The organism is Prochlorococcus marinus subsp. marinus str. CCMP1375 (assembly GCF_000007925.1).
GTDB classification, from domain to species: Bacteria; Cyanobacteriota; Cyanobacteriia; order PCC-6307; family Cyanobiaceae; genus Prochlorococcus_E; species Prochlorococcus_E marinus.
Map to the genome: position 1 here is coordinate 621,279 of NC_005042.1, position 55,141 is coordinate 676,419.

68 protein-coding genes and 2 tRNA genes (2 of these 70 only partly in view) are annotated in these 55,141 nt (G+C 34.6%); 29 read left to right on the forward strand and 41 right to left on the reverse strand.

What is annotated here, in order from left to right:
• Positions 1–332, reverse strand: partial view of an amino acid ABC transporter substrate-binding protein gene (locus PRO_RS03375; protein WP_011124828.1) — the 5' portion only. 721 nt of this gene lie to the left of the window's left edge; only the first 332 of its 1,053 coding nucleotides appear in the window; its start codon is at positions 330–332; the stop codon falls past the left edge of the window.
• A 281-nt stretch (positions 333–613) separates the two neighbouring features.
• Here PRO_RS03375 and PRO_RS03380 point away from each other — a divergent pair, with 281 nt between their 5' ends.
• The 3 genes from PRO_RS03380 (at position 614) to PRO_RS03390 (ending at position 2,828) form a co-directional block, all read left to right on the forward strand.
• Positions 614–1,804 (forward strand): hypothetical protein, encoded by a 1,191-nt coding sequence (locus tag PRO_RS03380; RefSeq protein ID WP_193328863.1) that lies wholly within the window; start codon positions 614–616, stop codon positions 1,802–1,804.
• A gap of 114 nt (positions 1,805–1,918) precedes the next feature.
• Entirely contained in the window at positions 1,919–2,503 is a 585-nt protein-coding gene (locus PRO_RS03385) for a hypothetical protein (RefSeq protein WP_011124829.1), read from the forward strand.
• Between the two features lie 163 nt (positions 2,504–2,666).
• Positions 2,667–2,828 carry a hypothetical protein gene (locus tag PRO_RS03390; RefSeq protein WP_225866403.1) on the forward strand — a complete coding sequence of 54 codons (162 nt, stop codon included), beginning with the start codon at positions 2,667–2,669 and terminating at the stop codon, positions 2,826–2,828.
• A gap of 152 nt (positions 2,829–2,980) precedes the next feature.
• Here the strand turns inward: PRO_RS03390 and PRO_RS03395 are convergent, their stop codons facing one another.
• From PRO_RS03395 to PRO_RS03420, 7 genes are all read right to left on the reverse strand, one after another.
• The gene (locus tag PRO_RS03395) at positions 2,981–4,876 is read right to left on the reverse strand and encodes a polysaccharide biosynthesis protein (protein ID WP_011124831.1); all 1,896 of its coding nucleotides are present in this window, start codon (positions 4,874–4,876) and stop codon (positions 2,981–2,983) included.
• Between the two features lie 100 nt (positions 4,877–4,976).
• Positions 4,977–5,960 (reverse strand): MraY family glycosyltransferase, encoded by a 984-nt coding sequence (locus tag PRO_RS03400; RefSeq protein WP_011124832.1) that lies wholly within the window; start codon positions 5,958–5,960, stop codon positions 4,977–4,979.
• A 6-nt stretch (positions 5,961–5,966) separates the two neighbouring features.
• Positions 5,967–6,860 (reverse strand): NAD-dependent epimerase/dehydratase family protein, encoded by an 894-nt coding sequence (locus tag PRO_RS03405; protein WP_164923221.1) that lies wholly within the window; start codon positions 6,858–6,860, stop codon positions 5,967–5,969.
• A gap of 5 nt (positions 6,861–6,865) precedes the next feature.
• Positions 6,866–8,014, reverse strand: a complete 1,149-nt coding sequence (locus PRO_RS03410; protein WP_011124834.1) for a glycosyltransferase family 4 protein — start codon at positions 8,012–8,014, stop codon at positions 6,866–6,868.
• Between the two features lie 291 nt (positions 8,015–8,305).
• Positions 8,306–8,842 carry a hypothetical protein gene (locus tag PRO_RS03415; RefSeq protein WP_011124835.1) on the reverse strand — a complete coding sequence of 179 codons (537 nt, stop codon included), beginning with the start codon at positions 8,840–8,842 and terminating at the stop codon, positions 8,306–8,308.
• A 94-nt stretch (positions 8,843–8,936) separates the two neighbouring features.
• Positions 8,937–9,113: a hypothetical protein gene (locus PRO_RS09330; RefSeq protein ID WP_011124836.1), complete on the reverse strand. Its 177-nt coding sequence runs from the start codon at positions 9,111–9,113 to the stop codon at positions 8,937–8,939.
• Between the two features lie 3 nt (positions 9,114–9,116).
• Positions 9,117–9,395, reverse strand: coding sequence for a hypothetical protein (locus PRO_RS03420; protein WP_021013185.1), 279 nt, complete (start codon positions 9,393–9,395; stop codon positions 9,117–9,119).
• 271 nt (positions 9,396–9,666) lie between these two features.
• Here PRO_RS03420 and PRO_RS09335 point away from each other — a divergent pair, with 271 nt between their 5' ends.
• Positions 9,667–9,831 carry a hypothetical protein gene (locus PRO_RS09335; RefSeq protein ID WP_011124838.1) on the forward strand — a complete coding sequence of 55 codons (165 nt, stop codon included), beginning with the start codon at positions 9,667–9,669 and terminating at the stop codon, positions 9,829–9,831.
• 691 nt (positions 9,832–10,522) lie between these two features.
• On the opposite strand, the gene PRO_RS09340 is transcribed toward PRO_RS09335, so the two are convergent.
• Positions 10,523–10,678, reverse strand: coding sequence for a hypothetical protein (locus tag PRO_RS09340; protein WP_165438630.1), 156 nt, complete (start codon positions 10,676–10,678; stop codon positions 10,523–10,525).
• A gap of 153 nt (positions 10,679–10,831) precedes the next feature.
• Between PRO_RS09340 and PRO_RS03425 the strand changes: the two genes are divergently transcribed.
• Positions 10,832–11,071 carry a hypothetical protein gene (locus PRO_RS03425; protein WP_164923222.1) on the forward strand — a complete coding sequence of 80 codons (240 nt, stop codon included), beginning with the start codon at positions 10,832–10,834 and terminating at the stop codon, positions 11,069–11,071.
• 2 nt (positions 11,072–11,073) lie between these two features.
• On the opposite strand, the gene PRO_RS03430 is transcribed toward PRO_RS03425, so the two are convergent.
• From PRO_RS03430 to PRO_RS03445, 6 genes are all read right to left on the reverse strand, one after another.
• On the reverse strand, positions 11,074–11,274 hold the full coding sequence (locus PRO_RS03430; protein ID WP_011124840.1) for a hypothetical protein: 201 nt from the start codon (positions 11,272–11,274) through the stop codon (positions 11,074–11,076).
• A 657-nt stretch (positions 11,275–11,931) separates the two neighbouring features.
• On the reverse strand, positions 11,932–12,234 hold the full coding sequence (locus tag PRO_RS03435) for a hypothetical protein (RefSeq protein WP_164923223.1): 303 nt from the start codon (positions 12,232–12,234) through the stop codon (positions 11,932–11,934).
• 511 nt (positions 12,235–12,745) lie between these two features.
• On the reverse strand, positions 12,746–13,105 hold the full coding sequence (locus tag PRO_RS03440) for a hypothetical protein (protein ID WP_036891619.1): 360 nt from the start codon (positions 13,103–13,105) through the stop codon (positions 12,746–12,748).
• A gap of 477 nt (positions 13,106–13,582) precedes the next feature.
• Positions 13,583–13,735 (reverse strand): hypothetical protein, encoded by a 153-nt coding sequence (locus PRO_RS09350; RefSeq protein ID WP_036891636.1) that lies wholly within the window; start codon positions 13,733–13,735, stop codon positions 13,583–13,585.
• 105 nt (positions 13,736–13,840) lie between these two features.
• Entirely contained in the window at positions 13,841–13,984 is a 144-nt protein-coding gene (locus tag PRO_RS09355) for a hypothetical protein (RefSeq protein WP_036891634.1), read from the reverse strand.
• Between the two features lie 566 nt (positions 13,985–14,550).
• A complete protein-coding gene (locus PRO_RS03445; RefSeq protein ID WP_011124846.1) occupies positions 14,551–14,751 on the reverse strand; it encodes a hypothetical protein in 201 nt (66 codons plus the stop codon).
• A gap of 398 nt (positions 14,752–15,149) precedes the next feature.
• Between PRO_RS03445 and PRO_RS03450 the strand changes: the two genes are divergently transcribed.
• Complete coding sequence (locus PRO_RS03450) at positions 15,150–15,533, forward strand: DCC1-like thiol-disulfide oxidoreductase family protein (RefSeq protein ID WP_011124847.1); 384 nt, start codon at positions 15,150–15,152, stop codon at positions 15,531–15,533.
• Between the two features lie 56 nt (positions 15,534–15,589).
• Here the strand turns inward: PRO_RS03450 and PRO_RS03455 are convergent, their stop codons facing one another.
• The gene (locus tag PRO_RS03455) at positions 15,590–16,090 is read right to left on the reverse strand and encodes a GIY-YIG nuclease family protein (protein WP_011124848.1); all 501 of its coding nucleotides are present in this window, start codon (positions 16,088–16,090) and stop codon (positions 15,590–15,592) included.
• A 930-nt stretch (positions 16,091–17,020) separates the two neighbouring features.
• Between PRO_RS03455 and PRO_RS03460 the strand changes: the two genes are divergently transcribed.
• Genes PRO_RS03460 through PRO_RS03470 form a run of 3 tightly spaced genes read left to right on the forward strand, consistent with a single transcriptional unit; the run spans position 17,021 to position 20,300 of the window.
• Positions 17,021–17,644, forward strand: a complete 624-nt coding sequence (locus PRO_RS03460; protein ID WP_036891618.1) for a hypothetical protein — start codon at positions 17,021–17,023, stop codon at positions 17,642–17,644.
• Positions 17,641–19,563: a fumarate reductase/succinate dehydrogenase flavoprotein subunit gene (locus PRO_RS03465; protein ID WP_011124851.1), complete on the forward strand. Its 1,923-nt coding sequence runs from the start codon at positions 17,641–17,643 to the stop codon at positions 19,561–19,563. The genes PRO_RS03460 and PRO_RS03465 overlap by 4 nt, the downstream gene beginning before the upstream one ends.
• Positions 19,560–20,300, forward strand: coding sequence for a succinate dehydrogenase/fumarate reductase iron-sulfur subunit (locus PRO_RS03470; protein ID WP_011124852.1), 741 nt, complete (start codon positions 19,560–19,562; stop codon positions 20,298–20,300). Before PRO_RS03465 ends, PRO_RS03470 begins: the two co-directional genes overlap by 4 nt.
• A gap of 53 nt (positions 20,301–20,353) precedes the next feature.
• On the opposite strand, the gene PRO_RS03475 is transcribed toward PRO_RS03470, so the two are convergent.
• Complete coding sequence (locus PRO_RS03475; RefSeq protein WP_164923187.1) at positions 20,354–20,512, reverse strand: hypothetical protein; 159 nt, start codon at positions 20,510–20,512, stop codon at positions 20,354–20,356.
• A gap of 399 nt (positions 20,513–20,911) precedes the next feature.
• Here PRO_RS03475 and PRO_RS03480 point away from each other — a divergent pair, with 399 nt between their 5' ends.
• The gene (locus PRO_RS03480) at positions 20,912–21,241 is read left to right on the forward strand and encodes a hypothetical protein (protein ID WP_011124853.1); all 330 of its coding nucleotides are present in this window, start codon (positions 20,912–20,914) and stop codon (positions 21,239–21,241) included.
• 59 nt (positions 21,242–21,300) lie between these two features.
• On the forward strand, positions 21,301–21,447 hold the full coding sequence (locus PRO_RS03485; RefSeq protein WP_164923224.1) for a hypothetical protein: 147 nt from the start codon (positions 21,301–21,303) through the stop codon (positions 21,445–21,447).
• A gap of 93 nt (positions 21,448–21,540) precedes the next feature.
• On the opposite strand, the gene PRO_RS03490 is transcribed toward PRO_RS03485, so the two are convergent.
• On the reverse strand, positions 21,541–24,255 hold the full coding sequence (locus PRO_RS03490; RefSeq protein ID WP_011124854.1) for an AAA family ATPase: 2,715 nt from the start codon (positions 24,253–24,255) through the stop codon (positions 21,541–21,543).
• A 6-nt stretch (positions 24,256–24,261) separates the two neighbouring features.
• Positions 24,262–25,446 (reverse strand): metallophosphoesterase family protein, encoded by a 1,185-nt coding sequence (locus tag PRO_RS03495; RefSeq protein WP_011124855.1) that lies wholly within the window; start codon positions 25,444–25,446, stop codon positions 24,262–24,264.
• A gap of 263 nt (positions 25,447–25,709) precedes the next feature.
• On the opposite strand from PRO_RS03495, the gene PRO_RS03500 reads away from it, so the two are divergent.
• Positions 25,710–25,976, forward strand: a complete 267-nt coding sequence (locus PRO_RS03500) for a DUF3104 domain-containing protein (protein WP_011124856.1) — start codon at positions 25,710–25,712, stop codon at positions 25,974–25,976.
• Positions 25,977–26,169: 193 nt separating this feature from the next.
• The gene (locus PRO_RS09360) at positions 26,170–26,310 is read left to right on the forward strand and encodes a hypothetical protein (RefSeq protein WP_011124857.1); all 141 of its coding nucleotides are present in this window, start codon (positions 26,170–26,172) and stop codon (positions 26,308–26,310) included.
• Positions 26,311–26,350: 40 nt separating this feature from the next.
• Here PRO_RS09360 and PRO_RS03505 read toward each other — a convergent pair whose 3' ends face one another.
• The 3 genes from PRO_RS03505 to PRO_RS03515 are packed head-to-tail and all read right to left on the reverse strand — an operon-like array spanning position 26,351 to position 29,667.
• A complete protein-coding gene (locus PRO_RS03505) occupies positions 26,351–26,629 on the reverse strand; it encodes a Zn ribbon-like protein (protein ID WP_011124858.1) in 279 nt (92 codons plus the stop codon).
• Between the two features lie 21 nt (positions 26,630–26,650).
• Entirely contained in the window at positions 26,651–27,928 is a 1,278-nt protein-coding gene (locus tag PRO_RS03510) for a restriction endonuclease subunit S (protein ID WP_011124859.1), read from the reverse strand.
• Positions 27,925–29,667, reverse strand: a complete 1,743-nt coding sequence (locus PRO_RS03515) for a type I restriction-modification system subunit M (RefSeq protein ID WP_011124860.1) — start codon at positions 29,665–29,667, stop codon at positions 27,925–27,927. Before PRO_RS03515 ends, PRO_RS03510 begins: the two co-directional genes overlap by 4 nt.
• A gap of 172 nt (positions 29,668–29,839) precedes the next feature.
• Between PRO_RS03515 and PRO_RS03520 the strand changes: the two genes are divergently transcribed.
• Positions 29,840–29,911: transfer RNA gene (locus tag PRO_RS03520), tRNA-Gly, on the forward strand.
• Positions 29,912–30,017: 106 nt separating this feature from the next.
• Here the strand turns inward: PRO_RS03520 and PRO_RS03525 are convergent.
• On the reverse strand, positions 30,018–30,269 hold the full coding sequence (locus tag PRO_RS03525) for a hypothetical protein (RefSeq protein ID WP_338109208.1): 252 nt from the start codon (positions 30,267–30,269) through the stop codon (positions 30,018–30,020).
• 129 nt (positions 30,270–30,398) lie between these two features.
• Between PRO_RS03525 and PRO_RS03530 the strand changes: the two genes are divergently transcribed.
• Together PRO_RS03530 and PRO_RS03535 are read left to right on the forward strand one after the other, a co-directional pair.
• A complete protein-coding gene (locus PRO_RS03530; RefSeq protein ID WP_011124862.1) occupies positions 30,399–31,064 on the forward strand; it encodes an SDR family oxidoreductase in 666 nt (221 codons plus the stop codon).
• A 120-nt stretch (positions 31,065–31,184) separates the two neighbouring features.
• Positions 31,185–31,370: a hypothetical protein gene (locus PRO_RS03535; RefSeq protein WP_011124863.1), complete on the forward strand. Its 186-nt coding sequence runs from the start codon at positions 31,185–31,187 to the stop codon at positions 31,368–31,370.
• Positions 31,371–31,406: 36 nt separating this feature from the next.
• Here the strand turns inward: PRO_RS03535 and PRO_RS03540 are convergent, their stop codons facing one another.
• The 3 genes from PRO_RS03540 to PRO_RS03550 all read right to left on the reverse strand — a co-directional run bounded on the left by PRO_RS03540 (position 31,407) and on the right by PRO_RS03550 (position 33,447).
• A complete protein-coding gene (locus PRO_RS03540; RefSeq protein WP_011124864.1) occupies positions 31,407–31,928 on the reverse strand; it encodes a hypothetical protein in 522 nt (173 codons plus the stop codon).
• Positions 31,929–32,585: 657 nt separating this feature from the next.
• Complete coding sequence (locus tag PRO_RS03545; RefSeq protein ID WP_011124867.1) at positions 32,586–32,828, reverse strand: hypothetical protein; 243 nt, start codon at positions 32,826–32,828, stop codon at positions 32,586–32,588.
• A 112-nt stretch (positions 32,829–32,940) separates the two neighbouring features.
• Positions 32,941–33,447 (reverse strand): hypothetical protein, encoded by a 507-nt coding sequence (locus tag PRO_RS03550; protein ID WP_011124868.1) that lies wholly within the window; start codon positions 33,445–33,447, stop codon positions 32,941–32,943.
• Between the two features lie 402 nt (positions 33,448–33,849).
• Between PRO_RS03550 and PRO_RS09365 the strand changes: the two genes are divergently transcribed.
• Together PRO_RS09365 and PRO_RS03555 are read left to right on the forward strand one after the other, a co-directional pair.
• Positions 33,850–34,023, forward strand: a complete 174-nt coding sequence (locus PRO_RS09365) for a hypothetical protein (protein ID WP_165438631.1) — start codon at positions 33,850–33,852, stop codon at positions 34,021–34,023.
• Between the two features lie 38 nt (positions 34,024–34,061).
• Positions 34,062–34,259: a hypothetical protein gene (locus PRO_RS03555; RefSeq protein ID WP_011124870.1), complete on the forward strand. Its 198-nt coding sequence runs from the start codon at positions 34,062–34,064 to the stop codon at positions 34,257–34,259.
• Between the two features lie 126 nt (positions 34,260–34,385).
• On the opposite strand, the gene PRO_RS03560 is transcribed toward PRO_RS03555, so the two are convergent.
• Complete coding sequence (locus PRO_RS03560; RefSeq protein ID WP_011124871.1) at positions 34,386–34,889, reverse strand: hypothetical protein; 504 nt, start codon at positions 34,887–34,889, stop codon at positions 34,386–34,388.
• A 132-nt stretch (positions 34,890–35,021) separates the two neighbouring features.
• A complete protein-coding gene (locus tag PRO_RS03565; RefSeq protein ID WP_011124872.1) occupies positions 35,022–35,801 on the reverse strand; it encodes a sulfite exporter TauE/SafE family protein in 780 nt (259 codons plus the stop codon).
• A 233-nt stretch (positions 35,802–36,034) separates the two neighbouring features.
• On the opposite strand from PRO_RS03565, the gene PRO_RS03570 reads away from it, so the two are divergent.
• Entirely contained in the window at positions 36,035–36,586 is a 552-nt protein-coding gene (locus PRO_RS03570) for a DUF4912 domain-containing protein (RefSeq protein ID WP_011124873.1), read from the forward strand.
• Between the two features lie 9 nt (positions 36,587–36,595).
• On the opposite strand, the gene PRO_RS03575 is transcribed toward PRO_RS03570, so the two are convergent.
• From PRO_RS03575 to PRO_RS03585, 3 genes are all read right to left on the reverse strand, one after another.
• A complete protein-coding gene (locus tag PRO_RS03575; protein WP_011124874.1) occupies positions 36,596–36,973 on the reverse strand; it encodes a DUF2862 domain-containing protein in 378 nt (125 codons plus the stop codon).
• Positions 36,974–37,096: 123 nt separating this feature from the next.
• A complete protein-coding gene (locus PRO_RS03580) occupies positions 37,097–37,297 on the reverse strand; it encodes a hypothetical protein (RefSeq protein ID WP_011124875.1) in 201 nt (66 codons plus the stop codon).
• Positions 37,298–37,584: 287 nt separating this feature from the next.
• On the reverse strand, positions 37,585–37,905 hold the full coding sequence (locus PRO_RS03585; RefSeq protein WP_011124876.1) for a DUF3303 domain-containing protein: 321 nt from the start codon (positions 37,903–37,905) through the stop codon (positions 37,585–37,587).
• A 662-nt stretch (positions 37,906–38,567) separates the two neighbouring features.
• Here PRO_RS03585 and PRO_RS03590 point away from each other — a divergent pair.
• Positions 38,568–38,774, forward strand: coding sequence for a hypothetical protein (locus PRO_RS03590; protein ID WP_011124877.1), 207 nt, complete (start codon positions 38,568–38,570; stop codon positions 38,772–38,774).
• A 216-nt stretch (positions 38,775–38,990) separates the two neighbouring features.
• On the opposite strand, the gene PRO_RS09370 is transcribed toward PRO_RS03590, so the two are convergent.
• The 3 genes from PRO_RS09370 to PRO_RS03600 form a co-directional block, all read right to left on the reverse strand.
• A complete protein-coding gene (locus tag PRO_RS09370; RefSeq protein WP_165438632.1) occupies positions 38,991–39,140 on the reverse strand; it encodes a hypothetical protein in 150 nt (49 codons plus the stop codon).
• Positions 39,141–39,199: 59 nt separating this feature from the next.
• On the reverse strand, positions 39,200–39,379 hold the full coding sequence (locus PRO_RS03595) for a hypothetical protein (RefSeq protein ID WP_011124878.1): 180 nt from the start codon (positions 39,377–39,379) through the stop codon (positions 39,200–39,202).
• Positions 39,380–39,565: 186 nt separating this feature from the next.
• Positions 39,566–40,762 carry a glycosyl transferase gene (locus tag PRO_RS03600; protein ID WP_011124879.1) on the reverse strand — a complete coding sequence of 399 codons (1,197 nt, stop codon included), beginning with the start codon at positions 40,760–40,762 and terminating at the stop codon, positions 39,566–39,568.
• Between the two features lie 46 nt (positions 40,763–40,808).
• Between PRO_RS03600 and PRO_RS03605 the strand changes: the two genes are divergently transcribed.
• The 5 genes from PRO_RS03605 (at position 40,809) to PRO_RS03625 (ending at position 45,250) form a co-directional block, all read left to right on the forward strand.
• Positions 40,809–42,587, forward strand: coding sequence for a sugar phosphorylase (locus PRO_RS03605; RefSeq protein ID WP_011124880.1), 1,779 nt, complete (start codon positions 40,809–40,811; stop codon positions 42,585–42,587).
• A complete protein-coding gene (yedP, locus tag PRO_RS03610) occupies positions 42,577–43,380 on the forward strand; it encodes a mannosyl-3-phosphoglycerate phosphatase-related protein YedP (RefSeq protein ID WP_011124881.1) in 804 nt (267 codons plus the stop codon). The genes PRO_RS03605 and yedP overlap by 11 nt, the downstream gene beginning before the upstream one ends.
• A 4-nt stretch (positions 43,381–43,384) precedes the next feature.
• A complete protein-coding gene (locus tag PRO_RS03615; RefSeq protein ID WP_011124882.1) occupies positions 43,385–44,404 on the forward strand; it encodes a uridine kinase in 1,020 nt (339 codons plus the stop codon).
• A 72-nt stretch (positions 44,405–44,476) separates the two neighbouring features.
• Positions 44,477–44,704, forward strand: coding sequence for a DUF1830 domain-containing protein (locus tag PRO_RS03620; RefSeq protein ID WP_011124883.1), 228 nt, complete (start codon positions 44,477–44,479; stop codon positions 44,702–44,704).
• A 168-nt stretch (positions 44,705–44,872) separates the two neighbouring features.
• Entirely contained in the window at positions 44,873–45,250 is a 378-nt protein-coding gene (locus PRO_RS03625) for a GIY-YIG nuclease family protein (RefSeq protein WP_011124884.1), read from the forward strand.
• Positions 45,251–45,549: 299 nt separating this feature from the next.
• On the opposite strand, the gene PRO_RS03630 is transcribed toward PRO_RS03625, so the two are convergent.
• A complete protein-coding gene (locus PRO_RS03630) occupies positions 45,550–45,825 on the reverse strand; it encodes a hypothetical protein (protein ID WP_011124886.1) in 276 nt (91 codons plus the stop codon).
• A gap of 86 nt (positions 45,826–45,911) precedes the next feature.
• Between PRO_RS03630 and PRO_RS03635 the strand changes: the two genes are divergently transcribed.
• Positions 45,912–46,781: an undecaprenyl-diphosphate phosphatase gene (locus tag PRO_RS03635; RefSeq protein ID WP_011124887.1), complete on the forward strand. Its 870-nt coding sequence runs from the start codon at positions 45,912–45,914 to the stop codon at positions 46,779–46,781.
• A gap of 340 nt (positions 46,782–47,121) precedes the next feature.
• Here the strand turns inward: PRO_RS03635 and PRO_RS03640 are convergent, their stop codons facing one another.
• The 6 genes from PRO_RS03640 to PRO_RS03665 all read right to left on the reverse strand — a co-directional run bounded on the left by PRO_RS03640 (position 47,122) and on the right by PRO_RS03665 (position 52,792).
• Positions 47,122–48,465, reverse strand: a complete 1,344-nt coding sequence (locus PRO_RS03640; RefSeq protein ID WP_011124889.1) for an iron uptake porin — start codon at positions 48,463–48,465, stop codon at positions 47,122–47,124.
• Positions 48,466–49,043: 578 nt separating this feature from the next.
• The gene (locus PRO_RS09505; protein WP_036892194.1) at positions 49,044–49,373 is read right to left on the reverse strand and encodes a hypothetical protein; all 330 of its coding nucleotides are present in this window, start codon (positions 49,371–49,373) and stop codon (positions 49,044–49,046) included.
• Between the two features lie 129 nt (positions 49,374–49,502).
• A tRNA-Pro gene (locus PRO_RS03650) sits at positions 49,503–49,576 on the reverse strand.
• Between the two features lie 378 nt (positions 49,577–49,954).
• Positions 49,955–50,668 (reverse strand): peptide-methionine (S)-S-oxide reductase MsrA, encoded by a 714-nt coding sequence (gene msrA / locus PRO_RS03655; protein ID WP_011124892.1) that lies wholly within the window; start codon positions 50,666–50,668, stop codon positions 49,955–49,957.
• A 24-nt stretch (positions 50,669–50,692) separates the two neighbouring features.
• Positions 50,693–50,944 (reverse strand): membrane protein, encoded by a 252-nt coding sequence (locus PRO_RS03660; RefSeq protein ID WP_011124893.1) that lies wholly within the window; start codon positions 50,942–50,944, stop codon positions 50,693–50,695.
• A 96-nt stretch (positions 50,945–51,040) separates the two neighbouring features.
• Positions 51,041–52,792: an ABC transporter ATP-binding protein gene (locus PRO_RS03665; RefSeq protein WP_011124894.1), complete on the reverse strand. Its 1,752-nt coding sequence runs from the start codon at positions 52,790–52,792 to the stop codon at positions 51,041–51,043.
• 85 nt (positions 52,793–52,877) lie between these two features.
• On the opposite strand from PRO_RS03665, the gene PRO_RS03670 reads away from it, so the two are divergent.
• The 3 genes from PRO_RS03670 to carA all read left to right on the forward strand — a co-directional run.
• Positions 52,878–53,183, forward strand: coding sequence for a DUF3288 family protein (locus tag PRO_RS03670; RefSeq protein WP_011124895.1), 306 nt, complete (start codon positions 52,878–52,880; stop codon positions 53,181–53,183).
• Positions 53,184–53,301: 118 nt separating this feature from the next.
• On the forward strand, positions 53,302–54,327 hold the full coding sequence (gene trpD, locus PRO_RS03675) for an anthranilate phosphoribosyltransferase (RefSeq protein ID WP_011124896.1): 1,026 nt from the start codon (positions 53,302–53,304) through the stop codon (positions 54,325–54,327).
• A 40-nt stretch (positions 54,328–54,367) separates the two neighbouring features.
• Positions 54,368–55,141, forward strand: the 5' portion of a protein-coding gene (gene carA, locus PRO_RS03680) for a glutamine-hydrolyzing carbamoyl-phosphate synthase small subunit (protein ID WP_011124897.1). 372 nt of this gene lie beyond the right edge of the window; only the first 774 of its 1,146 coding nucleotides appear in the window; it begins with the start codon at positions 54,368–54,370; its stop codon lies beyond the right edge, outside the window.

Here is a 55,141-nt window from a genome sequence, read left to right on the forward strand (position 1 = left end):
TTGAAAGTAGTGTTTCTTGATAGCAAATCTATCTCCCCAGTTCTTACTGCTGTGAACCTTTCTGCTGCTGTTAAAGGCCTGTATTGAACTCTTTTTGAATCTCCAATAAAAGCTGCAGCAAATGCTTTGCAAATGTCTATATCCAATCCTTGATATGTGCCATCGGTCTCAAGAAAACTGAATCCAGGAATTTTTCCGCTTACTCCACATATTAGTGAATTTCGCTTTTTGATTAATTGAAGCCTAGACGCATTCCTTTCACCAGTGCTTGCACATCCAGTCAATAGGATGGAAAGAGTCATCATCCCTGAAAAAAATCTTTTGATTTTCATTGATTGCTTCTTCAATAATCTTTAACAGAAATTCTATTTAGCGAAAGAACTAACCCAAAGGCTTTACTTTCTCCTTCATCATTAGTTGTGATAATTACTTCTTAAAACCTATAAGCGTTAATCAACGGAAACTTCTGGGGCAACTAATTTTAAGAGGAGGCTGTAGCGTATTTATTGAATCAATGACTTTTTGATAAACTGCAAATGATGGATTTTTAAGGCAGAGTCAGTTTGATAAAGGGTAAGAGTGCTTGAATAATTAAAAACTTTTGGATAAACAAGTGGCTGAAAGGAATCCCGCTGCAGATAAAAAAGCAGCAGCTGAAAGGAAGGCCGCTGCAGATAAAAAAGCAGCCGCTGAAAGGAAGGCCGCTGCAGATAAAAAAGCAGCAGCAGAAAGGAAGGCCGCTGCAGATAAAAAAGCAGCAGCTGAAAGGAAGGCCGCTGCAGATAAAAAAGCAGCCGCTGAAAGGAAGGCCGCTGCAGATAAAAAAGCAGCCGCTGAAAGGAAGGCCGCTGCAGATAAAAAAGCAGCTGAAAGGAAGGCCGCTGCAGATAAAAAAGCAGCAGCTGAAAGGAAGGCTGCTGCAGATAAAAAAGCAGCCGCTGAAAGGAAGGCCGCTGCAGATAAAAAAGCAGCAGCAGAAAGGAAGGCTGCTGCAGATAAAAAAGCAGCAGCTGAAAGGAAGGCTGCTGCAGATAAAAAAGCAGCCGCTGAAAGGAAGGCCGCTGCAGATAAAAAAGCAGCCGCTGAAAGGAAGGCCGCTGCAGATAAAAAAGCAGCTGAAAGGAAGGCCGCCGCAGATAAAAAAGCAGCCGCTGAAAGGAAGGCCGCTGCAGATAAAAAAGCAGCTGAAAGGAAGGCCGCCGCAGATAAAAAAGCAGCCGCTGAAAGGAAGGCCGCCGCAGATAAAAAAGCAGCTGAAAGGAAGGCCGCCGCAGATAAAAAAGCAGCAGCTGAAAGAACAGCCGCTGCAGATAAAAAGGCAGCAGCAGAAAGGAAGGCCGCCGCAGATAAAAAAGCAGCCGCTGAAAGGAAGGCCGCCGCAGATAAAAAAGCAGCTGAAAGGAAGGCCGCCGCAGATAAAAAAGCAGCTGAAAGGAAGGCCGCCGCAGATAAAAAGGCAGCAGCTGAAAGAACAGCCGCTGCAGATAAAAAGGCAGCAGCAGAAAGGAAGGCCGCCGCAGATAAAAAAGCAGCAGCTGAAAGAACAGCCGCTGCAGATAAAAAGGCAGCAGCAGAAAGGAAGGCCGCCGCAGATAAAAAAGCAGCAGCTGAAAGAAAGACAGCCTTAAATCAGGTCTTGGCAACAAGCAAACTCAAGACAGTTTCTGAAAAAAAGAGAGATCAACGAAATGAGTTCTTGAAGATTTCTATTTATGTCGATACAGGTAAAGTCCTTGGACTGGTTACTCTTGGGGTTGTTGCTTCTACAATCTTGATGACAGCGTTGGCTTTCTTTGTAAGTTGATTTAGTTGAACTTTCTTCAAGCTCTTAGTTTGTCTGAAGTATTATTTTTATACATCTAGATTTAGAAAGGCTTTTTGGATGCTTCAATGGTGTTCTATCTGCAATTATAACTAAGTGCTTAGAGAGAGAATTCAAGAGATTGTAGACTTTGCACAGTCGGAATCGCCTTATCGTTCTGCAAACAAAGGCTGGATTACAGATGATATTTACTTGCAGCTTGGTTCTAAAAAGGGGCAATCTTCAAGTCAATTAGACCAACTAGCAAAAGTATCTTTCTTTTGGCAACCAATAGTTCAATTATCTTCGATTCTTTTCCTTGTCATAGTTATTTCGACATTTTTGGCATTCACCCCTTTGGCTTTATCTCATGGTAGGTTCCAATTTATTAGTGGAATCTTTGAATTAGAGTCTAAACCCATTCAAATTCAGAAAAAAGTTGATGTTGTTCCTGATATTAGTGATAGAACCAATGAATCATCAACTGCAAATGCTAGTAGGACTTTGACTAAAGTTGATGTTGCTCCTGATATTAGTGATAGAACCAATGAATCATCAACTGCAAATGCTAGTAGGACCTTGAATAAAGTTGATCTTGCTAACGATAGTAGCAATGTTAAAGAAAATACTAACTCTCAAAAGGCTGTTAATAAAAGAAAACTTATTACAGCTACCGACTTATTTCAATCAAATTACCATTAATTCTACTTGCATAAAATAAGATATAAATGAAAGATAAAATTTGATTTGGAAACTCGAAGTGATATCAAAATTATTTAAAATAATAAACTTGTAATAAAACATATATAATTTAGAGATGAGAAAAAAAATGTCTTCAAGAAGAGCCTTGCTTACTTCGGTCATTATGACGGTAGTTCCAACTGCTCTCTTTGCCGTTAGCTCTGCAACATTTTCACCTTATTTGATTTTGATGGCAGCCATACTCATTAATTGGCCTGTTATAAGATGGCTTGACGATCGTCAGTGGTATAGAGAGTGGATAAGAATGGAAACAAGCAACAAATAGTTATTTTGTGAGTTTATAATATTCATATTGAATTGGATTATTTTGTTATGTCAAATATTTAAAGATAATTCAATATATATATCTAATCAATAGAGATATCACTGGTTAATAAGCTATTAAAATTTGCTTATTAATAATTCAATTTCTCACTCCTAATTGGACTTTCCTTTAGGTTTAAATTGAAATTCAGGAACAAGTTTAATAAGCCTTTCAATAGATTTAGCTTCATTTTGTGAATTTAATTCAACTTCTAAAGAATCAAGTTGAGGCCATAATTCTTTTGAAGGAATAAATCTTTCGATAGCACGATAAATCAGTGGGTGTTTAGTAGGCTCTGATGAGGCGTCTATAAGAAGTTCTTCAAATAGCTTTTCGCCGGGACGTAATCCTGTGAATACCATTTCTATATCACCTTTTGGATTAATGTCAGACTTAATAGATAAACCACTAAGTTTAACCAATTGTTCTGCCAAATCTCTTATTTTTTGAGGCTCGCCCATATCTAAGAGAAATACGTCACCTCCTTCGGCAAGAACAGAAGCTTGTAAAACTAATAATGCAGCTTCCCTGATAGTCATAAAGTATCTAATTACATCTGGATGAGTAATAGTGATCGGACCACCTGCTGCAATTTGTTTTTGAAAAAGCGGTACTACTGAACCAGAAGAAGCTAAAACATTTCCAAAGCGAACAATTGAAAAGCAAGTTTTTCCTGAATTGGATTCATAGGATGATGATTCTGCTTCTTCTGCATTCGCTTGAACAACAATTTCGGCTAAACGCTTTGTTGCTCCCATGACATTTGTTGGTCTTACAGCTTTATCTGTCGAAATAAGGACAAACTTTTTTACTTCACATTGTCTAGATAAATTACATAAATTTCTTGTAGATAAAACATTGTTAACTAATCCTGATAAAGGGTTTGACTCAACTAATGGAACATGTTTATAAGCAGCTGCATGGAAAACAAAATCTACTTGATGTTCTGTGAATACTTTCCTAACTAAAGATAGATTTGTCACTGAACCAAGAACAGTATATATATTTTGGTTCTGATTAATGTCACTTAGAAGCTCCTGATTGATATTGTAGAGATTTAATTCACTATGATCGAATAAAATTAATTTTGATGGGTTAAGTTTGATAATTTGCCTGCAAAGTTCAGATCCTATTGAACCACCTGCACCAGTTACACAAACAACAGATTGCTGAATACCGTCTCCTAAAATGTCTTTATTTGGAGGGACAATCTCTCTGCCTAATAAATCCTCAATTGCTACTGGACGAAGTTGGTCAACCCTAGCTCTGCCTGAAGTTATGTCTGATAATGTAGGAATTATAGAGACTTCTAAATTGTACTTTTTAAGAAATCCTAGAATTTCTTTTTGTCTTGTAGAGCTTATCGTGGGAATTGCTATAAATATTTTATCAAGAGAGGTAATATAATTTTTTATTAAACTAGGAGGAATTATGGGAGTACCATTGAGGTCCCTATTCCATAACTCTGAATCATCATCAATAAAAAATTTCAAGAGATATGTTTTAGACAGCCTTATTGATGCGGCTAATTGTGCTCCAGCTTCACCAGCACCATAAATTGCAATATGAGGTAATTTATGGTTTCTCTTTAGCTTTAGTTCAAGAAGCAAGTCTCTAAGAGCAACTCTTATTATTGCTATGAAAACAGTTAGGAAGAACCAGTAAAGAACCCAGAAATTAAATGAAGGTATATTATCTGCATAAAAATAACTAGCTATAGCTGTTAGAGCTACTAGTAGAAAATTTCTTGTAGCCTGAATATATATTGTCTTACTACCCAAGTATTTAGTAAGAGATTTATATTGACCTGTAAAATAAAAAATGGGAGGTGCTAGACAGAGGCTATTAATTAATATCCATGGGAATCCCTTAGTTTCTATTACGAGTAAGAAATTAACAGAAATGTATGCTATAAAAACAGTACAGATATCAATAGCAAAAAGGCAAGCCCTTCTTTGGAAAAGACCTAGTCTATATACTGATGGAGAATGATTAAAGAGGCTTCTCATGTTAGTGGGTAGCGCTTACGGACATTTATAAACAAAATATGTATATTCAATATATGGTAAATTTCAAGGATATAACAATTAATTTACAGTAATAAATGAATCAATCATATGAATTTTGTTTTCTAAATTCATTAGATTTATAAAGATTACTAGAAGCTATAGTAAATGGCGTAGCATAGAATTTTTCTAGGAACAAGAATAGTAAAAGAACTAACAAAGAGATGATTATGAATTGATGCAGCTGCAAGGTGAAGATAGATAATGCAAGAAGAAGAATGGAAATTATGTATATACTTGCTACTTTAGAATGGGAAAAACCTGCTTGGTGTAGTCTTTGATAAAGATGAAGTTTATGAGGTTTAAAGATAGGTTGGTTGGCTATAAATCTTCTTATTAGCGTTACGAATGGGTCCAATAATAACGGGGCTGAAATTATTAATAATTTTAATGATATAATTAAATTGGCATTATAAAGAAGAGAGGTTATATAAAGACCTCCTAGAAAAGTGCTTCCAATATCCCCCATAAATATTTTCGATGGAGACTTGTTGAATATAAAAAACCCTATAAGAGATGCTACAACAGGAGTAAATGAAGTTGAGATAAATATAGATATAAATAAGAAGATTATTATAAAAGAACCACTTACAAGTCCATCAAGTCCATCCATAAAGTTTACGTAGTTAATAATAGTAAGGAATAGTAGAACAATAAATAAATATATAAGATAGGCTATATAAATGGGAGATAAGCTTAGTATTATTTTGTATAAAGGAGATTGATGAACTACTATAGAAGCTATTATTAGTTGTGTACTAAAACGTGCTAATGAAGATACTTTCCTATAATCATCTATCAGGCTTATTGCTATTATAGGGAGTAGATAAAATGGATAAAAAGTATCATTTATATAAAAGTATAAATAAGAGATCGTAGTAAAGACTAATCCACCAGCTGTTGGTGTTGGGATTTTATGCGAGCTTCGAAAATCTGGAGTATCAATTACCAGCTTGCGAAAACAAGGCAATGTTAGGCCTATAATTATTAATGAACATAGTAAAGGAATAATAAATAGATTAATCACTTTAAATTAATCTATATTCATTTTAGTTTTTTGAATTTCCAACCCTTGATCAATACTTGTTAATTGATAACTTGGTAAAATAGATTTTAAACTAGAGTCACAAATTTTGTCCTCTGAAGAACGAAGTATTTGCTCTGAGTTTATAGGCAAGCTCATACGTGATTTTGATGCAATTATTTCTAGCAGTTGCATAGTATAAAGAGCAGGTTTTATTGGAATAGAAAATGTAATTGGCTTCATTTTCAACTTAGAGGAGATCAACCTGATAATTGCTTTCAGTGAAACTGTATCTGGTCCGGGCAAATCATAGTAGCCTTTAAGTTGCTGTTTGAACAATAAGCTGTAAATGATTTCAGCTAGATCCTTATAAAATATTGGCTGATAAAGGGCTTTACCATCGTTGGGGATAGGTATGGGAAACCTTCTTTTTACATATCGGAATAATTTATTCATATTCTTGTCTATGGGATGTCCATAAATCATTGAACTTCTAATGACAAGGAAGTTATCCCAATTAGTGGTTAGGAAGTTTTCAGCAATTTTATAAGGCTGGGAACATGACATAAATGATGAATAAACAGCTGTAGTCCCTAGTACAACTATTCTTGGCTTTATGCCTAGGGAAATTGTAGATTTAAGTATGACTGGTAGCAATTTCATTTGAGCTAAATGTACAACAAGGTCTGGTTGAACTGTCTTAATAACTGAAGTACAAAAAATCTCGTCTTCACAATCTCCATAAAAGAAATTATTTTTGCATAATACCCTTGAAGGCAAAGATATATAGCTAGACAGAGCAGATCTAACAATGCAAAAATATTGATCAGTTTCGCTTAGACCATTTTTAAGTAAAAGTTTTGCAAGATGAGATCCTGTTAAGCCACTTAGACCAGTAAACAAAATTCTCAATTAAGTACACTCTCAAGAGTTAATTTGATTTTATCAGATGCTATTCTATCTGAAAAGGCATTTTCAAAAATACGAAGAGAGGCCTTCCCCATAGATATACAAATGTTGGGATCCTCAAGAAATTTTGATATGTATTTAGACAGAGTTTGATAATCTTTAGAATTAAAAATATAGCCATTATAATCATCAATTACAACCTCTTTAGATCCACCAACATCAGATATAATTAAAGGTAATGAATAACTCATAGCTTCAATAGATGTCATTGGGAATCCTTCCCAATGACTAGATAGAATAAACACATTGCAAAGAGAATAATATTTTTCTACATTACTGACATGACCTCCAAATATAATTTTATCGGCTATATTTAGGGTTGATGCGTACTGGTAGATTTTCTCATATAAAGGCCCGTCTCCTATAAAATAAAGTTCCCAATTATCGTAATGAGATAGTAAGGAAAATGCATTTAGAACTGTTAAATGATCTTTTTGCTTGTCAAATCTGGCAACCATAATAAATCGAACCTTTGAATCTTTGGCATTGATAGCTCTATTTCTATATGATTTTCGATCTACAGAATTATGAATTAAATCTATCTTTCTATAAGGAAAGCCTTTCTTTAAGGCTAAATTGTAATCAAATTCAGATACAACTATAAATTTTTTAGTAATCACAGAGAGGATTCGCTCGAGTATTAGATATATAGTCTTAGTTAATTTTCTCTTAGGCGCAACAAATGACCATCCGTGCACAGTATGTATAGAAGGTGTCATGCTTATGAAAGCTGCAATTCTAGAAATAATTCCAGCTTTGCTTGAATGAGACCATAATATTGATTTAGGTGATCGAATAGTAAATATTGTTAGCCATAGAATGGCAAGTACATCATTAAATATTGAAATTGGATGTACTAAATATGGGTTGATAGTATATTTTATAGAAAGTTTATCAAGTCGTTTTATGAATAAGGCCTTTTTACTATTTCCAGTTATAACATGAACAGAGCAATTAAAAGATTCAAGTGTCTTTATCAGATTTAGAATATGAGTATGTACTCCCCCTACAGTATCTGATCTTGTTACAATCAAATTTATTCTGCTTGGTTGCTTAGATAAAAACAATTTTTTAACTTTTCTATTCATTATATATATAATATCAATAACTGATGATCAGAATTTTGGGGACTAATCCCTGCGAAAGTTGAGATATTCGCAATCTAACTAATCACTTTTAGATTCCGAACAACGGATAGTGCTTTTAATGGCATCCTTGAGTCTTTGCTTAGGAAGATAAGCGAGCATCCCCAGGAAAATTCAATACAAAAACCTTAATCAACGAATTAAAGATTTCTTTAACTCTAGCTTCATTTATTAAAAATGTCAGTGAGAGGCATTGCACCTCTCATGCCGCTTGTGTCGGTCTGACTATGAGAATTATTTTGCTATAGCTGTTTTGCTGGCAGGTGCCCTTTTCGCACGTCTCGCTTTTCGTGGTTTAACTGTTGTTGCTGTTGGAACAACTTTTTTAGTAACAGCTTTTTTGGCAGTTGTCTTTTTAGCAGAAGAAGCCTTTTTGACAGTTGTTTTTTTAGCTACAGCTTTTTTTGCAACAGCTTTTTTGGCAGTTGTCTTTTTAGCAGAAGAGGCTTTTTTGACAGTTTTCTTTGCGGGAGCTTTTTTAGCGCTACGCGTGCGATGAGCAAGAAGCATTGCCCACTCTTCAGCTGATACGTTTGCAGGCTTATTGCCGTGCTTTTCAGTTTGCTTGGCAGCCTTTTCTATGTCCTTGATTAGATTTTTCCAAGAAGATGCATAGCGTTTGTCGGATTGAGACTTTGCTCCGCTTTCCACAAGAGATTCAACTACACCCTGTGCAGTGATTTTCTTGCGTCGACGATTAAAGATTTCCTTTTGTAGAGTAGCGATCATGGCCTCAGCCTTCGCACTCACTTTGATAGTTAGTTGAGACATACAGGTAGTTAATTCCTATATACAACCTCTACCACAAATAGGGTATATAGATCAAATCGAAGATACTACCGCTGTCATGTCAGATGTTAGACGACTAAACTTTTACACTATATTGATTGGCAATTCCCGCCATGTCTTCCATTGAAAGCTCTTGAAAATAATTGCATAAACACTGATAGGTACTGAGATATTCGTTAAAGGTATCTAGGCGTGCATTAGGAGGCTTATGCATCGCTAAGGAGATTTTTAGAGCAAGTTGATCTTTAGTCATTTGTTAAGCAACCTCAGAACAAAGAGTGTATTTATCTTCAAAATTTTTGTGCCAGCGAGGGCATGAACTGGTCAAATGTGAACCTTGTGGAATAAGGCGGTGATGGGCATGACAAGTAAGAATTGTGTGGGAATATCTATCGCATGAATAGCGAAAATGTTGGCAGGTCATGCAAACGCAAGCTGAACGTGACATTCTAAGAGTTCCTTTTTCGAGATAGTTACGACTCTCTTTCGCAGATCGCTTTTTGAGGAGTACTTTTTGGGCTGAACTCTTAAACATTGTCTTAGTCCAATAGGTTGTGCTACTACAGGACTCAAGTCAGATGCACGGAAAACTGCATAAGGCGAAGAAGGCACGGCCATGGACTGTCTGTAGTAGTACAAGTATACTAGTCTATTCGTTAGGGTGCTGTCAACACCTTCTATATGTCCAATTTATGTTATCTTCTATCAATCTCAGATGAGATCTTGCTAGAGATAGAACTCTCAAGCAGATGTGATATTGGCTAGACCAAATCATTAATTGGACAAACTTCATTGAGTAATTTTTTATGACAACAAGACAATTAAATAAAGAGTATGCAAACACAATGCTTGCAGCAGCTGAAGCTTTAGGTAGGAGGGAAACTATGGAGCTTTATAAGAAAGCACGGTCAATCAAAAAGAAGTTGCATGGAGAGGATGCTGACCGTCCTCTTATCAATATTGATAATTAGATTTCGCTCTTTGGATGCCTTAGGCAAGCCCATATAGAATCTTTATTCAGTTATGTAGTAATACTGCTGTCAAACGTTAGGAATTTGAGAGGGTGTAGCTTGACCTCATAGCATGAATATCCTCTAATAGGTTCAAGATATATATTGCTCACCTTTTTAAGATGTCTTATGGTTTCTCTAATTCTTTAAATAGCTTACTTAGGTTGAGGGATGTCTGATTTTCAGCGTTACGTTTAATTGACTGATTTAGGTAACAGTACTTTTCAATAACCGGAAGTATTCAATTTCTAATTCTTGTAGCACATGAGACCCAACTGTAGTTATGTTCTCAAGGTTTGTTTCTCCTAGACTACTGTTATCTATCTACGAACAGGGTTTCAATAGGCCTGTGAAATAGAGGATGATGAAGAGCATGATTTCCATGTCTTTTGTACAGAGCATCAAATTGTCTACAAGGTTGAGCGTCTTTAGACTTCTGTACTGCCATGAATTACTTGATATCTAACTAATGGAGAGTAGTTCTTTTTATAGCTTGAATTATGAGCAATGATCGATTTAAAGCCTCTATGGGATTCTAGTTTATCTCAGATAAGCATCAGATTCTATATACAGATAAAATGAGCGATTAGTAAAAGCAGCCAATCATCTTGACCTTGACCTTTAGATTACGCTTATAAGAACAATGAAGTTTTTATGAGCGAAAGTAGGAATCAAAGCGTACTGACATACTCACCTCAGAACCGCTAGGGAGCCTATAGCATTTTTCTATACCCCATTCTCTAGGAATAATTTTTATACCGGTTACACCTTTAGGAAGTGGCGAGGAGGCCATGCGCGCTCGATCCATTGAAAGGACAATTAATTAAAAGATAAGCTTTTCTAACATCTTTATTAATTTCTGCAATGATCAAAAGTACTTCCCTGGAGATAAATTTTTACTATTTTTATTAGCTTATAGTTGCTTTTTGTTCTTATGTTCAATTAGTCCGCATTAATGCTAATGAAAATAACTTTTACTTTTGGTTCTGAGGAAATTGACTGCAAAGAGTTTGCTGATGCAATCGGGGTTGAATCTAATGTGGATGAAGCCGATAACGTGACAATATCCTATGAACTCAATAAAGAAGATCTTAAAAATATTGAGGGCTTGAAGAAACTAAGGATGGAAGAACTTTGTAGACAATTCTTTGATGATATTTTAGCCGAAGAGACGATATCAGTTCGCTGGCATAATAATTGACTTTAAGTAAATTCTCCAGTTGCAATTTCGTTTGATCTAGCTATTAGTACTAGTAGTGATAATTTTATGGCATTCGAATACTTAATTGTTCCAATAGCAGGAGTGTTGTTTTGTCCTTTTACGATAATTTTTCTGTTTGATATGCGAAATGAGCTAAGGATGAAAAATGGTTCACATATTTCTTCCAAAGTTGCCTGACTCATAATGGTTTTAGCAGAACTTTGGTTTGATACTCAGTCTTTGATATAGCTGGGTTTAAAAGTGTCTGATAGATTTCTTGCGTAATTTACTTTACAAAAAACATTAGGGCTAATTTTTGCACTTCTCAATAGGCCTCTAGCCATAGAAAATTTTTATTCTGAGGGCCTTCCTTCTTATTTGTACCTATTGATTAATAGTTAAACTCCTTTGTCGGATTGCAATAAAAAATTAGTCGTTCAAAGAAGCACATAAAAAAGCCCCTATCTTATGGAGAAGGAGGCTTCAGAAAGACTGAGGGATCCCCATCACCCAGACTTTTCAAAACCTTAGCAAGTATTTTTGGCCTTGGGAGTACTATTGACACTAGATATAGAATTCTCTTAACGATTCTTTGCCTTCATGACCCTATCAGTAGTAGGGGTTGCCTACCGAAAGGAATATAGTTATAAATAGTATCCCCATCACCCAGACCCTTGGGACGCTATCCCTAGGGTCTTTTTCTTGAAATTTGAGCTTTTCTCTAGATTGCCTGTCAAAAATACGAATAGCCTGTGGAAAAGCTGGCCAGAAACTAGTCGTTTTGCGTAAGCAAATGTTGTTTTTTAATCTTTATATTTTGATTTTAAAAAGTTAGAGAAAAATATTTGAGTATAGAAAATCTATTCAGAGCAAACTTTTTCTTGAAAACTAGCTTTAAATGATGATTCTTCTTCTATGCCAATGCACTTAAGCTCTGATTGAACAGATTTTCGATTTTGTGTATCTTTCGAATTATTGAAGATTTCTTCAATAATAGGCTTTGCGCATCTATTGCCTGTCTCGAAAGGTGATTCCCCAACCATTTGACCCTCTGTGAAGCATTCGCAGAAATCAGGAGTTAGATTCTCTCCATACAATTCTTCCATGCCTGAGTTCATGCATTCTTTGTATTTGGATTTTCTTTCAGACTGACAGCTAGTCATAAACACCAATAAAATTGGAGTAAGTAGGAATAGGGGAATACTTTTTTTCATTATTCAAAATTTAATTATTTGGAGGATTTTCCCAAAGAACTCAGGGAATGAGCCTATTACAATAAGCAGAATCCCTATCAAGACGGCAATATATGCTGCGTCATACATTAAATCTTTAGAGTTGTATTTCTTTGTCATCAGTTTTTAGAGTCTGAGGATTGGTAAATCAAATTCCACGGATTAATGAACTATTTTCTATGCTTATGGGAAGAAAACGTAAAATTAACCTTGGCTCCAATATCTCATATCAATTCTTTTAACGCCTTTATGGGAATTTTTTTGATTAGCTATCACATCACTATTTGTACTGATTGGAGTTGGATCCCTATAAATAAGGCTGATTATGACCTTCCCTATAAGAATAAGTAGTTAAGGTCTAATTAGAGAATAATTCTACTCATAAGCAATTTGTTAATTTCAACTGTTAATCAATATAAGAAGCTGATTTAATTGTTTAGCTTTATACAAAAAAATCAAGCTTGGGATCTTCTTCAGATACTTTAGAAATATATTTTATGTCTTGCTCTTCTTTCAGGCCATATTCTTTAGAGATTTTGATGATCAACTGCTCTAATGCTTGGGACCATACTTCTTCTGTATATGCCCACATTTTCTCACTAAACCTTTCATTAAAACCCTTATCACTTTGCCTTTTGCTATCTATCTGACTTATTTTCTTTAGCCCCTCATCACTTGAAAGTGATTTAACTTTGTAATATCCCATCATCATCATCTTGATACTAAATTTCTGCTTTTCATCCTCATATTTATTAAGAGCCTCTTTTCGACATCTTTCTGCAAATTCAGGTGATAAAGTCATGATAAAGATGCTTTTAGAGATATGATGCCTCAGGGACAAAACTGATGAATCAAGTCTACTTTAACGAGTTTTTTAATAGCTTCCATTGAATAAATAAATTTGTTCAAAATTGATTCCCAAGAAATCAAAATGTGCTGTTAATTTTATATGAATACCTTGATTGCAAACATTTCTTTCCCTTGAAAGTCCTAAAAATTACGGGAAAGGATATTGTATATGAAACAATTTTTTTAAGTTTCTTATAGCTTAAGTTAAATAAATGGGAATGTCTATATCGTAAGCATGATAGCTATTTTAATCTGTAATTGATGAAATCTATTTCTGGGAATTATTGGGTTTAAGTTTATAACTATATGCTGATATTCTGCTCAAACTTTTAGTTTGATCCATGAAAGTAGTTTTATTGCTTTCTTAGTAGCTCATAGCATGAGAGAAGAGTTTCAAAATTTAAAAAATTAATTCATTAAAATGATCGCTTCAATCATCTTTCTTAGCTTTTCTAATTAAAGGATTCCTTGGAAAGAAAAAGGTTACAAGCCTTCCGAAGAAATAACTGCCAATAAGTCCTAAAGCTAAACCAGCTGCATATAGAAGGTTTGCTTGGCTGCTTGTAGTAAGTATTGGATGCATTTTAGAGAGAAGCAAAGCTCTCAAAAGGGTTTTAAACAGTAGAAGCTTAGTTTATTTGACTAAGCTTCTACTGTTTAAAATGCCAAAATCTCTGAGAATTCTTATTTAACCGTTGTCTTCAACATCAAATTTCGAGAGATTGGGACCTGCTATTGCTCCCACGACTGCAAAAAGAATTAATGAAATCACTCCAGCTGCTGCTGCAGAGGGTGTAAAACCACCTAGCGCGATAGTAGATAAAAAATTCATAAGAAAAGCCAAGGCATGGCATTGATTATCCGGAGAGCATACAAACTTACAGATCAAATAATAAGAGATTTACATTATATCTTCTTATTTAGTTGGATTAATCGGAAAGTATGAATAGTTTTGCCTTCTAAAGCCAGATTTAGATTTGCAGATGGTTTTAGGGGGTTGGTTTTGAAGCTATCAAATAAAGCCGTTTTAAATATGATGTCATTTAAACAATGGCTTTTATATCAACCCTAATGAACCTGCTGTAAGCCCTACGGTTAAGAAAAAAGCAAATTCAAGCAAGTCTCTACTCCCAGTTGGAATTGAATTAAGAACAACGTAAAATCGTTGAGTCATTTGAACCTTGTACTCACAGGTTCAGAGAGGCTAGTAAATTTTTTTTCTGAATGCGTTTTAAAAATCATAAATTGCTCTTAAAAATTAGATTTTCTACTTATTTCAGCATCTTTGGGAAATTTAAATCTTTAATACCTATTAGAAAACTTCAGTTCCCATAGTTAGCAATCAAAAGTTTTTTGATAGTTTGAAGGAATTTCTTTTTTTTATCAAAAAATGATCTTTCATCCTATTGCCTCATTGCAATTTAATCCGCTGCATTGAAGTCTTATCAAACAATGTAAAATAAAATTATGGAAATCAGGACTTGCTTTGTCTAAAGCAAGTATAAATATTTGTATGGATATTAGTGTCATTGCAAGGTGTTGAGACCAATGTATTCCTACTTGATCAAGACCATTTTTATCAAATTCAGTTTGGGACATATTAAATGATTAATTTGTTTAATATGTGAACATAAAAGATTGAATGTAAATTTATTTGGGGAGCGACCAAAGAGCTTTAAGGCGGTTTTAAAATAGCTAGACTGGGGTTCTGAAATAAAAAAACCGCCTTAAAGGCGGTTTTTCGTTGAGCTCCTTAGTCAGTGTTACCTAGTTTCCACTGAACAAGGAGGCTCTCTCCTCACAGTGAGTATTTTCACGCATTGAGTGATTTATTGCAAGAATATGACCCCTTGTTCTCATTAAATGACATTTTATGAAATAGTTTGCGTGAAGTAGTCTCTATAATTGGCTTTGAATCCAATAGGGCTTTGCGATTTCTTTTTAGACTCAAATGAAATTCTTTCAAAAACAAAAATTAAAAAAACTAATAATTTCTAATGGACTCTAAGCTTGTTTTTATTTACGATGGGGAGTGTCCATTTTGCAAGCATTTTGCTGAATTGCTTGAATTAAAAAGTGGTCTACCTGATATTTCCATCCTAAACGCAAGAGAGAATTTGCCTGAAATAACTTCTTTATTAAATAGAGGCTATGATATTGATAATGGTGCAATTCTTCTTAAAGATGAAGAAGTTTTGCATGGGGCAAATGCTATTAATTGGATTTGTAGCCGCATTGATAAGCCTTCAGATTCATTATTGAAAATTCTTTCTATTGTTTTTTTCTCAAAGAAGCGAACAAATTTCATTTTCCCATTGCTTATTATTGCGCGAAGATTTGCACTTCTTTTGAAAGGTGTTTCTAGAAAGTTGATTTGCTGATTACTAAAGAAGGTATGAAAATTCTTTAACCAAAAAATTGTCTTCATAATTATATTTTAAATGGCCTTATCCTTATTGCTCTTTGCAATTTTTAGAGCAATTAATCCACCTCCGGCATTAAATAAATGCTTTACTCTTTCATTGAAATCAAAAGGTCCATAGAAGAAACTTGCTATAGCAACTGTTGATATGGGCATGACCGCTAATTTCCATGATTTCTGCCGGAACCCCCAGACAATGGAAGTTATAGGTGAAATTAAACCTGCTACCACTCCAATCAGCCATGGACTACATCTAGCCCTTCTATAAGAAGAAATAGACAAGTCATTTTTACAGACTTTTAATTGGCATTCGCTTAATCTGAAGTATTCACTTTGAGGAATTCGAACGTCCTTGAATTTTTTATGTAACTTCCTTTCTAGTTGTTCATATTGATTTGTAGATAGGACTTTTATAATTTCATCTGGTTTAAGAACATTCATTCTCTTTTTAATATTCTGAGTCACACCGATTTTGTACAGGTCCTTATTTCGGATTAGATAGACATACCCACTCACTCATTTATTGATCATCTAATTTTATATCTTAGTTCTTTTTTGCTTTTTTAAGTGAGCATGCCTTGGCTTTTCAAATTAACAATTAGAGCAAAATTCTCCTTTCTTTGCGTTAAGACATTTTCTTAATGACTCAAATTATAATCATGGGAAGCATTCTAAATCCAAGCAAAATTAAAAGATATTAAAAACATATCTCGCTAAAAGCAAGATATAGCAATGTATTTGATATTTACTTCTTTATTAAAATTACTTAGATGTTAGCTTTGATTGAATCTTAGTCCTTTACAACATAAATATCCTTGGCATAGAAGCTGGAATAGCCGTCCTTAGCTCTCCAGCGGAAAAGAACTATATGAACTGGTATAACAAATAAGGCATGAAAGAAGGTAAGCAGGAAGAAATCCCAAGGGATGCCTGGTTGTCCGTACATTGCAAAAAGAGGTGAAAGAAGCATTTCTGTAGAGGTTTCGAGCTTTGTTCATTCATTTTGCCTCTTAAATACTTAATTCGTACTATCAATATTTAAAAATTAATGCGTTTTAAAAAAACACTCTGTTCTTGACTGCCATTATTTAGTTGATATACATATAAGATAGCGCTTCTCAGATCGTTGAGACACATTGCTATAATTGGGGTTTAGAGCGACTTTAGGGAGAAAATATTGTGACCTCTGCGAAATTTTTCGCATGCTATGGATTAGATGATTTAAATGATTGGTAAATCATTTAAATATCTTTCTAAGACTCCTTTATTAATTGTTTTGATTTTATCGAAAAATGATTGCTAGACCATCAACGTTCATTTGATCTTTAGATGATGCTCTATTTATTATTAGATAACTTTTTGTATGACCATGATGGTTAGTTAAGCTGATTTGGGTGGGAAGTTTATTTTTTGAAGTCCTTACTGCATTGTTCAGGAGTCTGAGCCTTGACCAGAAAATTACTTTCTATTTCAGGCCTATTATTAATTTTGTTTCTATTCATTCATTTGGGTGGTTTGTTTCTTGCGGTGTTTGCTCCCTTAATGTTTGAAACTTATGCAACAACCTTACATTCAGCTTTTTGGTTTAAGTATTTTGAATTGGGATTGCTTGTTGTTGCTGTTACGCATATATGGTTAACGCTTTCAAAAGTAATTGCTAATTCTCAGTCAGGTAATTCTTCAGCATTATCTAGTCGGCGCAAAGATTTCTTTGCAGTATTTGCGGCGCGTACTCAACCTATTGGAGGTATTTTGCTGTTGTCGTTTATTTTGATTCATCTTGAGCAAGTTCGTTTCCCAAGGCCTCTTAGTGGAGAAGAGATTTCTGCTCTGTCAGTAGTTCTTCACTCTCCAATTACATTTTTAATTTATTTGCTCGGTTCACTTGCTTTACTTCTTCACCTCTTTCATGGTGCTGAGTCTGCTAATAGAAGCCTTGGGTTGTTAACGACTGAGAACACTTCCTTAATACGAGCCTTTGGACGTAGTATGTCGATCTTGATTGCATTTGGCTTTATTTTGATTACCTTTTTTCTACGGGGCAACATCCTAAATTCTCAGGTTGGATGAGTAACTCTCTAGATCCCTGCTTGCCAAGTGGACCATTAAAAGGTGCATGGGGAAGGATTTTGGAAAAATCTATTTCGATTAAACCTGAAAGGAAGGAAGATATGTCTATTGTTGTCGTAGGAAGTGGCTTGGCTGGATCTGCGGCGGCTGCAACCCTTGCCGAACAAGGCTATAGAATTAGATTAATTATATTTAATGATAGCCCTCGTCGTTCTCATTCCGTTGCTGCTCAAGGAGGGATCAATGCTGCAAGACCTTTGAGATTGGGAGATGAGGATGGAATTGATCAGTTGTTTAAGGATACTTTGAGAGGGGGTGATTTTAGATCGAGAGAGGCTGGTTGCCAAAGGCTTGCAGAAATAAGTAGCTCAATTGTTGATCAGTGTGTGGCTCAAGGCGTTCCTTTTGCTAGAGAGTATGACGGCTCGCTTGCTACAAGACGTTTTGGTGGAGCACTTATTAGTAGGACTTTTTATGCGCGTGGTCAAACAGGACAGCAATTACTTTATGGTGCTTATCAAGCTCTTATGCGTCAGGTCGCTAGTGGCAAAGTAGAACTCCTAACACGTAGAGATGTTCTTGAGTTGGTTAAAGTTAATGGCAAAGCAAGAGGAGTTGTTTGTCGTAATCTTCTTAATGGTGACATTGAAGTTTATAGAGCTCAAGCAGTGATCTTGGCTACAGGGGGATATAGCAATGTTTACTTTTTATCTACTAATTCGATGAAATCAAATGCTAGTGCAATATGGAGAACACATCGCCAAGGAGCGTTCTTTGCTAACCCATGCTTTACTCAGATACATCCTACGTGTATCCCTGTTGGGGGACCTTATCAGAGTAAATTAACTTTAATGAGTGAGAGTTTAAGGAATGATGGTCGAATTTGGCTCCATAAACTAGCTAAAGATAGACGATGCCCATCATCAATTCCTGAGGAAGAAAGAGATTATTTCTTAGAACGTCTTTATCCCACTTATGGAAATCTAGTGCCGAGGGATGTGGCATCACGTAGAACCAAAGAACTTTGCGACGCGGGATTTGGCGTGGGCATTGATGGACGCTCTGTTTATCTGGACCTTCGTGATGCAATCCTTAGTAAAGGATCAGATGTGATTAGATCTAAATATGGCAATTTGTTAGAGATGTATGAGCGAATAGTGGGAGAGGACCCGTTTAAAATGCCTATGCGAATTTATCCTGCACCTCATTACACAATGGGTGGTTTATGGGTTGATTATAATTTAATGAGTACTATCCCTGGCCTTTTTGTAATTGGCGAAGCTAATTGCACTGTGCATGGTGCCAATCGTTTAGGAGCAAATGCCCTTTTACAGTGTTTATCTGATGGTTATTTTATAGTCCCTACTTCTATTACAACATGGTTAGCAGAACATGGTTCTTCAAACTCATCAAAGGAAATAGATATCGCTTGTAAAGAGGCAGTTTCTAGAGTAAGAAGACGCATTTCTAATTTAACTAAAATCCAAGGATCAGTTTCAGTTGATATGTTTCATCGTAAACTCGGAGAGATAATGATTAATCGTTGTGGAATCACAAGAAACAAGACAGGTTTAGAAGCTGGACTGAATGAGGTCAGGTTTTTGCAAGATCAGTTCTATCAAGATGTTCGAATCCCTTACGGAGTTGACTGTCCTAATCCTGAACTTGAGAAGGCATTAAGAGTTTCTGATTTCTTTGAACTTTCCTTGTTGATGCTTACTGATGCACTAGAGAGAAATGAGTCATGCGGCGCACATTTTCGAGAGGAATTTCAGACACAAGCAGGAGAAGCAATGAGGAATGATTCTGAATATTCCCATATTGCAGCTTGGCAGTATGTAGAAAATTCAAAACCCATCAAGCACTGTGAGAAACTTTCTTTTACAAGTCTCAAGCCAAATACACGTAGTTATAAATGACAAGAAGAATCTCTCTTAAATTGCGTATTTGGCGCCAAGACTCGCAGGCTGATAAGGGCAAGTTTGATGAATATGTTTTGGAAAACCTTTCTATAGATCTTTCTATCTTGGAGATGTTAGATCAACTTAATGAAAAATTAATTTTGAATGGTGAGAGACCAATAAATTTTGAACATGATTGCAGAGAAGGTATTTGTGGAAGTTGTGGGTTTCTTATAAATGGACAAGCTCATGGGCCTAACACTGCTACAACTATTTGCCAGTTGTATCTTCGTCATTTCAAAGACAATCAAACCCTAACTCTTGAGCCATGGAGAGCAAAAGCTTTTCAGATAATTCAGGATCTCGTTGTAGATCGATCTCCTTTTGACAGGGTAATAGCCTCTGGAGGCTACTGTTCGGTGGACACTGCAGTTCCTCCGCCAGATGGCAATGCTTTCTTGGTAAGTCAGGAGGAGGCCTTCTCTGCCTTTCAAACAGCAACATGTATTGGTTGTGGAGCTTGTGTAGCAAGTTGTAAGAATGCTTCTGCAAGCTTATTTGTTGCTGCCAAGATTGCTCATTTAGGACAGTTGCCACAAGGACAATTAGATAGATCCCTTAGAACAAAAAACATGCAAAAACAAATGATCCAAGAAGGGTTTGGTAGTTGTAGTAATAATCTTGAATGTGAGGCGGTTTGTCCTAAGGAGATTTCAGCAAGTTGGATTAGTTGGATGAATAGAGAAGATCTTTGATGGATTTTGTGATGCGAGAAAATTGAAGGTATTTAATTAACCTCTAATTGATTCTAGGCTGGAGTAGTTGCATAGGTGGTTGATAAACTTGGCAGACCTGTTCCACCACTGTCTTGATCGTCATCATCATTGCCGAAGCTAGAGATAAGGGCATATATGCCTCCAAGCGAAAATATTGCAGAAAACACAATTGCTAATAATTCTGATTCCAAAATATTAAATAAAATTTTAGAGAGCCTAATTGATCAGAGGCTAATCTGCGAATATATTTTGTCTTAGTTAGAAGAGATTCTTTGCCTAAATTTATTTGTAAAGCAGCTTTCTGGATAGAAATATTAAAAAAAGAGTACTATTAAAGATGGTCTGTTATTCATTATTGGTCTCTTGAGATCCCTTTTATTGTCATTCTTTCACCCCACGTAATGACGACTTGCTTTGCTTTTGATGGAAACAAGAGATATATCCCTTGAAAAGACAATAGATATCTAATTACAGTTTGATGAAATTATTAAAAACAATAGAACAGAGACTAAAACTCAATTATTTCTAACAAGAGGATGAAACTAATTTTTTACGCATGATTTACAGGATTTGAATCGAATTGAAAGTTTATGCGCTATAAATACATACTTGTCTTTTCTTCAGCAATGGAATCTCAAAGGAATCAATCAGAGTCTGGCATGATTAAACGAATTCAACAGTTGGGATTAGACCGATGGGATGCTCTTTCAGATCGTCAGAGAAAATATACTAAGAAAATCTGGTCAGTGATTACTTTTAAGTGGAGATGGCAGATAGCTATGAATATTCCTTATCTAGCTATTTTTGTTTTAGACAGAAGTATTCCATCTGTTCACAAGTTCAACATGGATCTACTTTTGGCTGTTAGTTCTAAGCTTCCGATTCCCTCGTTTCTTTCTTCTTGGTCTGGGTTAGGGTAAACAAAAGTAAGTATAGGATTGTTTTGTTATGGTTTTGAAAATTGATTTGGATTTAAATTGTGAATAGTTTGTTTGCTGTACTTGATCCAGGGATTAAGCTTTTTATTTCTATAGTAGCTATTGCTGGCCCATTATCTATTCTTTTAATGTTCCTCCTTCTCAAAAAGATTGAGAAAAACTCGCCTGACCGGATTAGATGGCGTTAATAGAATCGATGTTAATGCCATCAATACTATAGATAATTGTCAGTTCAATAACTAAATCAAATCATGGATACTTGGTTCTTATTGAGTTACGACTTAGCTTAATCTAAATATTTGTTCTGCGAATGAAGCGTATGATTCCGGATCACAAGTCAAAATAATTACTTGTAAGCCTTGGTTAACAGCTTTTGTCAGCATTTGTTTGATATGGGGGATTCGTTCTGGATCCGAGTTTGCAAATGCATCATCAAAGACTAGAGGTAGACATCCATCATGTTCATGTTTCAGCACTTCAGCCATGGATAGACGTAGTGCAGCTGATAGTTGCTCTCTCATCCCTCCGCTTAATTGATCGAAGGAATAAAATTCTTTCCCTCTTTTCATTTGAAGACCGCTGAAACCTGTAGTCTGATTGAAACTTAAGTGTGCTATGGGCTGTTTTGAAAATAAAGGTTGCAGATATTTTCCAATTGACTTTGCTAAAGGCTCGCTATAACGGCTTGAGAGATCTGACTGAACATTATTGAAAAGCTCTTTTAGTAATTTGTGTGAATCTGTTATTCTCTGAAGACTTTTAAAGTCAGTTTCCACATTTTCTAACTTGACTTTCGTTTCTTCGACAGCAGCATAAGGGTCTGAATTGCTAATGGTTTCACAATTTCTTCTGGCAGCTCCTTTGCTGGCAATTAGGGCTTCTTTTTTTTGATCAAGAGATTTAAGTCTGTTTTCAATGCTTGATAAGTCTGATGATTTATCACATTTTTCTAATGAATTGAATTGACTTTTTAAATTAGTTAAATGATCTTGTGATTTTTGAAGTTGTAGTTTAATTGAGTTTATTTTAGTTTCTAAAAGTTTTTCTTCGCCATGCTCTTCTTGAAGAGATTTAAGGATTTTTCTGGAAGAGATTAGTTCCCCATTAATTATTTTTGAATTACTTTCATTCTCTATTAGATCGCTTCTAAATTTCTGTACAGTAGATTGTGTTTTTTCTAAATCTTGCTCTGATTCATTCAAGCTTGAAGATGTATCAATAAAAGCCTTTTTTGCCTTGCGCTGTAGTTCGGTGAGTTCAATTACATTGTTCGATAAAAGTTGTTCGTTTTCCAATTCCTTACTATTTTTAAGACAAGCTAGAATTTGTTTTTCAAAATCCCAATCCTTTAGTTTGCATTCTTCGAGTTCCTCTTTTTTTGATTGAATACTCTCTTTTGTCGCTATGTCTAGAGCTGCAATTTGCTGTTCTAGACTAAACCTGGTTTCAAAATGCTCCTCTGCAAACTCCAATGATTGCAAGCCATTTTCAGATAGTAGGTTTGAATATTCTTTTTTCATCTCCTTATATTTAAATTGTACATCACTTAGAGTTTCATACCCACCTGGAGTGATTTCTAAAGCAATCTTGTCTCCAATTTCTAGTTCAAAAGTTTTACTAAATTGCTCTTTTTCTCCAATCGGAAGCTTCTTACCATTAAGAAGAATAGGCTGATTAGATCGTATGATTTTGACGCTTGTTGTCATTGAATTTTGCCGAGTACGACTATCTCGAATTTTTTGATTTAATTCTTTTAACTTTTGCAAGTCTGAGCGACTTATCTTTGAATAAGAAGTTACTTGCTGTTCAAGCTCTTTTTGTTTCGTTGTGAGCTGTTCTATTTTATTTAATTCAGTATTTAACCTAGAGATTGATTCTTTAATGCGTGCTTGATCTACTAATACTTGAAGCACCTCGCGTCGCTTATTGATTCGTCCAAGATCTTCTTTTAGCTTGTGATGCATTTCCTGTTTTGTTTTTAATTTTTCAGTCATTAAGCTCTCAAGCGCTTTTTCTTGATTGTGTTCCTTGAATGATTCCTTCTGTTCCTGCTCCTTTTTCTTAATATCACCTTTAAGTTGCCTAATGCTTATCAACGCTTTTTGTGATGTGTTATACCGTAATTCAATTGGTTCCAACTCCTTTTCAACAAGATTTATTTCTCGTTCAAGTTTTTTGATGTTTTCAGCTTTTATAGACACAAGATGTTTCTGCTTAAGAAGTTTGGGTAATTCTAGATTTTGCAGATGATTCAACTCTTCAGTAATTTCAATGAGTTCTTCACTGGATTGTTCATATTCTTCAAGTCTAGATATTGCTATTTCCAGAGCACTTTCTGCATTGTCTAATTCTTTTTGGCGTTGCCAATAAGGAGAGTTTTTCTTGGTTCCACGTCTAGTAAAGTTCTCTTCGATTGCCTCTTCAATTTTTTTTATGACACGTTGATCATTATTTGATTGCTGAATAGCAGCACCACCAGTTTTTTCCAGTTGAATTAGTAATGAATCAAAATCGTAATACTCTTTTTCATTCTTTAGAAGATCATTACCTGCTGACCCTTGCATTACCCAAAGATGTGACCAGCGAGTTGCTAAAAGACTGCCTGCTTGACGGCTCCCTAGGGATTCTTTTACTCCAAGAATACCTGCCAAGCATTCTTCAGCGTTTTGTCCTGAGAGTTGTTCACCAGTTTCTTCACTAAGAAGAGTGACTTGTCCTGATGCCCCTGTAAAACACTTATTCAAGAAATATGTTTGACCTTTGGCTTCAAATTGGAGATGAATAGTCGGGTGACCCAAATGTATTTTTGACCTAAGAGCTTCTATTGGGGCACCAGTTGCTGTTGCCTTTAAAAACAAGGTTCTGTGAATAGCTTCAATTAGGGTGCTTTTTCCTGTTTCGTTTCTCCCGCCAATTAATGTGATTTTTGGTGAAAAATTCACAGTGAGATCATCATGTGTCTTGACGTTCTTTATTTGGCACTTAACAAGACGCATAGAAATTTAATTTTTCCCAGCAAATTTGTATAACTGACAAAGTGCGATACGAATAACGTAAGCCTTTTCAGAAGCTTGATCTTTTTCTTTCTTTAATTGTTCTTGAAGTTGACTTGCTACTTTAGCGATTAATGGATCTTCAGTTGACCTTGTCAGTTCTTCTAGTTCATCTGATTTAGGCGTTTGGTGACATTCTCCTTTAATTCGCAGTCGCAATAATTTATTTTCTAAATCCGTTTTTAACAGCTCATATTTACGATGGCCAGCAAGACTTAACTCGCCACTTATTTCAACCCTCAACAAATCACGTGCAACACGACCAGCTGTTAAAGCTTCTATTTCGCGTTCAAATCGGTTAAGGTCATCGTCACTATGAAACTTAAAATTCATGTTGTGCCATTGAAGTCGACCAGTAGGGATTGCTTTAACTTGTGCGGCCCCATTTCGGGAAACATCTACTTCTAAAATCTGACCACGTTGATTATTCTCCCCTTGATTGAAACGATCAGGTTCTGGAGTCCCCGAGTACCATGCTTTTTGACTAACTTGCTTTAGATTGTGCCAGTCACCTAAGGCAATGTAGTCAATTTCTTTGTCTGGAACCTCTTTTAAATTAATGATGTTGTTTGCATTGGGTTGAGCTTCTTCATCCAAGATGTAATCACGTCCACTGAACTCATGAACTCCACCGTGAGCAAGAATAATCCTTGGCTTTAAGGAGGACACTGAATTCCAGTCCAAAGTTTTTAACCATAGAGTTGGATCAGCATTGCTCTTATTTCGTAATAATGGGCAAGGAAAAATTACTGCTTCTTCAATCTCAACTGGTTGAGAGTTAAGCAAAATCTTAAGGTTTGGGGCCAATTGTTTTTGGTGTTTAATGAAGTCATTGCTATGCCAAACTGTTCCAAGTGCCCCGTGATCATGATTGCCTGGGATAACAAATGTTGGAACTTGCATCTCCCCGATAGTTTCTAAAACTTCTGTGACAGTAGATGTCGAAGGCGTCGGAGAATCAAATAAGTCTCCTGCAATGAGGACGAATTGAGATCCAACCTCTCTTGTTTTATCTCGAATACGACCAATAACGTTGAGCCGTTCTTGTCTAAGCTTGAAACGCTTTTGCTCATCCTTTATTTGAAGATATGGCTTCCCAATCTGCCAATCTGCTGTGTGGATGAAGCGTGCCAAGGTCAGTTCTTCTCAACGGTTGTTAAAGATTTTTTTATTATCCGACAAATTTAAATGAATTGCAGAATTCAATTAACAGACTTTTGAGAATTTCTGTGTTTTATCTCCCTTGCTCCAGAGGTTTTGAATTTCTTTGTTAATGAAGTGAATTTATTGGTTGCCTAACAGGCCCCTTTCTGTAATTAACCCTGACACGTGCGAGACCCTTGACGACTCGGCTGATTTCGGCTAGTACTTAAGTACTAGTTAGGGATGATTTTGAGGTGGCTTTCCCTATTTCGAAGACTCTTACTTCTGATGAGGAATTGAATTTTCTTTCAGCTAAATGTGGTGATTTTGTGGCGCTTTCTTCTCCGCAATCCTCCCCAGATGATTGGTGGGTAGGGATGATAATTAGTCAAGTTGGAAGTTCTATAAACCCTTCTATTAACACACTTTTTCAGGTGATTAATATTGATACTGGGATAGTAAAGGTGGTTAACGCTGATTTCGTTAGAGGAATTATTCAGACTACTAATTTAAAGACATAATTAGAGAGTTAAGTTGAGAATATATTGATGTGTAACTTTATAAATATATTAAATACCTTAGTATTTATCGTTAGAAGATATTTATGATGAAAGTTTCATTCTCAAGCAAAGCTTATAAAATTATCTAAGCTATGATTTTGGTATAGTTTTATTTGTAAAACAAAGAGATTTATTCTTTATTAAAATTAATTCAATGAAGACTCCTAAATTTGCTAATAATCAACCATGGCGAGTATGGCTTTTTGTTATAGGACTGAATATTTTAGCTTTTATAGGGGTGTTTTTCTTAAAATTAAAGGGAATTGACCTATATGCTTTTAGAGGAGGTAGTTGAGACGATATATAAGAATAAAAACTTGTCCAGTCTTTTATTCTTAAAAACCATTGTGCTTTTTTGAATTGAAAATCATTGCAAGAGGCAAGTTAGAATTATTTTGATGATTATTCCTTTGATCGTTAATAAAAGTAAGTACCATAATAATTAATGGAGAAACGAAGGCAAATGCTGCAATTAATGCAAATAATTGAGTAGATTTTATTAATTTTGATTTGATTAGGGGGTCACCACATAGCCCACAAATTAAGGCCCCATCCTTTCTTCTAGTGTGAAATTGATAGTGAGGATTGCAATAGGGGCAATAGTATTTACTCATTGATAAATATTAAAAGAATTATTAGGAAAGATCAATCTGGTTTGAAGTTGCGAAAGATATTAAAGCAAAGCGCTTATCTATTAACTTAGATATTAATAATTTGGATGATTCATTCATTTGCTTAATTTTTTCTACTTCTTTATGCAAGAAATTTGAAATTTGTATTTGTTCTTTAATCGGTGGTATCGGGATCCTTATTTTTTGGAAATCCTCTTTTCTGAAAGATGGCTGCATATGAATTGGGATTTTATTTTTCTCTATTTTGAATATACTTGAAAAGCAATATTCAAAATAAGCTGTATGGCATGAATTATCTTTTGCTGAAATTACCATACAGTTTTGCGATAAGTTGAATCGGCCTTTGATTAACTTTACACTCATTGCTTTTGCTCCAACTGTTGTAGTAAGTATGACTCCTTTTTCACCTGCATCAAATTCAAAAGTATTGATGTAGGCCATTATTCCATCACTTTGAGTTTGGCCACTGTATACAGGGTAATCTCCTTCATTTTTAGAACAGTACTCTTTAGTAAGCTTTTGTGAATTCTTTCCCTTACTTGTTTTAAATAATTGCGATAACTTCTTTGATTGCCAATGATTAGGAATTTTACCTAATAAAAAGAGTTTGGAATTCTTCATAGATACTTCTTTATCCAATCCTTTTGTGATTGCGTCTAAAACAAGAGCTTGTTTTTTCTCATCTAGTAATGTGATTAAATTATATTGATTTTGGATTGCTAAGTTGATTTTAATAATCTCTTGATCAAGAAATTTATAAATTTTCTTTTGCTCATAATTAGAAGGTAAAAGTATTTTTAGAGACTTAATTAACTCCTGATTTATATTTGGTTGTGCTCCACCTATAGCCATGGAAAATAAGACATGTCTTAGTCCAATTAAACAGTAGAATAAATACTTCAATTCGCATTTATTAAAAGGTGATAAGACGCAACATGCTTGATTTACAGTAAAAGAAAATTTTGGTATGGAAACTCTTCCAATGGTTGCTCCGTACATAGCGATTATTATTGAATTTCTTGGATAAATTTTTAGTGAAGGGTTGTTATCTAGAGCATATTGAGTAACATAAGAATTGGGTTTTTCGATAATTCCGTCATTTAAATCACCAGATAAAATCCAAGGTATATTTCCTTTTGTGAAGTTCCTAGCATCATTTTTATCAGGAGTTGTTCCACTGCCAATTATTTTACATAAATGAGATATTTTTTTTGCCGTCAAATTGGTAATTTGTTCATCTGCATCAATTAATATATTGGAATTAAATAGGTTATTAATCATTCTATAATTTGTTTTGATAGAGTAGAAAATACTTTAAATAAATCTCTTAACTCCTGATTAATCTTCTCTAGTGATCTTATCTTTGGAAAATTATAAAAGTACCTATTAAATAAGATTTCATAGCCTATTTTTGTTTTATCTTCATTAATCCAAGCATCAGGGTAATGTGTAAGAATCTCTCTCTTAAAGTAAGAATCTACTGGTTCAGATAATGGTATACTTTCTGTATCACGTAGTTCTGGGTCAAATTGAGTACTGCCTTTATATTTCCCTTTACGGATTGTTATTACGTTGCCTTTAATGTCTTTCTTAGGTCTATCTACTGTAATTAGCTTGTAACCAAGTTCTTCTGTCTTTAAAATCCTACAGATTGATTTTCCTTCTGTTTTTACTTCTTTAAAAGAATTAAATATTTTTGTGATTTCAGAAATTTCATTATCTCTCAACTCTTGTCGTTTGCTACCTAAACTTTTCCTCATTTTTTTTGAGAAGGTACTACAATCAATTAATTGAACTTTACCTTTTCGACTTGATTCTTTTTTGTTAGTGATAATCCATATGTATGTGCTAATTGCAGTGTTGTAAAACAATTCCTGAGGTAATTGAATAATTGCTTCGACGTAATCATTCTCAAGTACATAACGCCTTATTTCACTTTCTCCAGAGCCAGCGCTGCCAGTGAACATTGGTGACCCGCTTAATACAATCCCTATTCGACTACCACCTTTAGAAGCTGGTAGCATTTTCGATATCAAATGCATCAAAAATAATAATGAGCCATCACTAACTCTTGGTAGGCCAGGCCCAAACCGACCTGAGAATCCTTTGTCTCGATATTCTTTTTTTACTTCTTTTTGGACTTTTTTCCAGTCCACTCCAAATGGAGGGTTTGAAAGCATATAGTCATATTTCTTCTTGGCATGATGATCATGGGAAAGAGTATTCCCTAAGCAGATATTATTAATATCCTGACCCCTTATCAACATATCTGCTTTGCATATTGCGTAGGACTCAGGATTTATTTCTTGTCCTGAAACTATAAGTTTAGCGGATGGATTTATAGCTTTTATATGTTCTTCTGCAACGCTTAACATTCCTCCAGTACCTGCAGTTGGGTCGTATATACTTTTAACTATATCTTCAGCTAATAGCGCTTCTTTATCTTTACTAAATAAAAGATTTACCATCAAATTAATAACTTCTCTTGGAGTAAAGTGTTCTCCTTGTATATCGTTAGAAAGTTCAGCAAATTTGCGTATCAGCTCTTCAAATATTGTTCCCATCTCAGTATTGCTTATAGTAGTTGGATGAAGGTCTATTAATGTAAATTTTCGTGTGACTTGGCTAAGGAGGTTAGTTTTGTTAAGTCGATCAATATGGGTTTCAAACTCAAAGCTTTCAAAAATACCTTTAATAGTAGGGCTAAAGGATTGTATATAAGCATTTATGTTTTTACTAATTGAGCCTTCATCGAGAATTATTTCCTTAAGCCCCAGGAGTGAAGGAGAACAAGAATTAACATCAGGTTGATTAAGCCGAAAAGCTTTTGACTTTAATGAAGGCGCTTTATGAGATGTTCTTTTTTCACATACACCTCTCTTCTCTGCTTCTAAGACACAATCGATACGCCTTAATACGGTAAAAGCCAAAATCACTTGGCCATAGTCACTTTTTTTATAATTGTCACGTAGGAGCTCAGCGACTGACCAAATAAAGGCAGAGAGATTTTTATCTGCCAAAGCAGTTTTTGATGACTTAAATAGATTTTGACTACCTTTTCCTACTTTTGCTTGGACTTTCTTTAGATAAGAATTTGATTGTTGCTTTTATTCAAAAGCAGATTGATTTGACATTGTTGAGATTGAGAGTGTCTTACAGTGAAGAGCAATTAATTTTCAATTTATTTTTAATGCGGGTGTAGTTCAGTGGTAGAACGTCAGCTTCCCAAGCTGAATGTCGCCAGTTCGAGTCTGGTCATCCGCTTTCTTCCTTTTGTATGAGAAATATTATTTTGCAAAGAGTTTAGATGTATTCATATCTATGATTCTCTAAGTTGTTAAATCAATTTAATTGTAACCCAATATATAAGTTAAGTAGTAGGTCTATCTACTTTCTCTTGTTTTAGCAGATAAAGTGTTTCCAGATCTTGAAATGAACTCGCAATTTTTCTTCTTAAAACTGTAAGTGACTTGGCATCCATTTTTGATTCATTGATCATTGATTCTGATTGACTGATTGCGTGTTCTAATGTTCTAATTTTAATTTCTAAAACTTCAGCGGATTTCTTGCATTCATCAAGAGTAAATTTATCTATCATTGCAGACTTCTCTTTTAAAAACATTATTAGTTTAGTAAACTTATATCATTAATAATTGATTTATTAAAAAAATTCTTTTCATTGTTAGAGTGTGAGTAACCGCCTTTATGCATTTAGCAAAAGGTATTAACCTTATTAGGATTTATATTTGACATGGCAACTTATTTGGTAACAGGAGCCAATCGAGGCATTGGTTTGGAATATTGCAAGCAATTAAAAAATAGAGGGGATGATGTTATTGGGACCTGTCGTTCTTGTGAGAAAGAACTTTTTGATCTTGGAGTTAGAGTTGAATCTGATGTTGACATTACTTCAGGTGAATCGGTTCTCAGGCTTATAAAAACATTGAAAGGTGTCAAGATTGACGTGTTGATTCAAAATGCCGGGATATTAGAGGCGAATTCTTTTTCTAATTTTGATCCGGAGAGCATTACAAGGCAATTCGAAGTAAATGCACTAAGTCCTTTATGCTTTACACGTGCGATCATTAATAATTTAAGTTGTGGCTCAAAAGTAATTCTTATGTCGAGTCGTATGGGATCTATTTCTGACAACTCTTCAGGAGGTTCTTATGGATACAGAATGTCTAAAGTCGCATTATGCATGGCTGGTAAGTCATTAGCAATTGATTTAATCCCTCAGGGAATAGCAGTAGCTCTATTACATCCAGGATTAGTTAGTACACGTATGACAGGATTTACTCAGCAGGGAATAACACCTAAACAATCTGTAGAAGGACTCCTTGAACGAATTGATTCATTAAGTTTAGAAAATACCGGTTTGTTTTGGCATGCAAACGGTGAGATTCTCCCTTGGTAGTCCCTTTAGATTGGTCTGGTCTTAAGCTGTTAGGTTAATAAAACAATAATTCTGAAGTAAAAGCTATAAAAAAGTAGCCAATGCAAATTACTGGCTATTAAGTAAAGAATTGTCTTAAGAATGATGGCTGCTTTTGCTCGAACAAGAACAAGATCATTGCTATCTAAGCTATGGCCATTGTCAATACAAGTTATACAGAGTCGCAAGGTTGATATGCCTCAGTTAAAAGGTTTATTAGATAGTCAATTTCAAAAAAAGCAACAATTTCTTAAAGCCATCAAGAATGGCGGGATATGGTTCTCTTGATAAACCTTTCCAGCTCTTATCTTTTGTGAAATGAAGTTAAGCTAGAGGTTGATCACTGTCTGCCCACATTGGGTCTTGTCTATTAAAGGTTTTTTTAGAAGGAGGCCTATATCGATGAAGGCTCTCAATTTGTTTAACCCATTCTCCTGTAAACCCTTTCAATCCTTTAATCATTGCTGGATGAGAAAAGTTCATTTTTCTTCGTATTATCAATAGGCCGACTACTTTTTCAAATAAATCTTTTTCTTTATAAAGGTTTAGCCAGAAATCATAAATCTCTTCAAGAATATTAAGAGGAAGGTCATATGAAATTCCTTGAGATGGTGTTTCTAAAAAATAACCATCAGAGATACAATCATTTATTAGGTTCGCAAGATTTATTTCAATAGCATTTAATATTTCTTTTGCTGCAGACTCTCCAATTAGCTCTTTGCGATAGCACTCTAAAAAACATTTATCTTCTTTTAGTGGATCTTCATTTTTAGTTAGGCCAATCCTCCAAAATCCCTCACCTTGCTTTTCCCCATTTACTAAATACAAAAATTGACATTCAGTCATTTTATTTGCCAAATGATATAGGCATTAACTGAGTAGAAGTTTTCTTTCAGTTTTTTGACAATGCTTTTTGAGCATCTAATTATAATAGTATGGAAAATTTTCTTAATGTTATTAAGCACCCTATGGAGGGTTGTGCATATCTGATATATGCAGGGCTATTCTTTCGCTGGAGATTTCCCAAGAGATGGAATCAATTACTGAAAAGGCTTGCTTCTAATAAACTTTCTAGCTGAAATAACTATAAAAACAGTTTTATAATAAATGGAAGTAGATATTATCTACATTCATTTTATGGAAAGCGGGCAAGATGGATAGGAATTAGCAGCAAGGCAGGTGTTTATAGAGGATTGCAAATCAGCTTGAGCCCAGCGTCCATCAGAGGAATATTGTGACTTGATTTTTGCAAACAATTGTGTCTGAGTTTTTTTTGATATTGGGCTTTTTTGAAAGTCTTTCACAGAGATTTTTAAGATTCATTATAAAGGTTATTCAGATTTCTTTTTAATTACTTGAGTAAAAATACTAGTACGTAAAAAGGCAACAGAATTTTCTGCCAAATGTTCGATTAAAAAAAAATGATATTTTAAGCCAATAGTCTCCTTTGCTTTGACCATCTTAATTTTCAAGAGAATATTATATGTTTCGATTGATTTAAATCTATCTAAAACAGGCATCTCCTATAATTCTTATTTTACCTAATATTCCTTTATAGCTTCCTTTATTTAAAAAGTATTTAGGTGGAACAGCCAAGGCTGCTCGAATAGGAGTACTCTGGCCATTATTAGATTGGATTACGATTTTTTTAGCACATACCCAGCCCTCATTTCTTATTATACCAGGCCATGAAATCCATAAACCTCCTACAAAACCTATCAATATTGGCAATAATCTCTTAATCATAATTTTATTAATATCTTTGGTTATATAGGTTAAATAAACTTTTTTTAATTATTTCACATATTAATTTGAGAATAAAGATAAGCCTGGATTATGTTAACTTTAAATGTGTTTCTTAGAAGTTTTTCTGATCTAATTCTGAGTCCTTTGAAACATCCTCTTGCTGAGCAAATGGTTCATCAATGGCCTGGACCTCTGGGTTATTTTTTTGTGGTTCAGGAGTGACGTCTTCTTGTTGAGCTGATGGTTCATCAATAGCCTGGACCTCTGGGTTATTTTTTTGTGGTTCAGGAGTGACGTCTTCTTGTTGAGCTGATGGTTCATCAATAGCCTGGACCTCTGGGATATTTACTTGTGGTTCAGGAGAGATGTCTTCTTGTTGAGCTGATGGTTCATCAATAGCCTGGACTTCTGGAGTATCTATAGAATTATTCTCTTCAGATGGAATAAGTTCTTGAATTAAAACGAACAAATCTTTCAAGTTTTCAAATAAAGCTTTCAAATTCTCAAGAATTCTTTTTAGAACATTTTTTATTGCTTGAGCCTTCTCTCCTTTATTGATATATAGGATTATCCCCGCCATTAATGGGAATAGAAGTAAAAAGAGAATAAAAACAATCATTTATGATATTTAAATTTCCCTAAAGATCACGTGCAATTTCTTTTTTATCAAGGGGTAGGCAACAACCTTTAAAGTTGTTATTTTTTACGTTTTGAAGGTGTAACAGAGTAATGAAAAACCTTTAAACGAAATAGCCTATGATTTTTTAAGCTCTGCTATTAGCACATCCAGATAAAACCAAACTGTTTCTGAAGATAGGGTTTAGTTGAAATTACCTATAAATATTTAGGAGGATAGGCGGTTTGAATATCTTTACTAAAGATAAAGTCATCAGTAGACCAGTTTTCTTATGCCAAAACTGATATTCGCAAGGAAGGGAATATGCCAGAATTTGTTGAAATAAAAAATCTTATTAGCTTTTTTACCACAAACAATGCTATCTCTACTTTAAATAAAAAAAAAATGACTAATCAAGAACCACCAAATAATGAACCTAAGTGGGACTACACTTCTTCCAGACAAAACTTCTTTACTGGAGCCGCTGTCGTAGGTGGTAATCTCCTAGTGCTATTGATTTACTTGCTCTACAGGACAGTGCCAGCTGTACATCAATTTATTTCAGGTAAACCTATGTAGCTTAGCTTTGGTTTGATTAATATGGCTTAAAAAGAAAAATGACTTCATTAAGAGAGAGGCTAAATGCTCACTTTTCCATAGGTCTTCAATTTATTAGCACTATTTCTTTGCTAATCCTTGCGATAACGGCTGTTTGTGGATCTCGTTCATTGAAGCGCATTGCTGATAGCCATGAAATTTACCCAACTGAAAATGTTCATGAAAATCAGATAATTAAAAGAAACCATAAGCATTAGATATTAATTCTTTCATGAAACATTTATAATCAATAATATTTTCACTTTAAAGATTTTTGACGTCATGAAAATTATATTTATAAGTTAAAAGGAATATATAATATATTAAAGTTCAACGATTTTTAATTAAGTTCTCATCTTATTTAAAATTAGAAAACCCAAAATTAACATTACAAGAATTGGTAGTAAATAAAGTGCTGCAAATAATCCCATAATTAAAAAAGAGATTGAAATGAATAGCATAGATATAACAACGAAACTCTGCCACCAATTTTGGAATCTCCTTTGCCATGTTCTCCCAGTTAATTTATCTAATTCAATTTGTAATTTTTTGCGTTCATGATTTAGAGCAATAAGTTGAGATTGGTGCCATTGGGCAGAAGTATTAGCCGAAGATTCAATGATTCTTTTCTGAAAACCCATAAAGAGATTTTTCTGGTTAGAAAATAATGAGCGAAGCCTTACTATTTGAGCCTCGAAAATTGCCCGACTGGTAAGTTGAATCTGTGAATCAATTTCTTTTATTTCTTGAATTAGTGATTGAACAGGGTTGTGCGTATAGCTCCTGTTAACTTGGGTAATAGAAAAAATCTTTTTTCTTTTCTTAAATAGCCTGTAAATTAATCGCAATTAATTAAACCCTTATATAGAAATGAAAAGCTTATTGAGAAGTTTAGCTTGGGAAGGGCTCAAGTGCTATCTTCTCTAATTAGGTTTAGTTGTATAAGTACAAAACTAATATTTTGAATTTTATAATTTCGATTAAAATATGTGAGAGATGGATTTAACTATTAAGGAAATTCCTATTGTAATGGAGATAAATTCAAATAAGGTCTTAACAAGTTTATCTCCTTTGATTATACCTATATGTGCACCTAAGTAACCACCTGTCAAAGAACCAATTATAAGTGAGGGCAACCAAAACCATTGTATTTCATTCTTCAAGCCCAGTACTATAGCTCCTGTTCCATTCCAAGCAATGCCCACAAGAATTAATGTATAGGCCACAGCCCTGGTATAAGAAAGACCAAACCATTTAACTAACCACAATGTTACAAATAATCCTGTTCCTGATGTTAGCGAACCATTTAGAACTCCAATTAAGAACAAGATAAAACATCCGATAATTAATCTTTGATTGCTTAAGGATTTATTGCTATATGACAGCTTGTCCTGATAGCTTTTTGATGAGTAAATACCTAGACACAATGTCATAATACCTAAGCTAAATGTAGCAATTTCACTAGGAATTGCAAAAATAGTATTAGCCCCTAAGAGAACTCCAGGTAGACCAAATCCCAATACAAATAAGGTGATTTTAGTTTCCAGAGTCTTTTCTTTATAATGGCGAATACTTGCACCTAAGCCAAGCGCAACACTTGCAACTTTATGGGTTGCTAATGCTTTCGAAAATGGAAGGCCTAAAAATATTAATGCAGGCAGCTGAATTAAACCAGCTCCTCCCCCAGATAATGCAGATAAAAAATTAGAAGTTATAGATACTATAATCAATAACAATTGTATAAAGAGTTCTGAGAGCATTTTTATGACTTATTGCTTTGATATTAGCAAATTGAAAGCAGTAATTAAATCAAAAATAAACCTTGCTTTGACTATAGAACTAGAGAATAAAAGTGATTTATCATTTATAAAGAAGTACATCTCTTGGCTGAACAATATGTCAGGGAATTGAGATTTGTTAGTTTAAAAATTCTTTAGCATCTTCCAAAGTATTAGTTTTTGTGGAATAATTAATGATAGTTATTGATCTATAGATGACTTTTCTTAGATTAATTAAGGAAAAGCTTAAGAATATAGGTAGACATATTATAGGAAAACTATCATTAAATAAGAATTATTTGTCAGTCACATTACTTGAAAGTTCTCAAATAAGATGTCGTTGGTATATCAATAATAGAGATAGTAAAATGATCTCCAATAATAACACCTTTCTCTTATGTATCAGAATGTATGACATAACTAATATAAAAAATAAGGAAATAGGAACTTGTATTATGAAGGAGGTAGAGGCTAATAAACTTTCTAAAGAATGTGTTTTGACTCCTCCTGTTTCTACAGGTACGCTTCGTATAGAGATTGGATACAGAGAACCATTTGGTGAATGGTTCTTGTTATCATCTTCTTTATTATGTTTAGCAGAAAGAACTAATGAAGCTTTTTTACCAAATGATTTATGGTTTTACCTTTCTTCGAATCCTGAAAAAGAATCTGAAAGTATACATGAAAGGATATATCAGCTTTCAAATAATCTAATTAACGGCGGTTCTGATGTAGCCCATGAAAAATCAAAGCATATAAAAGGCTAAAATAATTAATTATTGAACATCTTTTATTGAATATAGAAGCCAATTTATAAAGTTTGTAGGATTTACAAGATAAGATATTTCCTTGTTGACTTTTATACCCCTTTCTCTACTAATTAATGATATTTTTGATGATTTTTGATTACTTCTTGTCTTTATACTTTCTTTAATTTCATCTTGAAAAAACCAAACAGTTTTACCATTACTTAATTCTAAAATTAAACCTATTTGAGTACCATCTGTTATCCTATAGCCAACAATTTTTCCATTAGGCCTATCATTCAATAGCTCAATTAACTCTGGTGAAACTCTGTCTTTAATCTTACTAGGATCAATACTGACAATAGATCCAACTTCTGAAAGAGAGTATTGTTTATTTATGTCGTCCAAGATTTAAAAAGTTTTAAGGAATTTACTTTAATAACTTTTGATAGTCAAGCTGCTCAACCTTCCTTGATTTTGCAAAAAGCCATATTTTGGTTGAATTATCAGTTCAGGGATGATTATATTGCTTCATTTATTTTGGATTCTCTTAGGCTTATTCTTCTTTGGAGCCTCAGCTGACTGAGGAAATGTGCTTTTGATTTTCCATCCAATAAATTTGACTCCAGCTATCGTTAGGCGCAGTAAAAGAAAAACAAAAGCAACAAGTCCTGCAGCTATAACAAACGACAGTATTTGATTAGCAGGATTGATTTCACTAAGATTGCTCATAAGATCTATTTTAATCTTGAGTTAATACTCACTTATTTTACAATTATATTTGTGTTATATAAGTAATTCTTGTAATCTAGTGTTAACGATAAAATTATTATCTTGCTTCTACCACCTATAAACGTTTGGTTAGGCTTGTTGCTAATTTCAATTGGTTTAATAGTGAGAATCGAATTTAAAATTAACGTGACAGAAGACTAGCTATTAGAGATTTATTGAATATCAGATATCTTTCAATTAAGCATTTCTTCACTAATCTATAGCTGCGGAATTCATTTATACCGCATTTAAAACCCTTTACTTTCCATTTCACTGTTGTGGAGCTTTTGCATTTCAACCATTTCTGCGCAGGTGAGAGCAGGTCTATATAGGAACTCGCATCCAAAAGCTGAACGCCAAAACATAAAATGTTTAAAGAGTGCTTTATTATCAGCAGCTTTGCAGATTATGCATAGTTCACCAGATTCAGGCATATGAAGCCTTGCCACTAATTCAAAACCCTCAAATTTATCCATTAATGCCCCATCTTCCATATATTTAATAAATGCTGTATAACCTTCATCTTGTGTCTCTGAAGGAACAACGCATGTCACAACAAAAAATTGCATGATAAATAGAATGGATTCACATAATTAGTTTTTAGGCCATTTGGTTGCCTATGGACGAATTGATTAATAAATCAAGATATTAGCAATTATATTTTAGAATTTTCTAGATATATTATTCAATGTCAATATCTTAAAGTCAAGCCATTTAATTCTTATGCTTTAACTGTATTTAAGCATAGTTGATGTAATCAATCATTATTTAGAATATATTATAGATTTATGAAGAAGTTATTGCCTTTGTTTAATTATTTTATTTGCTTTAACCCTTCTTATAAAAGCATTTTTAATTTATTAATACATATTATAAGTTAGGGAAATGAATCCATTATTCGTATACTACCTTTCAGTATCATTAGCTTAATTTTCATACCGCGATGTTATTATTTCAATGTTTTTATTCTGGGCCAACCTAACCTTCTAATTAAGCATTTTAAATGCATTCCGATTGTTAGAACGAATTATTTCCAAGCGAGTTACTTCTTGTGAAATAATGATGATTTGCTGACACAAATAAGTTGTTTAATTGTCAGTCTTCTAATTAATATTTTCTCCAGACCACTGTCATACAAAGAGAATTACTGAGTTATTCCGATTAAAAGCAAGTAAAGAAAATTAAATAATAAAGATATTTGTTATGATCTAATTATTACTAAATTTTTCTTATGAAATTCGTTGATTTTATAAAGTCTAACGCATTTTTGTTGCTAGGAACATTAAGCACAGCAAGTCTTCTATCAATATCTTTTTCGCTTAGGAGCTTATTGCCTGTAGCAGAGTGGGCTGAACTGCAAAAAGATTGTATAGAAAGAACGATTGCCTTCGAAGGGCTTCCTGATAGGGTCTGGAGTTGCAATGGAGGAGGCGATTGAAGTTGCTCTCAATTTTCTGATGAGATAATTCTTTTGAGAAGTGCGATTCTTTTCTTTTCTATTCTTCAGATAAGATAATTGGAAATCTTTAAGTTGAATAATTGAGCTCTAGCAAGCATTTATAGCACCTAAGATTAGCAAATTAAAAAGTTGGACATAAAAAAAGGGTTGATTTTTAATCAACCCTTTTTTTGTAAGATAAATCCACTTGGGGATTTAGTCTTTTTTAGCAGGGATGTTTTGTTGGTCGTAATCAGGCCCTACAAGTACTGCCATTACAGCAAAAAGTGCTATTGCAGCAATTCCAAGGTAAGCAGCTGATGGGGCAGGGGTGCTTAGTAGACCGGCAAATGTAAAAGGAAACATGGCATTTAGTAAACAGTGCTATTAATACATCAAAAGACTCTTGAGGCGTGTTTTTTTATTTACATTGTTATGTTTTTACTTTTTTTACGAGCCTGAGACCAAGTAAGAAACCAGTTGGAACTTTTGTCAAGAAGCTCTTCAGGAATAGTGTCTTGAAGTTCGGAAATGGCTGCTCGCATATAAGGATCTCCTTCATCAAAGTGCTCAAAGAAGTCAATAAGATTCAAAGTGTCTTTCATATCAGATTTAGCACTCTGGTGAGTGGCATTTTTAGCGTAAGATCTTAAATTCTCTTGTCAATAGTTGCTGTGAGTAGACGATTTATAGTCTTTGGAATAGGTAAATAATGCAATTGTTTTTAATGATTTGATGGGCGGCGTAATGATTTTTTTAGTGGGTAAAAGATATCAATTTACTAAATTATATCAAGGTATTTTTTTTAAGCCTGCCTTTGCAAGTTCATTTTGAAGAGTATTTTCACATGAAAGTACCCTTGCCCAGCAAGGTAGTTGCTTGGTCACAGGAGATTCAAGGAACTGAATTATCGATGGCCTTAAAATACTTGCGAATTTCTGCACGGACAATTCTTCCTCATGTCTATCGTAAGGAATATTGTTAACAGCAGAATCCAGTCCAAATTGTTTGACTCTGTCTTGACCAACTCTTTTATAAAGTACTTCTAGCGTGGATATTTGAGAATTTGTAAGTGTTTCAGCTTGATGCTCCATTAAGCCTCTTAATACACTAGAGAGAATTTCCGTGCACATTCTTTGAAGCCCCTCTTTTGGGTTTTTCCCTACTTCTTTATGCTTATGATCAAATATCCCTAGATCGACTTGAGCTATTCTGGAAAGCCTTACATTTCTATAAACTTCTGAAAGAAGTCCTATCTCCAACCCCCAATCGCAAGGAATCCTTAAATTCATCCCTAGGTCTCTAGTAAAGGCAAATTCTCCTGCTAAAGGATATCTAAAAGCTTCTAGATATTTCAGGAAAGCCCCTTGTCCAAATATTTGTTCTAATGATGCTAACAATGGTCCTACAAATAACCTTGTAGCACGTCCTTGGAGAGCATTTGATTCCAATGATAAACGACTATAAAAAGCTTTAACGTATGAAATGCCATGAGATTGATCCAGCAAAGGTTGCAGCATTCTTGCTGGATAGGATGTACTGAAAGTTCTAATATCTGCATCGAATAGAGCTACTACTTCAGATTCTCTAGTTGCCAAGCCAATGCCTTGCCATACAGCCCATCCTTTACCTGGAGTACCTATTAGATCAAGCCCATTTTTCCTTTGATCTTGAAGTAGCTCTATAACTGCAGGACTATTTGTCCATTGCACATGAACAGGAAAAGGCATTGATGAAAAAAACTTTTTAGCTTCTTCAACTTCATCTGCTGACTGAGCTGATAAAGCAATTATTAGTTCGTTAAGTCCTTCTAAATTGCTTAAAACATCCCTTGTTTGCGTTAATGCGGGCCTTTTAAACTCCTCATAAAGACAAGGAATTAATATTGCGGTAGGTCTTTTTTTTAGACCCTGCCTCAAATCAATTAGAGAATCCTTAGTAACTCCATACTCATGAATTGTTGTGATCAAACCCTGTTTAAAGTCCATTCGGTGATAAGAGCAACAGAATGAAAGAAGTGCTTACGACGATCCTGTGCAAAGTATTGGGAAATACGTAGTGACAGGTGCAGAAATCCAATTAGATGAATTGAGTTCTTTACTCAAGAAAATCTACACAGACAAGTCTGTAGAAGAATTTGATTATATGTGGTCGCAATTGATTCAGATTTTAGAAGCGAATAGTGATAATTGCTTTGAGGGTAAGCAAATCCACTCTTGTCCATGGGATTCTACAACTGCAGTTTTGATTACATATGCTGATGGAGTTTATTCATCCAATCGATCAACATTAAAAACACTTGGCAAGCTAATTGAAAACCATTTAGGGGAAATTGCTCCCATAATTCACCTCTTGCCATTTTTGTGTTCTACAAGTGATGGTGGTTTTGCTGTTTCTAGTTATGAGAAAATCGATTCACGTTTTGGTTCTTGGGATGATTTGAAAAATCTTTCTGATAAACATATTTTGATGGCAGATCTTGTTCTCAACCACGTATCAGCTTCCCATCCTTGGGTTCAACAATTTAAAAACGGAACTAACCCTGGCAAAAATTATATTTTATCTCCATCAATTAAAAATAATTGGGAAAATGTTATTAGGCCTAGAAATACTTCTCTTTTTACAAATATTGCAACTATTGAAGGCAATAAAGATGTATGGACAACATTTGGTCCAGATCAGATAGATGTTAATTGGAGGGAGCCAAAACTTTTATTAGAGTTTATAAATTTAATTGTTAGATATTTAAATCACGGAATAAAGTGGATTCGTTTAGATGCAATAGGTTTTATCTGGAAAGAGCCTTCAACTACTTGTTTGCATATGGAGCAAGTGCATAATTTAGTAAAAGTATTAAGAATTATACTTGAAAAACTTAAAAGATCAGGTGTTCTAATAACAGAAACTAATGTCCCTGAGAAAGAGAATATATCTTACCTTAAATCAGGTAGTGAGGCACATTTAGCATATAATTTCCCTTTGCCTCCTCTGTTACTCGAATCTTTAATTAATAATAAAGCTGATTTAATTAATAACTGGTTATGCTCATGGCCAGACTTGCCTGTTAATACAGGTTTTCTTAACTTTACAGCATCTCATGATGGTATTGGTTTAAGAGCATTAGAAGGCTTGATGGATTCTAGGAGAATACATAATCTATTGATTTCGTGTGAAAAAAGAGGAGGTCTGGTTAGTCATAGGCGAATGCCCAATGGAGAAGATAAGCCTTATGAATTAAATATCAGTTGGTGGAGTGCGATGGCAGATACTGGTGTTAATACAAATTATCTACAGTTTGAAAGGTTTATTTTGAGCCAATTCTTTGTAATGGCTTTAAAAGGGGTTCCTGCTTTTTATTTGCAAGCAATAATGGCTTCTGAAAATGATTTAGTAAGTTTTGGTCAATCCGGAGAAAGAAGAGATCTTAACCGTCAAAGATTTGATGAAAATACATTAGAGAATTCATTGCTTGATCCAAAATCTTTTGCAAGTAAAAATTTAAAAGCGTTAAGGAATGCAATGACTGTTAGAAGTTCTCTAAAGGCTTTCCACCCTGAACAGGCCATGCATTGTCTTAGCGGAAATCGGAGTGATTTCGTTATTATTCGTCGGGGAATGAATGATTGTTGTGTATGGGCTGTTCACAATATGACTAATAAAAAATTAAGTTTTAGCCTTTCAGATAACTTGAAAACCGAGATTAAGAATAGTTATTATTGGAATGATGCTTTAAATAATCAAGATTATAAACATGACTATATGGAATTAAGCCCTTATTCTGTACATTGGTTAATTAAAAAAAATGAAAATTGAGTATAAAAAAACTCCTTTGTGGATAGTCACCGATATTGATGGTACTTTAATGGACCATCAATATGACTTTTCTCCAGCATTATCAACCATTAAATGGTTACAAGAACTTGGAATCCCCATAATTCCTTGTACAAGTAAGACCGCTGCTGAAGTAAGAGCTTTAAGACTAGAACTTGGAATAACAGATCCTTTCATTGTAGAGAATGGTGGTGCTATTTATGGTGATGAATTATCATCAAATGAAGAATGGGAACTTGTCTTAGGTAAAAGCTATAAATATTTAAGATCTAAATTAGAGTTGATATCTTTAGAACTTGGTTATAAACTAATTCCATTAAATGATTTGTCTTATCAAGAGATAAATGAACTTACTGGTTTAGAGGGTAGGGGAATAGAACTTGCTCTTGATAGAAAATGGAGTGTTCCTTTCTTGAACCCAAAGGATTCTGATAGAGAACGAATTACTGAAATTGCTTCAAGTTTGTGCACCTCAATTTATAAGGGCAATCGTATGAGTCACTTGTTGGGAGAAGGTAGTCATAAAGGTAAGGCAGTAATTGAATTAAAGAAGTTTCTTAATCAACCAAATATCAAAGTAGTAGCCTTAGGAGACTCTCAAAATGATTTACCCTTGCTCGAAGTTGCTGATATCGCTATTGTTATTCCAAGCAGAAATGGACCTAATAAATTCTTAAAGAAAGGAATAGATAAGGGAGAATTTCTGTTAGCACCGGCACCACACTCAGAAGGTTGGGCGTTAGCAATTAGAGATTTACTTATTAAGTCTATATAAAGATATGAGTGATAATTTTTCTAATAAATCGAATCTTAATAAAAACATTTCTCCATGGTTAGATCCCAAGCATTCAGATATTTTATTTCCTTTTGCCAATCTTCAGTCCCTTTTAAATGATTTAGGATGGGAATCTGACGAATGGATTAATTACTGGTTGGCAAAGGATGGATATAATCTTGCTGCTTCATTTTGGGCAAAGGGAACTAAATTAGATTGGTTATGGGGATTGGGTTTGCCATTCCTTACTGATATTAAAAGATTTGCAAAAATCAATAATGCTAGGAAAGTATACGGAATTTCAGCATTGCCTGGATGCGGGAAAACTAGTTTTGGCAAATGGATAGAAGCTGCTGCAAAAGAATTAGATATTTCTATTAAAGTACTATCTTTAGATGATTTTTATTTGCCTGGATCTGAGTTAGAAAAAGCAATGAAAGACAACCCTTGGAACGTACCTAGAGGTCTTCCTGGAAGTCATTCAATTAATCTATTAGAGAATGTAATTGATAAATGGATTTCAACAGGATCACTTAAAGCACCTCAGTTTGACAAGTCTTTAAGGAAAGGTCTAGGAGATAGATCAGGTTGGACAAATTCCTCCCCTGATGTTTTAGTTTTAGAGGGCTGGTTCTTAGGATGTACTCCATTAAAATCTTCATTAAATTTCAATGGAAAAGATGATGTATTAAGTCCGAAACTTACAATATTTGAAAGTGACTATAGATTAAAAGTTCAAGAACTAATAAAGGATTATTTGCCAATATGGCAACGAATAAACCGAATATGGCATCTTAAAGCAAATGATTTTTCTTCTACATGTAAATGGAAAGTAGATCAAGAAAAAGAAATGCTAGTGTCCAAAGGGTCAGCATTGCAAGGTGAACTTCTTTCTTCTTTTGTTCGTATGATTGAGGCTTCAATACCTCAAGAAAGTCTTATGAATATTGATTGTAATGTAGTTGTTGAAATCAATAACTTAAGAGAGATCCTTAATATTTTGCCTAGCAGAAGACAATTTTAATAGAGGTTTAGTTGTTTTTTATACAGTATTTTCAGAGATTATGGAATTTAATGTTAGTCAATTAATAATGCCATGCTCGATTTTTCTTATTGTAATGATAGCAATAGAATGGTAGTCCTAAGATGCATAGGGTCGAATCATTTTTTCTTGGAAAGGGTCTTATTCCCAAAACAAGTCATTGAATTTTTAGCACCTAGAGATTCAAAAGTAGAAATATGGGGCAATGAACTATATGGACCTAAGCTAGAACAGAGGATAAGGGTTGGTAGCATTATGAATGAAATACCTAAAGCTGCATAATACTTATCAAATCATTTTATTATGGAGTTTTAGGGGATTCATTTTTTGCATATAATAGCTATCATATGCATATCCTCTGATAAATATTGTATAAATGCTAAAAAGGTGCATTACTACTACTTATATTTAACTTCAACTCATACTTAAGAATTTTTAAATAAATCAATTATGGAAGCTTATATTTATTTGATAAAGAATGGAGATCTTTACAATATTGGTACAAGCAATAATCTTCAAAAGACCCAGGATATGCTTGGTCCAGGCGAACTTTGTGCTTCTTTGAAAACCAAAGATGCAATTTCAATTTGTAGAAACTTACATTTGAGTTACTCAGATGTTCGATTACCTAAAAGTGATTATTTTAGATTGTCTAAGTCTCAATTAATAGAGTGCAAGTTAATGCTAAGAGCAGAAGGCTCTGATAATTACTTTCAACCAATCTTTAGAGGTAGAGTTGCAATTGTATCCTTCTTGACTTCTTGGTTGGTACTTTCCGGACTTATAATCAAGCTCGGAATTGATCCTATTCTTGAAAAATTATTTTAGTTTTTAGGAGGTAGAGAATTCCTATTATTCGCTTTTTTATATTTTAGTTGTAATTATATCAATAACGTCTAAATTAATCATTAAATACTTTCCAGCCTTGGAACTATCTGATTTTCTCATTTGGGCATCAATTCCTTTTTTAGTTGCTACTGCATATTTTGGCACTAGAAATGGTTATTACGATACTAAATCGTATACAGGAGATGGATGTGCGCATGATGTTAAACGCTGAATCAAGGTTTTTCTATTCCAGCTGAACTACATATTTAGTGGAGATTTAACTTTTTATATATGTTTTCCTATCCACCATTATAAATACAGGACCATCTATTATCTAATTGCCAAACAGGCTTATAAATATCATTAGTAATTTTATTGCCTGCGCTTTCACATAATTCTAAAGATTTCATTGGTATAGCATATAAAGATGGACTTGTTATACCACTTACTTCGGGGCGAGCTCCAGGTCCTTGACGATAGCTCCCTACTACAAGCCAATAACTTGCTTGCGTTTTAAGTGGGAAGCAAAAAAAAGTCAAAATTGCAGCTATAAGGGAAAGATGGTTCTTTGACATGATCTTGAGTGCTTAATAGTTTTGCGGTTGGTTCAAATACTTTTAGGATAAAGTTTAGAAAAGACCAAGGGTTAGTCAATTTATAAATGGTTTTATTAGCGGTTGGCGAACTCAGTGCATCACTATCCCTTTTAGAAGAATGTTGGCATTATTTATTTTTAGGAATTATTCAAGGCCTCACAGAGTTTTTCCCAATAAGTAGTACGGCTCATCTTAAGGTTATCCCTTTGCTCCTAAGCTGGGATGATCCTGGAGTGGCTGTTACAGCATCTCTTCAGCTTGGCAGCATAATTGCTTTGATAGCTTATTTTTGGAATGATCTTGCATTTTTGATGCGTGGAATATCGAAAGCTTCCTTTCAAAATAGTTGGAACAATCAAAATACTAAACTTGCTTCAGCAATAGTTCTTGGCACTTTGCCAATTGTATTTGCAGGAATGTTGATCAAGCTATTTTGGCAAGGATACGAAACTTCTCCAATTAGGTCTATTCCTGCTATTGCAGTTGTTTCTATTGTTATGGCATTGCTACTTCTTATTGCCGAGAATGTAGGTCGACGTACTAGGAATTTTGAAAATCTAAGTTTTTGGGATGGGCAAATTATTGGGTTTTCTCAAGTTTTAGCTCTAATCCCAGGCGTTTCTAGATCAGGCATTACTATCACGACTGCATTAATGATTGGATGGGAAAGAAAGTCTGCTGCTAGGTTTTCCTTCTTGCTAGGCATCCCCGCAATCACTCTTGCTGGATTAGTAGAACTTAAACAAGCATTTGGATCCTTTGAATTAGTTGACGTATTTCCTTTGCTTTTGGGAATTACCTCTTCAGCAATTAGTTCTTGGATTGCAATTGATTGCCTGATGAAATTCCTTCAAACACAGAGCATGATGATTTTTATCACTTATAGATTTTTGTTTGGAACTTTATTGTTATTTTGGTATTATCTTGCGTTTTAAAAATGAAAGTATTAAATTATTTCTTATTAAGTATCAAGTTTGGTGAATTAGATCTTTCAAATTCAACAGTATATATTCTTATAGCTATCACTTTATTTATTTTTTTAGCAGTTGGGATAAGTTCTTTTCAGTTAATTCAATCTGCTTTTACTTCTGAAGATGATTAGGGAAAGATATCTTTTTATAATATTAGCCTAGTCAAATTTAAAAAGAGGGTTTAAATATTTCCTTCTCTAATTAATTATTTGATTAGTTGAAAATACTTTAATAAAAAAAAACTCTCACCCATCGGGTGAGAGTTTAAAAATGAAACGACTTAGCTTATTAAACCAGGATTGATTTAGAAGCTGAAGTTAGTTTCTACGAGGTAACCAGTTGCGTCTTGTGTTGTCCAAGAACCATTTTTAACAACATGTCTGTCTTCCCAAAACACACCTGCTTGAAGAGACAAACCATCTGATACTGGGTAGTTGTAATAGATTTCAAAGCTATCACCTGTAACACCCATTTGATCATGGTTGGTATAAGCAGCACTTGCTGTTCCTGGACCTACTTCATGATCCACTCCAATTAAGAGATGGGAGGAAGATTTAGTGCCACTAGCTGCAGGATCTTTAGTGTCATATGCGACGCTGATGGTTGGGAAACCATCTGGTCTCATATAAATACCACCACCGAAACTGGTATCAGTGTCATCGTCTGTATAGATTAAGCCGCCGCCGTAGTAATCGGAGTCATATCCGAGTGAAGCGGTGTAGATATCTGCACCGCCATCGGTCCAAATACCTTTAGATGCATCAGCAGCGTCTGAAGATACTGATGACAAAGAAGCATTAAACCCACTGTCATTGGAATATGCAATTGCTGCACCTGCACCAGTGGTTGCTACAGCTCCCCATGGCATAGAGGATAATCTGAATGATTCAGAAGCAATAGAAGTGGTTGCAGAGATTACATCATCCTGATCAAATAATGGACCTGCAGTGACGTCGAATTCTCCAACTTGAAAATTGTAGAAAAGAGAGGTAACAGTAAGAGTTGAATCTGTTACTGCATCCTGCAGTACAAGGTCATCTTGGTTACCTTGTTCGATCCCTGCATAAAGACCATCAGTACCATTGAAACTAGTATTGAGGTCAATGCCGTATCTATATTCAAAAGCAGTTTTGCCTTTGTAAGGATCATCGAACAAACTCATTCCATCAATAGCACCTGTTGTAAATACAGCGCTACCAGAAAGTTTTGTAGAAGATGAGAATTGACCAGCACTAAGTTCTTTAACTTTGTACTCAAGTCCATCAACACGTCCTTTAAGAATGGCCATTTCAGTGCCAAACTCATTAGCAAGACGAGCAGCATCAGGAGTTACTTCTGCAGAAGCAATGCCGCCATCTAGGCAAGCATTAACAAGTGCAGCAGCCTCATAACGAGTTAGAGCCTGACCACTTTTAAGGTTTTGAGTGTAGGCATTGTCTACACAGCCATAGCTCTCACTTAAGTTTTGTAGAGCTGTATAAGCCCAATCTCCTGGAACAACATCGGAGAATTGAGTCGTAGTTACTTCAGCATTGAGATCTGCATAGCTAGCAACATCTTTGATGTTAACTTCAGCTGCATTTGCAGCTAAAGGTGCTAACAGACCTAACGCAGCAGGAGCTACCAGCAGTTGCCGGAAAAGCTTCATCTGGATTCCTCACACATTTAGGACAATTCAATTATCGATTACTTAAGAGAATAAAGCAGTAGTCCCGTATACAGTTTAAGTAATGTCTGTTACGAAGTGATTGTGTAATATGATACATAATTCGAGGCAAGAAATCATAGCTTTTGCTCGCAAGGGTTGATATAACTGCTATTTATAGCCGAGAGAGTTTTTTGTCTCATTGAGCTTTAATTTAAACAGGCTTTGAAAATTTCCATCTTAAAAATCTTTAAAATTTCTAAGGTTTTGCTTTGAACAAAAATGCTTGATTTCAAAGTGAGTTGTAATTCTGGTGTTTTAGCTATTTATACCTAGGGCAAATGCTTTTCTTTTGGCTAATACTTGAATATATAAAAAAGTTATATCCTAATGACACTTTCAAAGCGAACAAAGTACATAGGCTTTGAAGTAAAGCAAGTAAAAAGTGACTTGTTGATACCCTTTTTTTTGATAAGTCTTTTATCAAGCACGATGATCTCAATTTTGCTGGGCTATTTTATTTACTCTATGAATCCATTTGTTCAAGAATTTTATTTAAAGTTGGTATCACTCTCTTTCCCTTAACAGGAATCCCTTAGCTCTCGCCATTTATTAAGACCAGCTTTTATATCACTCAAGTCTTCTGTTGAATTGCTGATCTCAAATGCTTTTATAAGTGATTGAGTGGCTTCTATTCCATAATTAGCTGCTTTCCTTTGGTTTATGCAGCCTTGAAGCTCGTCTCCATTCTTAAGCTCCATCTCTGCAGTTTCCAAGTAATCACTTGCGAGACTTATTTTTTGATTCCATTCATTCATATAATTATCAAACTTATTAAGTGGTTTAGCATTGGCAAATTGTGGTGTAAAAAATATTACCAATGATAAAATAGCTATAAAAAAATAATTCATTTTCTTGCTCTGCATTGAAAAAATATATTCATTAACTCTACAACGATTTTATATTTTAAATAAAATTATATGTATTATGTCATGAATAAAGTATTTTATAATTTCATTATTAGGTTGTTTAATTATTAATCGGAGCGGCGGGATTTGAACCCACGACCCCCACTACCCCAAAGTGGTGCGCTACCAAGCTGCGCTACGCCCCGACAGATGAACTATAACAACATATAGTTCATCTGTTGCCATTATTGCTTAATCTATATATTTAATTTTAGGCAATAGGCTTGAATCCTTATTTATTAAAAATAACTAGAATTTATATAATAGCCTAATCGCTTTACTTCTTATTTTTGTATTACCGGTGGCCTTTGATATCTTTTGTTATTCATAAGAAAATTATTAGATTGCAATTAAGAGTTTATGTTTCTAAATCAATATAATTTTGATTAGGCGTATCTTTCCATTGAATAGATGGTGAGAGTTGGTTGTCTGATGGAATGAAGGTAAATATTAATGTAAATACAAGTAATAATGTACATAATATGATCAAAATTACTGTTCTATCTTCAAGATTCTTTTGCATTTTAGTTAATTATAGGACTGTTACTGCTTCTTAATACGCAATGATTTTGCTCCCAATTAAAATTATCCCAAACCCTAGAGTTGAGTTTATAGTTTGACCCTTTAAAATCTTTTAGAGAAACATTAGTTGGCATAGCTGAGCAGTATGGTCGGCTTCCAGGTTTAGCTAAATATTGTTGATGATAATCTTCTGCATAATAGAAGTCTATATTCGTTTCTATTTGGGTTGTTATTGAGCCAAACCCTTTTTCCTGCAATAATACTTGATACTTTTCTAAACTATTTATTGCTAGGGTTTTATGATCTTGTTTAGTTAAATATATTGCAGATCTATATTGCGAGCCACTATCATTGCCTTGACGATTACCTTGAGTAGGATCGTGGCATTCCCAAAACATTTTCAATAAATCACTTAAATCAATCTCCAATTTATTCCAAATCACCCTTACTACTTCCGCATGATTTGTTCTCCCAGAACATACTTCTCTATATGTAGGGTTTTTTTTAGCACCCCCTGCATATCCAACTGCAGTTGTTATAACGCCAGGTAACTTCCAGAATCCTTTTTCAGCTCCCCAGAAGCAGCCGCAACCAAAAAATATTTCCTCTTCATCTTTGTTTGCAGGTTTATTTATTAAGCTGTTTAGGACAAAATGCTTAGAGGTTGTTTTGCCTTGAGCCTCTACTTTTTTAGGATTTAGCCAGTTTAAGAACATTGTGATTGCGGAACAGTATTGAGCTTAATCAGAAGCGTTTGGTTCTATTTGAATATGGTTTAACAAAGTAGTGACAAAAGCAAATAATAAAAAAGGTAAACTTAACACTAGGATTAACCCTACTCCAATTAGAGCAAATATTGGCTTTGAAGCCCCCATTAGGCCTAATCCTCCCGCAAGACTTACAAAAATAACTGCCATCCAAGCAAGTATTTGGAGATAGATGTCGCCAAAAGCAAGGTCACACTTGATTGAGTAGTTAGTTGGAACTGTCATCAATAATTACCTGAAGGTCTTTTCATTAGGCTAAGAGAGCTTATCTTCAAATGTATTTAAAATATACTTTCAAAGTAATTAAGTTTAATGTGAAATCTATTTGACTTCATCAAGCTTCTCAACAGCTTTTTCTCTATCCCAAAGTTTTTTATATATGCCATCTATTTTTATCAAACTTTCATGAGTACCTTGTTGGACAAGTCTTCCTTCGCTTAAAACTAATATTCGATCACATGCCGCAGCCGCTGAAAGTTGGTGGCTTATCATCAATATCGTTCTATTAACTTTTGTTCTTATTGAAGTAAGTATTGCAGAAGCTGTTTTGTTGTCCACACTGGCAAGAGCATCGTCAAGAACAAGTACAGGAGCATTTGTTAGTAAAGCTCTACTAAGTGCTGTGCGTTGACGTTGTCCACCACTAAGTGTTATGCCTCTCTCTCCTACTAGTGTTTCAAAACCATCAGGAAAACCTTTAATATCTTCAGTTAAATGAGCTTGTGAGGCTACCAATTTAACTTTATCAATTGTTTCATCTGGAACGCCAAATCTGATGTTGTTTTTTAGTGTAGTAGTAAATAGATACCCCTCTTGAGGTACTAAAGAGATATTTTTTCTTAACTCATCAAGCTTTAGTTCAACTACATCAATGTCATCAAGAAAAAGTTGTTTGCTTGATACATTAATCATCCGACCTAATGCTCTGGCAAGTGTTGTCTTCCCACACCCAACAGGACCAACTATTGCAACTAGCTCTCCTGGCTGAATAACAAAATTAATATTTTTTAGAATTTCCTTTTGGTCATTTTCATAACTTATGTTGAGACCTCTTGCCTCTAATTTGCCTTTAACAGGAAGCTTTAATCTTCTGCTTTGATTTTGGTCTTTAATTAAAGGAGTGTTTGTTAGCAACTCCTCTATTCGTTCAAGACTTACTTGACCTAGTTGAAATGTGTTTAAAGTGAACCCTAATAGTGCTGTCGGAAAAACTAATCTTTCTACGTAAAGTATCAATGCAATTAACCCACCAATTGTTAGAAAGCCTTTCTCAATAAGACCACTCCCAAGAGCAAGTATCAAAAGAAGAGATATTGATGAAATGCCTTGAAGTAGAGGAAATAAAGTACTTGCTGTTCTTGCAAGATTGATGGCAGCATTTTTGTAGTTGATATTTAACTTTGAGAATGCGTTGCCTTCAGCAGCTTCTTGACCATATATTTTTATGGCACTAATACCTGATAAATCCTCTTGAATTAATTCACTAAGCCTTGAAAGAGCTTCTTGTTGCCTTTTTCTTTGACCAATCATTCGGCCTACAAAAAGGCGAACAGTTCCTAGCATTAATGGATACAGACTTACTGAGGCTGCCGTTAACCAAGGACTTATGGAAAGCATTGCAGGAATAGTGAAGGCATAGGCTAAAAATGTGTTCGTAAGACTTAAAATTGCAAAGCCTAGTAGGCGTCTTATGTTTTCAATATCACTTGTCGCTCTTGTTATGACTTCCCCGCTCCCAGTTTTTTGAACCCATTCTGGATCTTGTATAAGCATGTGATCAAATAAACGTTGTCTGAGATCAACTTCAACCTGTCGTCCAATACCAAAAACAAGTTGCCGAGATAAAAGTCTAACTATGCCCATAACAGTTGCTAATGAAATGATCCAACCTGCTTGCCTAAGAATGTTGTTAAAGCTAAAGCCTTCTTCAAGGGCATCTACTACACGACGAACTTCAAAAGGAATTGCAACGCTCAAGATATTGACAATTAATAGGCTTATTGCTCCTAGAATTAATGTCCGTCTATGAGGCTTTAAATATCTATTTATTAGATCAATTCGAAATGCTGCCATGACTTCATTAGTATGAGTACCAATTTATATTGCTTACGGTGAAAAAAGTGAGTTGGTTGTTCTATTTAATTCAGGAAGCTGACTGATGGGAGATCAAAATCATCCTTTATATTCGACTGATCGAGAGAATGTGAATAGATTGCTCTCCAAAAACTCTCCTGAAGATGAGGACTTAATTGATATAGCTCGTTTGTTTATGAGATATGAGAACTTCCCTGGTGCAAAAGATCTTCAGATGGATATGCTTAAAATTTTAAAATTGTGGGGCATTACAAAAGAAGAGCTACATAGTTCTACTAGGGAAATATGGCGTAAAGGTTATAGACCTGATAGTTTCCCAGAAGAAATGCTTGGATCAAGTTTCGATACCTCCGAGAATTCTGTCAATTAATTTCATAGGCTTCTCCACTTTTTTACTTATTAGAAGTAAATTATCAAGTAATAGTGGAGATATCCCCATCAACATTAATGAGGGATAAATCACTTGTTTTTATAGAGTCAATTTTTTTATGCCTATTGTCTCTTGGCCAGAACTCCTAGAAAAGCTTTTATCAACAAAAGAGATTTCTGAAATTGAAGCAAAAGCTCTTATGAAGGCTTGGCTTAATGACGAACTCTTGCCAGTACAAACAGGTGCTTTCCTAACTGCTTTAAGAGCTAAGCAAATTTCAGGATTGGAATTGTCTTCTATGGCAGAAGTTCTTAGGGATGCTTGCTTATTTCCCTATCCTCTTCCAGAAGTCTTTATGGTTGATACTTGTGGTACAGGTGGTGATGGAGCTGATACTTTTAACATCTCAACAGCAGTTGCTTTTGTTACAGCATCTTGTGGAGTTACTATTGCTAAGCATGGAAATAGAAGTGCAAGCGGCAAAGTTGGATCAGCTGATGTTTTAGAAGGACTCGGAATAAAATTAAATGCCCCTCTTGAATTAGTGGTCAAAGCGATTGAAAAAAATAACATTACATTTTTGTTTGCACCAGCCTGGCATTCTTCTTTAATAAATTTAGCTCCTTTAAGAAAAGCTCTTGGCGTAAGAACAGTCTTCAACCTTCTTGGACCATTAGTTAATCCTTTTAGACCAAAGGCCCAAGTCTTAGGAGTAGCTAAATCTGAATTGTTGGATCCAATGGTAGAAGCCTTAAGGAATTTAGGTTTAGAAAGAGCAGTAGTGGTTCATGGTGCGGGTGGCTTAGATGAAGCTTCATTAGAAGGACCTAATGAAGTTAGGTTTCTAGAAAATGGTCAAATAACATCTAAAACCTTGGATGTAGAAGAGTTAGGGTTGACTATTTCTCCTAATAGCACTCTGAAGGGAGGTTCTCTAGCAACAAATCAGGATATTCTTCGTTCCTTGTTTCAAGGGAGAGGGACACAATCACAAAGGGAGGTTGTTGCACTTAACTCGTCCTTAGTATTTTGGGCCTCTGGGAAAGAACTTGATTTAAAAAAAGGAGTTACCATAGCTTTAGAAGCCATGGAATTGTCTAAACCATTGGATAAATTTAATGAGCTAAAATGTTGTTTAGAATGAAAATTTTGCAATACCTAAAAATCTTATTTAATTAATCTTTATGAGCATTTTCTCTGGTAATGACAATGCAATTTTGGTTTTATCTGATGGTACTTTTATTGAAGGGAAAGCATTTGGTTTTAGAGGAACTGTGTCAGGCGAAATTGTTTTTAATACTGGTATTACCGGTTATCAGGAGGTATTGACAGATCCTAGTTATTTTGGACAATTAATAACGTTTACTTTTCCTGAATTAGGAAATACTGGTGTAAACCCTGAAGATCAAGAATCTGATTCGCCATCTGCAAAAGGTGTTATCGCTAGACAAGTCTCTTGCTATGCAAGTAATTGGCGTTCAACTAAAACTTTTGAGCAGTGGTTGAAAGATGAAAAGGTTGTTGGGATTTGTGATGTAGATACAAGAGCGCTAGTTAGACACTTGCGAAGCTCTGGCACTATGAATGCAATTATATCTTCAGAAAATAATGCTTCTCCATCATCCTTATTAAATACAATTAGGCAGGCTCCGCAAATGAAGGGGCTTAATTTAACTGGTGAAGTTACAACTAAAAAGCCATATAAGTGGAATTCACTTGCCTCAGTTGATTTTGATGAGAGAGTTGTTAATCAGGCAATGTCTCCTTTTAATGTAGTAGCTATAGATTTTGGGATAAAAAGATCAATTCTAAATCGATTGGTAGCGCACGGTTGTGAAGTTAATGTTTTGCCTGCAAATACAAGCTTTTCCGAAGTTATGTCTTTTAACCCTGAAGGGGTGTTCTTCTCTAATGGACCTGGAGATCCTTCTTCTGTTAAGGAAGGAATGTCTTTAGCT

Bases quoted from the DNA above. Each gene is read 5' to 3' on its own strand.
- PRO_RS03390 (WP_225866403.1), top strand. From the start codon at position 2,667: ATGACGGTAGTTCCAACTGCTCTCTTTGCCGTTAGCTCTGCAACATTT.
- PRO_RS03395 (WP_011124831.1), bottom strand. From the start codon at position 4,876: ATGAGAAGCCTCTTTAATCATTCTCCATCAGTATATAGACTAGGTCTT.
- PRO_RS03410 (WP_011124834.1), bottom strand. From the start codon at position 8,014: ATGAATAGAAAAGTTAAAAAATTGTTTTTATCTAAGCAACCAAGCAGA.
- PRO_RS03415 (WP_011124835.1), bottom strand. From the start codon at position 8,842: ATGTCTCAACTAACTATCAAAGTGAGTGCGAAGGCTGAGGCCATGATC.
- PRO_RS09330 (WP_011124836.1), bottom strand. From the start codon at position 9,113: ATGACTAAAGATCAACTTGCTCTAAAAATCTCCTTAGCGATGCATAAG.
- PRO_RS03420 (WP_021013185.1), bottom strand. From the start codon at position 9,395: ATGTTTAAGAGTTCAGCCCAAAAAGTACTCCTCAAAAAGCGATCTGCG.
- PRO_RS09335 (WP_011124838.1), top strand. From the start codon at position 9,667: ATGACAACAAGACAATTAAATAAAGAGTATGCAAACACAATGCTTGCA.
- PRO_RS09340 (WP_165438630.1), bottom strand. From the start codon at position 10,678: ATGGATCGAGCGCGCATGGCCTCCTCGCCACTTCCTAAAGGTGTAACC.
- PRO_RS03425 (WP_164923222.1), top strand. From the start codon at position 10,832: ATGAAAATAACTTTTACTTTTGGTTCTGAGGAAATTGACTGCAAAGAG.
- PRO_RS03430 (WP_011124840.1), bottom strand. From the start codon at position 11,274: ATGAGTCAGGCAACTTTGGAAGAAATATGTGAACCATTTTTCATCCTT.
- PRO_RS03435 (WP_164923223.1), bottom strand. From the start codon at position 12,234: ATGACTAGCTGTCAGTCTGAAAGAAAATCCAAATACAAAGAATGCATG.
- PRO_RS03440 (WP_036891619.1), bottom strand. From the start codon at position 13,105: ATGACTTTATCACCTGAATTTGCAGAAAGATGTCGAAAAGAGGCTCTT.
- PRO_RS09350 (WP_036891636.1), bottom strand. From the start codon at position 13,735: ATGCATCCAATACTTACTACAAGCAGCCAAGCAAACCTTCTATATGCA.
- PRO_RS09355 (WP_036891634.1), bottom strand. From the start codon at position 13,984: ATGAATTTTTTATCTACTATCGCGCTAGGTGGTTTTACACCCTCTGCA.
- PRO_RS03445 (WP_011124846.1), bottom strand. From the start codon at position 14,751: ATGTCCCAAACTGAATTTGATAAAAATGGTCTTGATCAAGTAGGAATA.
- PRO_RS03450 (WP_011124847.1), top strand. From the start codon at position 15,150: ATGGACTCTAAGCTTGTTTTTATTTACGATGGGGAGTGTCCATTTTGC.
- PRO_RS03465 (WP_011124851.1), top strand. From the start codon at position 17,641: ATGAGTAACTCTCTAGATCCCTGCTTGCCAAGTGGACCATTAAAAGGT.
- PRO_RS03470 (WP_011124852.1), top strand. From the start codon at position 19,560: ATGACAAGAAGAATCTCTCTTAAATTGCGTATTTGGCGCCAAGACTCG.
- PRO_RS03480 (WP_011124853.1), top strand. From the start codon at position 20,912: ATGCGCTATAAATACATACTTGTCTTTTCTTCAGCAATGGAATCTCAA.
- PRO_RS03490 (WP_011124854.1), bottom strand. From the start codon at position 24,255: ATGCGTCTTGTTAAGTGCCAAATAAAGAACGTCAAGACACATGATGAT.
- PRO_RS09360 (WP_011124857.1), top strand. From the start codon at position 26,170: ATGAAGACTCCTAAATTTGCTAATAATCAACCATGGCGAGTATGGCTT.
- PRO_RS03505 (WP_011124858.1), bottom strand. From the start codon at position 26,629: ATGAGTAAATACTATTGCCCCTATTGCAATCCTCACTATCAATTTCAC.
- PRO_RS03510 (WP_011124859.1), bottom strand. From the start codon at position 27,928: ATGATTAATAACCTATTTAATTCCAATATATTAATTGATGCAGATGAA.
- PRO_RS03525 (WP_338109208.1), bottom strand. From the start codon at position 30,269: ATGTTTTTAAAAGAGAAGTCTGCAATGATAGATAAATTTACTCTTGAT.
- PRO_RS03530 (WP_011124862.1), top strand. From the start codon at position 30,399: ATGGCAACTTATTTGGTAACAGGAGCCAATCGAGGCATTGGTTTGGAA.
- PRO_RS03535 (WP_011124863.1), top strand. From the start codon at position 31,185: ATGATGGCTGCTTTTGCTCGAACAAGAACAAGATCATTGCTATCTAAG.
- PRO_RS03540 (WP_011124864.1), bottom strand. From the start codon at position 31,928: ATGACTGAATGTCAATTTTTGTATTTAGTAAATGGGGAAAAGCAAGGT.
- PRO_RS03545 (WP_011124867.1), bottom strand. From the start codon at position 32,828: ATGATTAAGAGATTATTGCCAATATTGATAGGTTTTGTAGGAGGTTTA.
- PRO_RS03550 (WP_011124868.1), bottom strand. From the start codon at position 33,447: ATGATTGTTTTTATTCTCTTTTTACTTCTATTCCCATTAATGGCGGGG.
- PRO_RS09365 (WP_165438631.1), top strand. From the start codon at position 33,850: ATGACTAATCAAGAACCACCAAATAATGAACCTAAGTGGGACTACACT.
- PRO_RS03555 (WP_011124870.1), top strand. From the start codon at position 34,062: ATGACTTCATTAAGAGAGAGGCTAAATGCTCACTTTTCCATAGGTCTT.
- PRO_RS03565 (WP_011124872.1), bottom strand. From the start codon at position 35,801: ATGCTCTCAGAACTCTTTATACAATTGTTATTGATTATAGTATCTATA.
- PRO_RS03570 (WP_011124873.1), top strand. From the start codon at position 36,035: ATGACTTTTCTTAGATTAATTAAGGAAAAGCTTAAGAATATAGGTAGA.
- PRO_RS03580 (WP_011124875.1), bottom strand. From the start codon at position 37,297: ATGAGCAATCTTAGTGAAATCAATCCTGCTAATCAAATACTGTCGTTT.
- PRO_RS03585 (WP_011124876.1), bottom strand. From the start codon at position 37,905: ATGCAATTTTTTGTTGTGACATGCGTTGTTCCTTCAGAGACACAAGAT.
- PRO_RS03590 (WP_011124877.1), top strand. From the start codon at position 38,568: ATGAAATTCGTTGATTTTATAAAGTCTAACGCATTTTTGTTGCTAGGA.
- PRO_RS09370 (WP_165438632.1), bottom strand. From the start codon at position 39,140: ATGTTTCCTTTTACATTTGCCGGTCTACTAAGCACCCCTGCCCCATCA.
- PRO_RS03595 (WP_011124878.1), bottom strand. From the start codon at position 39,379: ATGAAAGACACTTTGAATCTTATTGACTTCTTTGAGCACTTTGATGAA.
- PRO_RS03600 (WP_011124879.1), bottom strand. From the start codon at position 40,762: ATGGACTTTAAACAGGGTTTGATCACAACAATTCATGAGTATGGAGTT.
- yedP (WP_011124881.1), top strand. From the start codon at position 42,577: ATGAAAATTGAGTATAAAAAAACTCCTTTGTGGATAGTCACCGATATT.
- PRO_RS03615 (WP_011124882.1), top strand. From the start codon at position 43,385: ATGAGTGATAATTTTTCTAATAAATCGAATCTTAATAAAAACATTTCT.
- PRO_RS03620 (WP_011124883.1), top strand. From the start codon at position 44,477: ATGCTCGATTTTTCTTATTGTAATGATAGCAATAGAATGGTAGTCCTA.
- PRO_RS03625 (WP_011124884.1), top strand. From the start codon at position 44,873: ATGGAAGCTTATATTTATTTGATAAAGAATGGAGATCTTTACAATATT.
- PRO_RS03630 (WP_011124886.1), bottom strand. From the start codon at position 45,825: ATGTCAAAGAACCATCTTTCCCTTATAGCTGCAATTTTGACTTTTTTT.
- PRO_RS03635 (WP_011124887.1), top strand. From the start codon at position 45,912: ATGGTTTTATTAGCGGTTGGCGAACTCAGTGCATCACTATCCCTTTTA.
- PRO_RS03640 (WP_011124889.1), bottom strand. From the start codon at position 48,465: ATGAAGCTTTTCCGGCAACTGCTGGTAGCTCCTGCTGCGTTAGGTCTG.
- PRO_RS09505 (WP_036892194.1), bottom strand. From the start codon at position 49,373: ATGAATTATTTTTTTATAGCTATTTTATCATTGGTAATATTTTTTACA.
- msrA (WP_011124892.1), bottom strand. From the start codon at position 50,668: ATGTTCTTAAACTGGCTAAATCCTAAAAAAGTAGAGGCTCAAGGCAAA.
- PRO_RS03660 (WP_011124893.1), bottom strand. From the start codon at position 50,944: ATGACAGTTCCAACTAACTACTCAATCAAGTGTGACCTTGCTTTTGGC.
- PRO_RS03665 (WP_011124894.1), bottom strand. From the start codon at position 52,792: ATGGCAGCATTTCGAATTGATCTAATAAATAGATATTTAAAGCCTCAT.
- PRO_RS03670 (WP_011124895.1), top strand. From the start codon at position 52,878: ATGGGAGATCAAAATCATCCTTTATATTCGACTGATCGAGAGAATGTG.
- trpD (WP_011124896.1), top strand. From the start codon at position 53,302: ATGCCTATTGTCTCTTGGCCAGAACTCCTAGAAAAGCTTTTATCAACA.